This is a genomic window from Candidatus Liberimonas magnetica (genome assembly GCA_020523885.1).
GTDB lineage: Bacteria > Elusimicrobiota > Endomicrobiia > Endomicrobiales > JAFGIL01 > Liberimonas > Liberimonas magnetica.
In genome coordinates, this window is the sequence record JAJAPY010000019.1 from 1 (window position 1) to 57671 (window position 57671).

Annotated in this window: 50 protein-coding genes (1 of these 50 running past the window's edge); 48 read left to right on the forward strand and 2 right to left on the reverse strand. The window is 40.2% G+C overall.

Going from position 1 to position 57671, the window contains the following annotated elements:
- Positions 1-326: 326 nt before the first annotated feature.
- From bioB to LHV68_11735, 29 genes are all read left to right on the forward strand, one after another.
- On the forward strand, positions 327-1295 hold the full coding sequence (gene bioB, locus LHV68_11595; protein MCB4792511.1) for a biotin synthase BioB: 969 nt from the start codon (positions 327-329) through the stop codon (positions 1293-1295).
- On the forward strand, positions 1288-2016 hold the full coding sequence (locus LHV68_11600) for an SDR family NAD(P)-dependent oxidoreductase (GenBank protein ID MCB4792512.1): 729 nt from the start codon (positions 1288-1290) through the stop codon (positions 2014-2016). The genes bioB and LHV68_11600 overlap by 8 nt, the downstream gene beginning before the upstream one ends.
- A gap of 101 nt (positions 2017-2117) precedes the next feature.
- The gene (locus LHV68_11605) at positions 2118-3236 is read left to right on the forward strand and encodes a beta-ketoacyl-[acyl-carrier-protein] synthase family protein (protein ID MCB4792513.1); all 1119 of its coding nucleotides are present in this window, start codon (positions 2118-2120) and stop codon (positions 3234-3236) included.
- Positions 3237-3292: 56 nt separating this feature from the next.
- On the forward strand, positions 3293-4975 hold the full coding sequence (locus LHV68_11610; GenBank protein ID MCB4792514.1) for a tetratricopeptide repeat protein: 1683 nt from the start codon (positions 3293-3295) through the stop codon (positions 4973-4975).
- A gap of 154 nt (positions 4976-5129) precedes the next feature.
- Entirely contained in the window at positions 5130-6293 is a 1164-nt protein-coding gene (gene bioF / locus LHV68_11615; protein MCB4792515.1) for an 8-amino-7-oxononanoate synthase, read from the forward strand.
- A 341-nt stretch (positions 6294-6634) separates the two neighbouring features.
- Positions 6635-7000: a hypothetical protein gene (locus LHV68_11620; protein ID MCB4792516.1), complete on the forward strand. Its 366-nt coding sequence runs from the start codon at positions 6635-6637 to the stop codon at positions 6998-7000.
- A 36-nt stretch (positions 7001-7036) separates the two neighbouring features.
- A complete protein-coding gene (locus tag LHV68_11625; protein ID MCB4792517.1) occupies positions 7037-7669 on the forward strand; it encodes a Fic family protein in 633 nt (210 codons plus the stop codon).
- 487 nt (positions 7670-8156) lie between these two features.
- Positions 8157-8795: a dethiobiotin synthase gene (gene bioD / locus LHV68_11630; protein MCB4792518.1), complete on the forward strand. Its 639-nt coding sequence runs from the start codon at positions 8157-8159 to the stop codon at positions 8793-8795.
- Complete coding sequence (gene bioA, locus LHV68_11635) at positions 8777-10228, forward strand: adenosylmethionine--8-amino-7-oxononanoate transaminase (protein MCB4792519.1); 1452 nt, start codon at positions 8777-8779, stop codon at positions 10226-10228. The genes bioD and bioA overlap by 19 nt, the downstream gene beginning before the upstream one ends.
- A 42-nt stretch (positions 10229-10270) precedes the next feature.
- The gene (locus LHV68_11640) at positions 10271-11659 is read left to right on the forward strand and encodes a glucose-6-phosphate isomerase (protein ID MCB4792520.1); all 1389 of its coding nucleotides are present in this window, start codon (positions 10271-10273) and stop codon (positions 11657-11659) included.
- A 78-nt stretch (positions 11660-11737) separates the two neighbouring features.
- Positions 11738-12823 carry a glutamate 5-kinase gene (gene proB / locus LHV68_11645; GenBank protein ID MCB4792521.1) on the forward strand — a complete coding sequence of 362 codons (1086 nt, stop codon included), beginning with the start codon at positions 11738-11740 and terminating at the stop codon, positions 12821-12823.
- A 183-nt stretch (positions 12824-13006) separates the two neighbouring features.
- Positions 13007-14554 carry a tetratricopeptide repeat protein gene (locus LHV68_11650; protein MCB4792522.1) on the forward strand — a complete coding sequence of 516 codons (1548 nt, stop codon included), beginning with the start codon at positions 13007-13009 and terminating at the stop codon, positions 14552-14554.
- Between the two features lie 3 nt (positions 14555-14557).
- Positions 14558-16084, forward strand: a complete 1527-nt coding sequence (locus tag LHV68_11655) for a tetratricopeptide repeat protein (GenBank protein ID MCB4792523.1) — start codon at positions 14558-14560, stop codon at positions 16082-16084.
- A gap of 4 nt (positions 16085-16088) precedes the next feature.
- Complete coding sequence (locus LHV68_11660; GenBank protein ID MCB4792524.1) at positions 16089-18128, forward strand: tetratricopeptide repeat protein; 2040 nt, start codon at positions 16089-16091, stop codon at positions 18126-18128.
- A gap of 5 nt (positions 18129-18133) precedes the next feature.
- The gene (locus tag LHV68_11665; GenBank protein MCB4792525.1) at positions 18134-20071 is read left to right on the forward strand and encodes a tetratricopeptide repeat protein; all 1938 of its coding nucleotides are present in this window, start codon (positions 18134-18136) and stop codon (positions 20069-20071) included.
- A gap of 108 nt (positions 20072-20179) precedes the next feature.
- The gene (gene rplU, locus LHV68_11670) at positions 20180-20491 is read left to right on the forward strand and encodes a 50S ribosomal protein L21 (GenBank protein MCB4792526.1); all 312 of its coding nucleotides are present in this window, start codon (positions 20180-20182) and stop codon (positions 20489-20491) included.
- Between the two features lie 81 nt (positions 20492-20572).
- On the forward strand, positions 20573-20839 hold the full coding sequence (gene rpmA / locus LHV68_11675) for a 50S ribosomal protein L27 (GenBank protein ID MCB4792527.1): 267 nt from the start codon (positions 20573-20575) through the stop codon (positions 20837-20839).
- Positions 20840-20911: 72 nt separating this feature from the next.
- Positions 20912-22159: a GTPase ObgE gene (obgE, locus tag LHV68_11680; protein ID MCB4792528.1), complete on the forward strand. Its 1248-nt coding sequence runs from the start codon at positions 20912-20914 to the stop codon at positions 22157-22159.
- A 123-nt stretch (positions 22160-22282) separates the two neighbouring features.
- Positions 22283-22945, forward strand: coding sequence for a PHP domain-containing protein (locus LHV68_11685; protein MCB4792529.1), 663 nt, complete (start codon positions 22283-22285; stop codon positions 22943-22945).
- A gap of 106 nt (positions 22946-23051) precedes the next feature.
- Complete coding sequence (locus tag LHV68_11690) at positions 23052-23261, forward strand: DUF6485 family protein (protein MCB4792530.1); 210 nt, start codon at positions 23052-23054, stop codon at positions 23259-23261.
- Positions 23258-23647: a VanZ family protein gene (locus tag LHV68_11695; protein ID MCB4792531.1), complete on the forward strand. Its 390-nt coding sequence runs from the start codon at positions 23258-23260 to the stop codon at positions 23645-23647. Before LHV68_11690 ends, LHV68_11695 begins: the two co-directional genes overlap by 4 nt.
- A 104-nt stretch (positions 23648-23751) precedes the next feature.
- Positions 23752-24552, forward strand: a complete 801-nt coding sequence (locus LHV68_11700; GenBank protein MCB4792532.1) for a hypothetical protein — start codon at positions 23752-23754, stop codon at positions 24550-24552.
- Positions 24549-25094, forward strand: a complete 546-nt coding sequence (locus LHV68_11705) for a nitroreductase family protein (protein ID MCB4792533.1) — start codon at positions 24549-24551, stop codon at positions 25092-25094. Before LHV68_11700 ends, LHV68_11705 begins: the two co-directional genes overlap by 4 nt.
- Positions 25095-25168: 74 nt before the next feature.
- Positions 25169-28114 carry an ATP-dependent helicase gene (locus LHV68_11710; protein MCB4792534.1) on the forward strand — a complete coding sequence of 982 codons (2946 nt, stop codon included), beginning with the start codon at positions 25169-25171 and terminating at the stop codon, positions 28112-28114.
- Positions 28115-28354: 240 nt separating this feature from the next.
- Entirely contained in the window at positions 28355-28852 is a 498-nt protein-coding gene (locus LHV68_11715) for a hypothetical protein (protein MCB4792535.1), read from the forward strand.
- Between the two features lie 215 nt (positions 28853-29067).
- Complete coding sequence (locus LHV68_11720) at positions 29068-31725, forward strand: hypothetical protein (GenBank protein ID MCB4792536.1); 2658 nt, start codon at positions 29068-29070, stop codon at positions 31723-31725.
- A 504-nt stretch (positions 31726-32229) separates the two neighbouring features.
- Positions 32230-32778: a nucleotidyltransferase domain-containing protein gene (locus tag LHV68_11725; GenBank protein MCB4792537.1), complete on the forward strand. Its 549-nt coding sequence runs from the start codon at positions 32230-32232 to the stop codon at positions 32776-32778.
- Complete coding sequence (locus LHV68_11730; protein ID MCB4792538.1) at positions 32775-33161, forward strand: hypothetical protein; 387 nt, start codon at positions 32775-32777, stop codon at positions 33159-33161. The genes LHV68_11725 and LHV68_11730 overlap by 4 nt, the downstream gene beginning before the upstream one ends.
- Positions 33162-33259: 98 nt before the next feature.
- Positions 33260-33508, forward strand: a complete 249-nt coding sequence (locus LHV68_11735) for a DUF493 domain-containing protein (protein ID MCB4792539.1) — start codon at positions 33260-33262, stop codon at positions 33506-33508.
- 198 nt (positions 33509-33706) lie between these two features.
- Here LHV68_11735 and LHV68_11740 read toward each other — a convergent pair whose 3' ends face one another.
- Complete coding sequence (locus LHV68_11740; protein MCB4792540.1) at positions 33707-33991, reverse strand: hypothetical protein; 285 nt, start codon at positions 33989-33991, stop codon at positions 33707-33709.
- Positions 33992-34199: 208 nt separating this feature from the next.
- Between LHV68_11740 and LHV68_11745 the strand changes: the two genes are divergently transcribed.
- The 17 genes from LHV68_11745 (at position 34200) to LHV68_11825 (ending at position 55253) form a co-directional block, all read left to right on the forward strand.
- Entirely contained in the window at positions 34200-34979 is a 780-nt protein-coding gene (locus LHV68_11745; protein MCB4792541.1) for a MotA/TolQ/ExbB proton channel family protein, read from the forward strand.
- A gap of 161 nt (positions 34980-35140) precedes the next feature.
- Positions 35141-35746: an OmpA family protein gene (locus LHV68_11750; GenBank protein ID MCB4792542.1), complete on the forward strand. Its 606-nt coding sequence runs from the start codon at positions 35141-35143 to the stop codon at positions 35744-35746.
- 269 nt (positions 35747-36015) lie between these two features.
- Positions 36016-36261 carry a flagellar FlbD family protein gene (locus LHV68_11755; GenBank protein MCB4792543.1) on the forward strand — a complete coding sequence of 82 codons (246 nt, stop codon included), beginning with the start codon at positions 36016-36018 and terminating at the stop codon, positions 36259-36261.
- A gap of 89 nt (positions 36262-36350) precedes the next feature.
- Entirely contained in the window at positions 36351-36638 is a 288-nt protein-coding gene (locus LHV68_11760) for a GYD domain-containing protein (protein MCB4792544.1), read from the forward strand.
- Between the two features lie 214 nt (positions 36639-36852).
- The gene (gene ppdK / locus LHV68_11765) at positions 36853-39639 is read left to right on the forward strand and encodes a pyruvate, phosphate dikinase (protein MCB4792545.1); all 2787 of its coding nucleotides are present in this window, start codon (positions 36853-36855) and stop codon (positions 39637-39639) included.
- 431 nt (positions 39640-40070) lie between these two features.
- Positions 40071-41222: an SGNH/GDSL hydrolase family protein gene (locus tag LHV68_11770; protein MCB4792546.1), complete on the forward strand. Its 1152-nt coding sequence runs from the start codon at positions 40071-40073 to the stop codon at positions 41220-41222.
- 106 nt (positions 41223-41328) lie between these two features.
- Complete coding sequence (locus tag LHV68_11775; GenBank protein MCB4792547.1) at positions 41329-42351, forward strand: radical SAM protein; 1023 nt, start codon at positions 41329-41331, stop codon at positions 42349-42351.
- A 165-nt stretch (positions 42352-42516) separates the two neighbouring features.
- The gene (locus LHV68_11780) at positions 42517-42693 is read left to right on the forward strand and encodes a hypothetical protein (protein ID MCB4792548.1); all 177 of its coding nucleotides are present in this window, start codon (positions 42517-42519) and stop codon (positions 42691-42693) included.
- Positions 42694-42854: 161 nt separating this feature from the next.
- Positions 42855-43418, forward strand: coding sequence for a sigma-70 family RNA polymerase sigma factor (locus LHV68_11785; protein MCB4792549.1), 564 nt, complete (start codon positions 42855-42857; stop codon positions 43416-43418).
- Entirely contained in the window at positions 43405-43887 is a 483-nt protein-coding gene (locus LHV68_11790; GenBank protein MCB4792550.1) for a zf-HC2 domain-containing protein, read from the forward strand. The genes LHV68_11785 and LHV68_11790 overlap by 14 nt, the downstream gene beginning before the upstream one ends.
- Positions 43888-43891: 4 nt before the next feature.
- On the forward strand, positions 43892-44392 hold the full coding sequence (locus tag LHV68_11795; GenBank protein ID MCB4792551.1) for a Spy/CpxP family protein refolding chaperone: 501 nt from the start codon (positions 43892-43894) through the stop codon (positions 44390-44392).
- Entirely contained in the window at positions 44382-45662 is a 1281-nt protein-coding gene (locus LHV68_11800) for a TolC family protein (protein ID MCB4792552.1), read from the forward strand. The genes LHV68_11795 and LHV68_11800 overlap by 11 nt, the downstream gene beginning before the upstream one ends.
- Before the next feature lie 98 nt (positions 45663-45760).
- Positions 45761-46741 carry an efflux RND transporter periplasmic adaptor subunit gene (locus tag LHV68_11805; protein ID MCB4792553.1) on the forward strand — a complete coding sequence of 327 codons (981 nt, stop codon included), beginning with the start codon at positions 45761-45763 and terminating at the stop codon, positions 46739-46741.
- Positions 46742-46916: 175 nt separating this feature from the next.
- Positions 46917-48908 (forward strand): ABC transporter permease, encoded by a 1992-nt coding sequence (locus LHV68_11810; protein ID MCB4792554.1) that lies wholly within the window; start codon positions 46917-46919, stop codon positions 48906-48908.
- 190 nt (positions 48909-49098) lie between these two features.
- On the forward strand, positions 49099-52536 hold the full coding sequence (locus LHV68_11815) for a carboxypeptidase regulatory-like domain-containing protein (protein ID MCB4792555.1): 3438 nt from the start codon (positions 49099-49101) through the stop codon (positions 52534-52536).
- Between the two features lie 144 nt (positions 52537-52680).
- Positions 52681-53298 carry a hypothetical protein gene (locus tag LHV68_11820; protein MCB4792556.1) on the forward strand — a complete coding sequence of 206 codons (618 nt, stop codon included), beginning with the start codon at positions 52681-52683 and terminating at the stop codon, positions 53296-53298.
- A gap of 2 nt (positions 53299-53300) precedes the next feature.
- Positions 53301-55253: an alkaline phosphatase family protein gene (locus LHV68_11825; GenBank protein ID MCB4792557.1), complete on the forward strand. Its 1953-nt coding sequence runs from the start codon at positions 53301-53303 to the stop codon at positions 55251-55253.
- Positions 55254-55324: 71 nt separating this feature from the next.
- Here LHV68_11825 and LHV68_11830 read toward each other — a convergent pair whose 3' ends face one another.
- Positions 55325-56686 carry a sulfatase-like hydrolase/transferase gene (locus LHV68_11830; protein MCB4792558.1) on the reverse strand — a complete coding sequence of 454 codons (1362 nt, stop codon included), beginning with the start codon at positions 56684-56686 and terminating at the stop codon, positions 55325-55327.
- A 178-nt stretch (positions 56687-56864) separates the two neighbouring features.
- Between LHV68_11830 and LHV68_11835 the strand changes: the two genes are divergently transcribed.
- Both LHV68_11835 and LHV68_11840 read left to right on the forward strand, forming a co-directional pair.
- A complete protein-coding gene (locus tag LHV68_11835; GenBank protein ID MCB4792559.1) occupies positions 56865-57536 on the forward strand; it encodes a DUF2490 domain-containing protein in 672 nt (223 codons plus the stop codon).
- A 6-nt stretch (positions 57537-57542) separates the two neighbouring features.
- A protein-coding gene (locus tag LHV68_11840) for an ABC transporter permease (protein ID MCB4792560.1) crosses the window boundary here: on the forward strand, positions 57543-57671 show its 5' portion. Its footprint extends 618 nt past the window's final position; only the first 129 of its 747 coding nucleotides appear in the window; its start codon is at positions 57543-57545; its stop codon lies off the right edge, out of view.

Consider the following 57671-nt stretch of genomic DNA (forward strand, 5'->3'; position numbering starts at 1 on the left):
AAACTGGATTCTCCTGTCAAGCAGGAGAATGACAAAAAGAGGCAAAAGCCTAGTTAGGCAACAGCCTCATTTTATATTTTAAACATTTGAATTTATTTAGAATTTCGGATTTAGTGTTTAGGATTTACACTTAAGTTAGTTGCTCCTTTCTATCTTCCTGAGATAAACGCTAAAAGGCTGGCAGGCCTCAGGAGTTTGTTTGATAAAATAAATAAAAAAATATAAAATAATAGTCAACCAATATTAAAAATAGGTTGACTATTATTTTATATTTATCCCTATGCCGGTTGAAGGCCTTCGGGGTTGGCTGTATCTAATGGGGCATAATGAGCGAACTTGAAAAATTGTGCGATTCTATAATAGACGGGAATAAAATATCTTTGATTGACGCAAAAAACCTGGTTAAGGCTGATATCTATGAACTGTTCTATTTTGCGAACAGGCTGCGGGCGAATTTTAAGAAAGACGAAATAAAGCTCTGCGGTGTTGTAAATGCAAAATCAGGCATGTGCACGCAGGACTGCAAGTTCTGCGCTCAGTCTTCGTTTAACGATACTTCTGTGAAAGCTTACCATCTCCTTGACGAAAAAGATCTGAATAAAGCCTATGAAAAGGCTGTATCGGCAAAACTTCAGTGTTTTGGGGTTGTAACGAGCGGGCATGGGCTTTCAAGCCCGGAAATAGACCGGGTATGTTCGTTTTTGTCAAAGAACAAAAGAAAGAATTTAAAGCTGAGCACCTCTCTTGGGATAATTGAAAAAAAAGACCTTAAAAAATTAAAACAAAACGGGGCTTCGCGCTTTCATCATAATTTAGAGACCTCAGAAAGTTTTTTTCCAAAAATATGCACTACGCATGAATACAGCCAAAGGGTAAATACGGTTAAAAACGCCAGGGAAGCCGGACTTGAGGTTTGTTCAGGAGGCATATTCGGCCTTGGAGAAGGGTTTAATGAAAGGCTGGAACTCGCTTTCACATTACGAGGCCTTGACGTAGATTCTGTGCCGCTAAATTTTCTAAACCCTATCAAGGGGACGCCGCTTGAAACACGGCCGAGGCTGAAAGCCCTTGATGCCTTAAGGATAATCTCTATATACCGCTTTATCCTGCCGGATAAAGATATAAGCGTATGCGGAGGAAGGGAAATAACATTAGGAGACCTCCAGTCCTTTATTTTTTATGCGGGAGCAAACGCAATGATGGTAGGCGACTATCTCACTACGCAGGGAAGGCCCCTTAAAAAAGACCTCAAGATGATACATGACCTGGGGCTTAAAATATACTTTAATGAATAAAGAAATTGTATTGATTACAGGAGCGTCACGCGGGATAGGTGCAAGGCTGGCTCTTGAGTTTGCGTCTTCCGGATACTTTGTTATAATAAACTTCTTAAAAGAGGATGAAAAAGCTTCTGAAGTATTAAAAAAAATTAAGGCTCAAGGTGCAGAGGCCCAAACCGTAAAAGCCGATATTTCCGATCCGGTACAAGTTAGGAATATGGTAAGAGATATCGTCAAAAGCCGCGGCAGGATAGATGTCCTGGTAAATAATGCAGGGATCACAAAGAACAGGACGATCGCAAAAATGTCAGAAACAGAGTGGGATGACGTAATAAGGACGGACTTAAGCGCTGTTTTTTACCTTACAAGAGAATGCTCTAAGATAATGATAAAGAACAAAAGCGGTTCTATCATAAACATCTCGTCTATTATCGGTTTAAGAGGCCAATTCGGGACAGGGAACTATTCAAGCGCAAAAGCAGGTGTGATAAGCCTTACAAAATCATCCGCAAAAGAACTGGGAAGGTTTAAAGTAAGGGTAAATGCGGTCCTGCCGGGTTATCATTTGACAGATATGGGGCAAAACTCGACAAAAGATTATTTGGATAAAGTAAAACAGGAAAGCGTACTTTCCGAAACGACCGACATTGACGAGCTTTCCAGGTTCATAGTTTTTCTTTCAAAAATCAAAACTGTTTCCGGCCAGGTATTTAACTGGGATTCAAGAGTAATTTAATAGCGTACAGCGGATAGCGTTTAGCGTATAGAATTTCAAAGTCTCTAAGGTGTTAGATTTTACTATACGCTATACGCTCCACGCTACAATAAAAGGACATTATGAACAAAGTCGTGGTTACAGGTATAGGCCTTGTTACGCCGCTTGGTTTTGGGTTGGAAAACAGTTGGAAAAACCTGCTTGAAAGCCGGAGTGCGGTAAAGCCTGACAAAGAGTACCACGGGATCCTTTCTGCAAGGATAAATAACCTTACGGTGCCGGATGAAGTCCGGCTTGTGTCGCTCGCTTTTTTAGCAGCAAGCGAAGCAATGAAAGAAAGTGACCCTGAAACTTATGAGAAATTCGGCTGTACCGTAAGCATAAGCAAACCCAACCTTGCTACATCAAAGTCAAACGAGCTGCGGTTTTCAGACATATTCCTTCAATCAACGGTCAATGAACAGTTATGCAGGATTTTTAAATTGCAGGGGCCGACCAGGAACATAGTAGCCGCGTGTGCCACAGGAACTGACTCGGTTATTCTGGGTGCTGAATGGATAAAACACGGCATTTGCGATATGGTGCTTGCCGGTTCGTGCGAATCGTCTTTTCATCCGCTGTACATCGCGGGTTTTAAGCAGATGGGTGTCCTTGCAAAAAATAAAGTCTGCCCTTTTGACAAAGAAAGGGAAGGTTTTGCAGTAGGCGAAGGCGCAGGGATATTGGTCCTTGAAAGAAAAGACAGGGCTCTCCTTCGCGGAGCGAGAATTTACGGAGAAATACTCGGGTATTCAATGTCGAACGGTGCTGTTAATCCCGTAAGTTTTGACCCGGCGGGGAATGTTATCTCCCAAAGTATCCGGCAGGCCCTTGAAAAAGCTAATTTTGTAAATCTCGATTATATAAATGCACACGGCACGGCTACAAAACTAAATGACCTCATAGAAACAAGGGCAATAAAAAATGTTTTTAAAGACAGCGCAAAAAATATATCCGTTTCATCCACAAAAGCTGCTACAGGCCATCTCCTTGGCGCTTCAGGCGCGATAGAGCTTGTCTTTTGCTTCTTAGCGATAAGAGATAAAATGATACCGCCGACATTGAATTTAGACACCCCGGACCCAGAATGTGACCTTGATTATACCCCAAACAAAGCAAGAAATAAGCTGATACGAACAGCGATGTCTCTATCCTTTGGTTTTGGCGGGCAAATTGGGGTTATAATAGTAGGGAATAATTAAAAGAACCAGCTGTTACCGATGCGGGATCGGTAATGGCTGTTAAGGAGTGGTTACAGTTGAAAAATCGTATATTTTGGATTATTGTTTTATTGGCAATTATTATAAGGCTGCTTTACTTTTTCCAGATAAAAGACCACTTTTTGTTTAAACAGCCTATACTTGATGCGAAATATTATCATACCTGGGCTCTTGAAATAGCAGGCGGCGACTGGCTTGGCAAGTCCCGGGGAGTTTTCATGATGAGCCCGGGCTATTCGTATTTTCTCGGGGCAATTTACAGGGTTTTCGGGCCGAATATCCCTTTTGTAGTCCTATTCCAGTTCTTATTAAGTGTCTTGACCGGGTTGATTATTTTTAAAATAGGGGAAAAGCTTTTTTCAAGGACAGCCGGGGTTTTAGGCATGTCCTTCTATCTTTTTTATTCTATTTCGATATTTTACGAAAGCACGCTTTTAAAAACAACCCTTATAAATTTTGTAAATATGCTCGGCATTTATCTTATTATCGCAGGAGGCCTTGTAAACTGCCTCGTGTCCGGTATCCTGCTGGGTTTTTCCGTTCATCTCCGGCCGAATATCCTGATCTTCCTGCCGTTTGCTGGCCTATATATCCTTAAGGATAAGAAATTTAAACCGTCTCTTGTTTTTATATTAGGGGTGTTATTAATTCTTTTTCCTGTAGCATGGCGGAACCTGAAAGTAGGCGGGGAATTTGTTTTTTCCACGGCGCACGGAGGGATGAACTTTTATACAGGAAATTCCTCGTTTTGTAAAGGGCCCTATACGCCGCTTCCTTTTGCAAGAACTGATCCTGAAGTTGAGCAGTCTGATTTTATGCAGGAAGCTAACAGGCGTTCAGGGCTTAATTTAACCCCTGCGCAGTCTTCTTCTTTCTGGTACAAAGAGTCTTTTAAGTACATAGAAAACCATTTCTCCGAGTGGTTTAACCTCGTAGCAAAGAAGACGCTTATTTTTATTAATTCGTATGAACCGCCGATAAATCTTGACTACTACTTTTTCAAAAATGAATATAAATCCATACTTTCCGTCCCAATGTTAGGTTTCGGTATAGTATTGCCGCTTGCGGTAATAGGGCTTATTTTCAGCCCTTACAACTTTCTTCTTTTAGCATATCTATTGGTTTACTTTGCTTCCAGCGTGATATTCTTTGTAGTTTCCGAATACAGGTTCCCAATAGTTCCTGTCCTTTGTGTCTATGCGGGTTTTGGTATAGGGTATCTCATTAATTTATACAGAAAAGGGTCACCTTTAAAACTATATTTAACGTTTTTTATGCTGATATTTCTTTTTTGGCTTGTAAATAAAGATATATATTCAGATGTTTTTGGTTTCCCGAAATATAAACGGGCAAACCTGGCAAATTCATATTTCGGCTTAGGTGTAACCTATGAAGACCAGGGATTGGTCAAGGAAGCGGTCGAAACTTATAAAAAAGCCATTGATATAATGCCTCAATCCGGGCCTATGGTCAATCTGGCAAATATATATGAAAAACAGGGCGACCTGGACGGTGCCCAGAAAATATATGAAGCGGCTATAAGAAATAACCCAAATTCCAGCGAAGCCTTTAACAACCTTGGAAGCGTACTGTTTAAAAAAGGAAAATATGAAGACTCTATAAAGTGTTTTAAACAAGCCCTGATGTTAAACCCTTATTTTGAACAGGCAGGAAAAAATTTAGCTATACTAGAAGATGTTATAAAGAAGAAATCAAAATGAATACTTATTGACATGACTCATCTGTCATTGTGAGGGAGCATGGCGACCAAAGCAATCTATCGAATTTACACCGAGATTGCTTCGCTTCGCTCGCAATGACGGCTTTATAATGTTCTCAAGTCGAACTATGTAAATAGGCAACTAAAATAATAACATGAAAAAAGAATTGACAAACGAACTTGAGGTCTTAAAAGAAAAAGGGCTTTACAGAAGCCTAAAGATCATATCTTCATATTCCGAAAAAGAGATTGTAATAGACGGGATAAAATATATGAATTTCTCATCTAACAACTATCTCGGGATGTCCCTGCGTCCTGAAGTAAAAAAGGCAGCTATAGATGCTATAAACAAGTACGGCTGCGGCGGCACCTCATCGCGGCTTATCTGCGGGACATTAGACGTTCATAAAGAGCTGGAAGAAAAGCTCGCCAGGCTAAAGTCCAAAGAAGCATCCCTTGTTTTTCCGAGCGGTTTTTCAACTAATCAGGGGATAATAAGCACTCTATTTTCAAGCGGCGACGCAATAATAATGGACAAACTTAACCATGCTTCCCTGTGGGACGGGGCAAGTTTGAGCAAGGCAAGGATATTCATTTACGAGCACAAAGATATGGAGTCTTTGGAGAAAATTTTAAAACGCGCGCAAAGCTATAAAAAGCGTTTGATAGTTACAGATACTGTTTTTTCTATGGACGGCGACCTTGCACCTCTTAAAGAAATAGCTTATCTTGCAAAAAAATATAGTGCCGTAACAATGATCGATGAAGCTCATGCCACGGGTGTGTTCGGGGAAAAAGGAAGCGGGCTTGCAGAAGAATTAGGAGTTGAAAAAGAAATAGATATCGTAATGGGCACGCTTTCAAAAGCCATAGGTTCTTCCGGCGGGTTTGTCTGCGCGGATAAAGAGACAATAGAATATCTGATAAATAAAAGCCGCGCATTCATTTATACGACATCGCTTGCGCCTGCAAGCGTTTGCTCTGCTATAAAGGCCCTTGAGATAATAGAAAGAGAACCGGAAAAAAGAAAGAAACTGCTTGAAAATGCAAAGTATTTAAAAAATAATCTTAATGCCCTGGGTTTTGATACTTTAGAATCAGAAAGCCAGATAATACCTCTTTTTACAGGCGAAGTAAGTAAAACCCTGGAGATTTCGTCAAAGCTTATGGATGCCGGGATATATGTCCCTGCCATAAGGCCGCCTACCGTAGCCGAAGGTAGATGCAGGCTGAGGTTTTCCCTGACAAGCCAGCATAGTAAAGAGGATATAGATAAATTGATTGAAACAATAAAGACAGAGTTAAAATTAAGAAAATAAGATATGATGTAAAAAAGGGTGTCATTCCCGAAATTAGTAATCGGGAATCTAAAAATAAGTAAAGCAAGTAAAGCCAGGCACGTAAATCCGTAAATAGAGTTAGTGTAGTTAGAGAAGCCTGACGTGGAAATCAAGCAATGTTTATAAAAATTATTATTATCCTAGCAGTAAACCTATTTTCTATATTTATACCTTCAAATAAAAAACTAAATCACTTAATTCGAGGGACACAATACATAATTCTGAATAATATTCCAGCAAGTAGAAGGGGAGTTAGGTAATAAGGTATTTGGAAAAAATGGGAAATGTTTTCAATGGTTACGAAATCGTAAGGAGGTAAAATGAATTCCTTAAAGAACGATAAAATTAAGTTGCCTCTGGGGTCTGTGTGGCTGATGAATTCCGTTGCCGAGTACAAGGGTAAGCAGGAGCTGTATGATAAACAATCACCGCAGGTTTTGAAATCATTGCTGGAAATGGCACTTATTCAAAGTGCGGAATCGTCCAACCGTATTGAAGGAATAACTGTTGAAAAGAACCGCCTGAAATCTTTGGTTCTTGGCCACAGCAAGCCTCGGGACCGCTCGGAAACAGAGGTTGCCGGGTACAGGAATGCTCTTAACTTGATTCACAAAAAGCATGATAGCCTGCGAATAACACCTGAAACGATACAGGAATTGCACCGGCTCAGCCATGCCAATGCATAGGATGCAGGGAAATGGAAAGAAAGAGATAATGATATTATTCGCAAACATTCAGACGGCAGAATGGAAGTCATTTTTAAGCCGGTGAGCGCCGCAAAAACTCCGGAAATGATGGAGCAATTATGCCGTGCGTATGAAAATAGCATAGACCAACTTCGCTATCCCGATATGTATGCCATAGCCTGCCTGGTTCTTGATTTTTTAAGTATTCATCCGTTTCGGGACGGCAACGGCAGAGTATCACGGCTTTTGACATTGCTTGTGTTGTATCAGCATGGGTATAAAGTCGGAAAATATATAAGCATTGAACGGATAATAGAACAATCCAAAGAAACATATTATGAAGCTCTTAATAAGAGTTCTAAAAACTGGCATGAGGCAAAACACGATATATTCCCCTGGTTTAATTATTTTCTGGGAACTATATTGTCCGCGTATAAGGAATTTGAAGAGCGTGCCGGCAAAATAAAAGCCGCTAAAGGGGCGAAAACAGGTATTATTGTTAAGGCTGTTGAAAGCCAGCATGGAGAATTTTCTATATCCGACATCGAGAGCGAAAGCCCGGGCGTCAGCCGGATCATGATAAAGAAAGTCCTGCATCAGTTAAGCAAAGAAAAGAAAATTAAATCCCTTGGAAAGGGACAAGCAGCCAAATGGAAGAGAATGGTATAACAGTAGTGTCATTGGTATAATGAATGGTATATTATAAGTGAATTCGAGGGACAGAATACATAATTCTAAATAAAATTCCAGCAAGAAAACACGCCTTGTTAAATGAACTAAAAATTATGAATGAATATCCAAAAAAATCAGGATAAAATTGAAAGAACTTGCAGGGTTATCTTAGTCAAAGAGAACTTGATGCAGGGTTGAAATTGTTACATGAAAAATTTAATGATTGGGAGAAGGGAAAAATTGATTGTTTTGAATTAAATGAATATATACATAAATTCCATAATAGTGTATCACGTGAAATCTGGAAAAAGTATAACCAGCCTAAAACTGGTAATTGGGGACATACAACGTTGTTTGATAATACGATATTCAAAAGTATTATATGCCATATTCAATATTGTATTTGGAAAATGGAACGGGGGGGGAAGACAGTTAAAAAGAAGAAGCAGCCTCTGCGTATACAAATAAGAAGGGTTTAAAAGAAATGAATAAAGGAATATTTATCACGGCAACCGATACTGAGGTGGGGAAGACTTACATTTCCTGCCTGCTTGCACAGGAGCTTGTAAAAGGGAAATGTAAAGTCGTAGGAATGAAACCTGTTTCTGCGGGGTCAAGAGATGACGCAAAAAAGCTTATTAAGGCTTCCGGTGTTAAAGAAAAGATAGAAACAGTAAATCCGCTGTTTTTTAAGTACCCGCTTGCCCCGTATGCCTCGGCGCTTATTGAGAATAGGAAAATAGACCTGTCTTTGGTCTGGAAAAACTATAAAGAACTTTCAACAAAATATGAGTTTATGATAGTTGAAGGTATTGGCGGTTTAATGGTGCCGGTCAAAAAGGATTATTATGTGCTTGATCTGATAAAGGGTTTTAAGCTTCCGGTACTTATAGTTGCAAGGCCGGGCCTTGGGACTATCAATCATGTTCTTCTGACCCTAGAGGCACTAAAGAAAGCAGGTGTTAAGGTTTTAGGTATAGTAATTAATGACAAAAAAAGACACAGTCTTTCTGAAAAAACAAATCCAAAAACATTAAAATCTTTGACCGGGCTTCCTGTCCTTGAAGTCCCGCATAATAAAAAAATAGATTTAAAAAGGAACAAATGGCTGACAGGGCAATAAACACGCAAAAACTGATAAACGATGACAAAAGGTATATCTGGCACCCGTTTACCCAGATGGCAGACTGGGCCAAAGATGACCCATCTAAAGCTCTTGTTATAGAACGGGGCAAAGGGAATTATCTTTACGATACTTCCGGCAGAAAATATATAGATGGTGTCTCAAGCCTCTGGGTCACTGTTCACGGGCACAATAATACAAATATAAATAATGCTATAAAGGCCCAGTTGTCAAAGATAGCTCATTCCACTTTTCTCGGCCTTACTCATGAACCTGCGATAAAGCTTGGAAAAGAACTTGTAAAGATCGTTCCTGACGGTTTAACAAGAGTGTTTTATTCAGATAACGGGTCAACGTCAGTTGAGATAGCACTTAAGATGGCATACCAATACTGGAAACACAAAGGAGACAAAAACCGGAATAGTTTTTTATCGCTAAAAAATGCCTATCACGGGGACACTATCGGCTCGGTCTCGGTAGGCGGTACAGACCTTTTCCATAAGGCATTTAAAAACCTGCTTTTTAAAACATACTTTGCGCCTTCGCCGTACTGCTTTAGATGCGAACACCGAGTTCAGAGTTCAGAGTTCGGAGTTCGGAGTAAAAACCTTAAACATCATTGTAAATTAATGGGTTGTAGCGGGCAATGCATAGCGGGCGTTGAAAGCATACTGAAAAAACACGGCAAGGAAATTGCAGGGGGTATTGTTGAGCCGATGATACAGGGGGCTTCGGGCATGCTTACTATGCCGCCGGGGTATATGAAAGAATTTGAAAAAATTATCAAAAAATATGGGATACTTCTTATCTGTGATGAGGTAGCTACTGGTTTTGGAAGGACAGGCAGGATGTTTGCCTGCGAGCATGAAAATATCAAGCCTGACCTCATGTGCGTGGCTAAAGGCATAACCGGAGGGTATTTGCCGCTTGCAGCGACATTTGCCACGGAAAAAATATATAAAGCTTTTCTTGGCAGGTATGAAGAATTTAAAACGTTTTTTCACGGCCATACTTATACGGCAAACCCTCTGGGCTGCGCCGCAGCTCTTGCGAACTTGGAGATATTTAAGGATGATAAGGTCCTAAACAAAATACAGGATAAGATAAAGTGTTTAGAAAAAGAACTGCAGAATTTAAAATATCTGGAATTTGTAGGTGATATAAGGCATATCGGCCTCATGGCAGGGATCGAGCTTATAAAAAGTATAGATATAGGTAAAGGTAGAAATAAAGGGAAAAATAGAATAGAGGATTTTGAAGCTAGAGATAAAATAGGCGCAAAAGTATGCGCCCAATGCAGGAATTATGGGGTATTGCTAAGGCCTTTAGGGAATGTTATCGTGCTTATGCCGCCTTTAAGCATAACAAATAACGAAATAAAAAAGATTGTCGAAAGTATAAAAAACTCTGTATTGAAAATATGCAAAAAATAGTGTAGAATGAATACGTAATATTAATATTTTAAGGAGTGAGAAATGGAAACAAGGGTAAGGATAGATTTCACGAATTGTTTGAAAGAATCAGTCGGAGAACCGGGGTTGTCGTTAGAAGAGATTAAAGTTATGCAGCCAAAAATTACCAGCGCTTTTACTGCTATAAATGAAATGAAAAGTCAGGGAAAACTCGGGTTTATGGAACTTCCCTATAAAGAGGGTGAAGCAAAAACCATAAAAGCCCTGGCTAAGAAGCTTTCTCCTAAATTTGAGAACTTTGTAGTTATAGGCATAGGGGGCTCGGCGCTCGGCAATATCGCCGTCCAACAGGCGCTCCGGCACCCTCAGTGGAACCTGCTCGGTAAAAAAGAGAGGAAAGGTTTCCTGAAGCTTTTTGTTACAGATAATGTGGACCCTGATTTTATCGGCGGGATAATAGATGTAATTGATTTTAAAAAGACATTGTTCAATATAATCTCCAAATCAGGAAGTACAGCGGAATGCCTCGCAAATTATTTCATATTAAAAAAGATATTGCAGAAAAAAGCAGGCAAAAAATATAACGAGCATATAATCGTTACGACAGACGAGAAAAAAGGGTATTTGAGGGAAACCGTTGAAAAAGAAAAGCTTTTAAGTTTTGTTGTCCCTTCGAACGTCGGAGGAAGGTTCTCGGTATTGTCTGCCGTGGGTCTTTTATCAGCGGCCTTTACCGGGATAGATATAGAGAAACTGCTCAGCGGTGCAAAAGAAATGGATGCTGTATGTTCAAGCGGCAATATATTTGAGAACCCGGCGGCTATGTATGCGACTATCCAGTATCTTTTCTATTGGGCTAAAAGGCCGATGTCGGTCATGATGCCGTATTCAAATGCTATGTACGGTTTTGCGGACTGGTACAGGCAGCTTTGGGCGGAAAGCCTCGGGAAAAAACTTGACAAGCGCGGCGATGTTGTAAATGTCGGGCCAACGCCTATCAAAGCCCTCGGTGCCACGGATCAACATTCACAGGCCCAGCTTTATATGGAAGGTCCTGCTGATAAGATAATAAATTTTGTTTCTGTAGAAAACTTCAACAAAACTTTAAAGATACCGCCTTATGATAACCATTATCTGGCGGGCCGCACTTTAAACGAGCTGTTAAAATCGGAAGAAGAAGCGACGAGGCTTGCGTTAACAAAGATGGGAAGGCCTAACCTCACGATCAACCTGCCGAAAGTCGTCCCTGAAACGGTCGGTCAGTACCTTTATATGCTGGAACTTGCAACTGCATACACAGGAGAGCTTTTTAATATAAATGCGTTTGACCAGCCCGGAGTGGAACTGGGGAAACAATTGACTTATGCGTTGATGGGCAGGGCCGGTTATGAAGATAAGATGAAGGATATCCAGGAACAAAGAGATAAAATAACACAAAAATACATAATATAACAATACAATGACTAAAGCCCAATGAAAATATATTTTATGATTTAGGATTTATTCTGTTAGTCATTATGAGGTTAAGTAATGCGGATAGTAATTAAAATAGGCACAAATTTATTGACAACCCAAGATTCCTGCCTGGACAATAAGAGGATAAAAAGTATTGCGCAAGACGTGGCAGCCTTGAAAAAGGACGGGCACCAGATAGTTATTGTTACGTCCGGCGCTATTTGTGCCGGCATGGGTAAATTGAAGCTAAACGTAAAACCCGCAGACTTAAAAGAAAAGCAGGCGCTGGCAGCTATAGGCCAGCCGATCCTTATGGATACCTACAAAGAATATTTTGATGATGCCGGCATTGTCATAGCCCAGTTGCTTCTGACTAGGAGCGATTTTGACCAGAGGCAGAATTATTTGAATGCCCGCAGTACTCTTTTTAAGCTGCTGGATATGGGGGCTGTACCCATAATTAATGAGAACGATACGGTGGCTGTAGAAGAGATCAATTTCGGAGAGAACGATACCCTTGCGGCTTTAGTGGCTGCAAAGATTTCTGCCCAGTGTTTGATACTTTTAACCGATGTGGATGGTTTATACAAAGGAGCTGTGGGCAAAAGCGAGATAATAGCTAAGGTTGACAAGATAACCGATGATATAGAGAAATATGCAACCGTTGTTTCATCAAGCGGCAAAGGAAGCGGCGGTATGCTCAGCAAAATAAATGCCGCGAAAATAGCGGCTGCAAACGGCGTAAAAACCTTTATAGTAAACGGATTAAAAGAAAACGCTATAATCAAGGCAGCAAGCGGCCAGGAGATAGGGACGGTTTTTATGCCGAGGCAGGCTCTTGAGCCTAGAAAATGCTGGATAGCTTTTGGAGCAAAATGCCGGGGCAAGATCATCATAGATGACGGCGCCGTAACCGCTATAAGAGAAAGGAAAAAAAGCCTGCTTCCCTCGGGCATTGTCGCAGTCGATGGAAAATTTGAAATAGGAGACACAATAAGCATATCCGACAGGTCCGGAAAAGAGGTAGCGCGCGGCCTTACATATTATTCCAGCGAAGTGCTTGATAAGATCAAAAAAAAGAAATCATCCGAAATAAAAAAAATCTTGCCTAATGTAGATTACGAAGAAGCAGTCCACCGCGACAACTTAGTCATTTTATAAATATTGAGCCCCACGGGCAGGCCCGTGGTACCAAAATCCCTACCACCTACGGTGGGGCGAAATCCCGCTTGATTTACGGATAAACCTGTAGTTTTTAAGCGGCGGGATAAATAAATTTACAATTAAAAATAGGCTTTTGTATATAACTAAGCCTATTTTTTGATATATAAGGATATAAGATAAATGAAAAAAAGATTGCTGCTAGTCTTTTTTGGATTATTCTTTAGTTTGATATTGCTTGAAGCAGGCCTGCGCCTGGGCGGTTTTATATATAATTCCAGGCAGGAGATAAGGAACAGAGAAGAGCTGAAGAAGAAGAAACAGGTTTACAGAATATTGTGTTTAGGTGAATCAACAACGCAGGGAGAATATCCGAAATATCTTGAAGAAGTATTAAATAACAGGGATATAGGGATAAGGTTCAGTGTGATAGACAAGGGCAGGCAAGCGACTACAACGACGTTTATATTAGCAAAGCTTGAAGAAGATCTTGATAAATATAAACCGGATATGGTCATAACCATGATTGGAGTAAATGATGACCGGACAGATATGGTATACGAATATGAAAATGGTGGAATAAAAAGCCTTATTAAATCAATTAAAATATATAAACTAGCAAGGTTGCTAGAACAGCATATAAAGAGAAGGATAGAAGAATTAAGTACGATTAAAGGAAACATAAAGCAGAATAGAGTAGAAGAAATCAATGAATTAAGCAGTAAGAAACTATTAGAAGCAAAAGGAAAAGAAAGTGGAAACAAGATAGTCGGAACCCATGCGGATAATGAAGTAAAGTATGCGCAAGAATGGAGTTTTTGCAGTGAAAAAGAAGAGCCGATACTTAAGAAAACAATAGAAAGTGATCCCAATAACAAAAATAAATATATAGAATTAGTTAAATTTTATATAGAATCAGGAAAGTATGGAAAAGCTATGAGTGTATCTAAAAAGCTGATAGCTTTAAATCCAATAGATAAATTGGGGTATTTTTATTTAATGAGAATAAAACAATATGTAAAAGAAGAATCAAAGTATAGAAAAGCAATACAGATAAACCCAAAAGATCAAGAAGCGAATTTAAAGTTGGGTCATTTTTATGAAAGAATAGGTAGTTCTAATGAGGCAGAGAAAATTTATGAAAAAGCAATAAAATCAGGTGTAAATAACGAATCAATATATTCTCGTTTAGCTAATTGTTATAGGCGTGAAAATAAGTATGAAGAAGCAATGGCTATGTATAAGAAAGCAATAGAGCTAAATCCTGAAAAAATAATGTTATTTTATCTGCTTGAAGAGATTTACAGGAAGCAAGGAAAAGGAAAAGAAGCAGAAGAAATCATGAACAAAATAGTTGATAAAGGGAAAGGGCCATTAAGAATAAAGTATTTGAGGCCTAATGAGGGGTATGAATCAGAATATTTTGGAAGGCCTGTAATATATAACTACAAAAAGTTAAGTGGAGTATTAAAAAAGAGGGGAATAAGATATATATGCATGCAATACCCTCTAAGGAAGATAGGAATATTGAGAAATATATTTTATAAAGATAAAGATATAGTATTCGTTGACAATGAGAAGATATTCACGGATGTCGTTCAGAAAGAAGGGTATGATGAATATTTTAGAGATATATTTGCAGGAGATTTCGGCCATTGTACGATAAAGGGCAATAAACTTTTAGCCAAGAACATAGCAGATACGATAATAAAAGAAGTATTTCATAAATAAGCCATGAAAAAAAAGGTTGTATTAATATTTTTAGGAGTAATATTTAGCTTGGTATTGATTGAAGCAGGCCTGCGCCTGGGCGGTTTTATATATAATTCCAGGCAGGAAATAAGAAACAGGGAAGAGCTGAAGAAGAAACAGGTTTGCAGAATATTGTGTTTAGGTGAATCAACAACGCAAAAGCAGTATCCGAAATATCTTGAAGAAGAATTAAATAACAGGGATATAGGGATTAAGTTCAGCGTGATAGATAAAGGAAGGGCAGGCACTAATACGAACTTTATAGCAGCTAAGCTTGAAGAAGACCTGGATCGGTATAAACCGGATATGATAATAACGATGATGGGTATAAATGATGGCAGGGATGATATAGTATTTGAATATGAAAATGGCGGAAGAAAAAGCCTTATAAGATCAATTAAAATATATAAGCTGGCAAGGTTATTAAAGCTGCATATAAACAGCAAGCTGGCAGAGGTAAATAAAATTAACGATAGCATAGAAAAAACAGATTACAATAATGAAATAATGTGTGTAAAGAAAGGGCATTATTACATGGACAGGGGAGAATATGAGAAGGCAGAAGAGATGTTTAGAAGAGCACTGGAGTTAAATCCAAAGTCAGTATGGAATTATACAATATTAGGAAGCTTGTACAGGGATTTAAATAGAAATGAAGAAGCAGAAAAGATGTACCAAGGAGCGATAAATATAAACCCAAAATATGATCAGGGGTATTTAGGGTTAGGGGATTGTTTTTTTAAAAAAGGAAAGTATAAAGACGCAGAAGCTATGTATAAGGAAGCACTGGAGTTAAATCCAAAGTCAGTATGGAATTACAAAGCCTTAGGAGACTTTTACGAGGATTTAAATAGAAATGAAGAAGCAGAAAAGATATATCAAAGGGCGATACAGATAAACCCTGATAGTGATAGGGTATATTTCTGGTTAGGAGATTATTTTTTAGAAAGAGGAAGGTACGAAGAAGCAGAAAAAATGTATAAAAAGTCGATACAAATAAATCCAAAAAATGAAATAACATATAAAAAGTTAAGTGACTCTTATAGGAAGCAAAAGAAATATTCAGAATCAATGAAAATATTTGATCAAGGCGTAAAAGTTGAAAAAGTTATTCAAGGCAGAGATGATGTTGTAGATGATGAAAAAAAGTTAGTATTAAAAAAACTAGGCAAAGAAAAACCATTCAAATCAAAATATTTCGGGGCGGCTGCGATATATAACTATAAAAAGTTAAGAAAGATCGTGAAAAAAAGAGGGATAAAGTATGTTTGTGTTCAATACCCAACGCGTAAGTTGGATGATTTAAAATCAATATTTAAGGAAGATGAAGATATAGTATTTGTGGATAATGAAAAGACATTTAAGGAAGCAGTTAAAGAAGAAGGGTATAATGAATATTTCATAGATAGAATGGCTGAAAATTTCGGCCATTGCACGTTAAAAGGCAATAAGCTCTTAGCCAGGAATATAGCTGATGCGATAATAAAGGAGGTTTTTAACAGGCAATAAGAAAATGAGATTAAAAAAGACAGGATTAATATTATTAGGGGTATTGGCAAGTTTGGTATTGCTTGAAACGGGCTTGCGCATAAGCGGGTTTATATACACTTCAAAACAGGAGCTAAGGAACAAGGAAGAGCTGAATAAGAAAGGGGTATACAGGATACTATGTTTAGGGGAATCGATGACACGAGAGCAGTATCCGAAATATCTGGAGGATGAGCTAAATAGCAGAGGTATAGGAATAAAGTTCAGCGTGATAGATAAAGGCAAAGGCGGGGTATTTACAAATTTCATATTAGCAAGTTTAGAAAACAATTTAGATAAATACAGGCCTGATATGGTAGTAACAATGATGGGGGCAATGGATGGCAGCAGCGATGTGGTATATGAATATGATAAGTCAGGAAGTTATTATAGGAAGCTGAAGGTATATAAACTGTTTAAGTTAATAAAACTGCACATGAAAAGTAAGCTTGGAGAGATGGAAAAAGCTATAGGAAGGGTGACAAAGAAATCCGGTGAAGGTATAAAAGAGTTGAGCTGGGGTAAGTTGTTAAAATGGAAAATTACCGGAAGAGGCGATAATTATAAAGAAACTGATGGCGAAGCAAAAAAGCCTTCAGAAGTTAGTGTAAGTTATGTGATAAAAGGGCACTTTTACAGGGATAGAAAAGAATATAAAGAAGCAGAAGAGATGTATAAGAAGGCAATAGAAGCAAGCCCGGATTATGACCAGGGGTATTTGGGGTTAGGGGATTGTTATAGGAACACGGGCAGATATGAAGAAGCAGAACAGGTATATAAGAAAGCGCTGAAGATAAATCCAAAGTCAGAATGGAATTATGCAGTATTAGGAGATTTATTCAGGGGTTTAAAAAGGCATGAAGAAGCAGAACAGATGTATAAGAAGTCAGTAGAAGTAAACCCTAATTATGATCATGGATATTTAGGGCTGGGAGATAATTATAGGGATGAGCTAAAATATGAAGAAGCCGGGGAGATGTACAATAAAGCTATAGGACTAAATCCGAAAAATGACCAGGGCTATATGGGGTTAGGGGATTGTTATAGGAATGAGCGAAAGTATAAAGAAGCCGAGGAAATGTATAGCAAAGCGATGGAGCTGAATCCGAAGAACGAGAGCACATATATAAATTTAGGCAGTTGTTACAGCCGGGAAGGAAAGTATAAGGAAGCTGAGAAGGTTTTTAAAAAAGCGATGAAACTGAACCCGAAAAATGCTGATACGTATATTAGCCTAGGAGATAGCTATAGAGATGGGCAGAAATATAAAAAAGCAGATGAGATGTACAGGAAAGCGGTTGAGCTAGATCCAAAGAACGAAAGCGCATATGGGAGTATCGGGGATCGTTATATGGATGAGCGAAAGTATAAGGAAGCTGAAGAAGTTTTTAAAAAGATTTTAGAAATAGTTCCTAAAAGCGAATGGGCCTACAGCAATTTAGCCACTATTTACTGGAATCAACGTAAGTTTAAAGAAACCGAAGAAGTATATAAAAAAATGTTAGAAATAAACCCGGCACAGAGGGATGCTTTCTACGGCCTTTCTGTCCTTTATGAAGCACAAAATAAATATAAACAGGCAGAGAAGATGTTAAAAGAAGGTGCGAAACCGGAAGAAGATGATAAAAGATCAGATGAAAACATAAATGTGACAATTGATGACGATATGGGGATGAAGCATCAGGTAATAAAAGAAAAAAGCAGGTCGTTATATTTTGGTTCAGGAACAGTATATAATTATAAAGCGCTGAGGATGATATTAAAGAAAAGAGGGGTAACGTATGTATGCGTTCAATACCCTAGGCGGAAAGTGGAAGATATGAAAGATATATTTAATTATGACAAAGATATGATATATGTAGACAATGAAAAGACATTTAAGGAAGCAATGAAGAAAGAGGGGTATGATAAATATTTCAAGGACAGGACTTGTGGCGAATTTGGCCATTGCACGGTAAAAGGCAATAAGCTCCTGGCCAAGAACATAGCCGATGCGATAATGAAGGAAGTATTTAAGAGGCAATAAAAGACTTGAGATTAAAAAAAGCAGGTTTAATATTACTCGGAATATTGGCAAGCATGATATTGCTTGAAATAGGAATGCGCCTGGGCGGTTTTATATATAATTCCAGGCAGGAGATAAGGAACAGAGAGGAACTGAAGAAGAAACAGGTTTACAGAATATTGTGTTTAGGTGAATCAACAACGCAAGAGCAGTATCCGAAATATCTTGAAGAAGTATTAAATAACAGGGATATAGGGATAAAATTCAGCGTGATAGATAAAGGAAGATTCGGCACTAATACGAACTTTATAGCAGCTAAGCTTGAAGAAGACTTGGATAAATATAGACCCGATATGGTAATAACGATGATGGGTGTAAACGATGCCAGGGACGATATAATATTTGAATATGCAGATGACGGAAGAAGGAGCCTTATTAAATCAATTAAAATATATAAACTGGCAAGGTTGTTAAGGCTGCATATAAAGAGTAAGATAGAAGAATTAAAAATGGGAAAAGGAAGGATAAAGCAGAATATAATAGAAATAGTAAAAGAATTAAATAGTAAAAAGCGAATAGAAAGAGCAGGAAAGGAAGGACGAAATAATATAACAAAGACATCTTCGGATAATGGAGTAATATATGCTGAGAAAGGCGATGATTACAGAAATAAGCAAGAATATGAGAAAGCAGAAGAGATGTACAAAAGAGCGATAGAGCTAAACCCCGATTACGATCAAGAGTATTTTGGATTAGGGCATTGTTACGAGGTTGCAGGAAGGTATGAAGAAGCTGAAGAGATGTATGAGAAAGCACTAAAACTAAACCCAAAATCACTCTGGAATAATAAAGACCTGGGATTTTTTTATTTAAATTTAAAGAGGTTTGAAGAAGCAGAAGAAATGTTTAAAAAGGCGATAGAGATATATCCTAAGAATGCTCAAGTATATTCTGATTTAGGGAATTGCTATAAAGTGGAAGGAAAATATGAAGAGGCGGAGAAAGAATATAAAAAAGCGGAAACAATGTTTCAGAAAGTTCTATTAGCAAATCCTAAAGAAGAAGAGGCATGTTTTGGATTAGGGGATTGTTACATGGACACAGCTAGGTACAAAGAAGCAGAAGAGATATATAAAAGAGCGATACAGCTGAACCTTAATTTTTATAAGGGGTATGCAAGGCTGGGGGAATGTTACTATCACATGCGCAAATACAAAAAATCAGAAGAGATGTATAAAAGAGCGATAGTTTTGAACCCTGATTATTATAAGTCGTATTTAGGGCTGGGGGAATGTTTCGATACCACGCAGAAATGCAAAGAAGCAGAAAAGATATATAAAAGAGCAATAGAAGTTGACTCTAAAAAATATCAGGGGTATTTCTACCTGGGAAATTGTTATAAGGATCAAGGAAGATATGAAGAAGCAAAGGAAGAATTAAAAAAATCCATAGAAATAAACCCAAATAATAAAATGACACATGTAAGGCTATACGAAACTTATAAGGCACAAAAGAAGTATAAGGAATCAATGGAAATACTTAATCGAATCATGGCGCTTGAAAAAAATAGCCAAGGCAGATATAAAGTTACAGATGATAAGATAAATATAGTTATAAAAAAACTGAACAATGAAGGGCAGATCAATTCACAGTATTTCGGAGTAGCTACTATATACAACTATAAAAGGTTAAGGAAGATTTTAAAGAAAAGAGGGGTAAAATACGTTTGTGTTCAATATCCTATGCGGGAAGTGGATGATTTAAAATTAATATTTAAGGAAGAAAAAGACATAATATTTGTTGACAATAAAAGAGTATTTAAAGAAGCAATTAACAAACAAGGGTATAATGAATATTTCAGGGATAGAATTGATGAAAAATTCGGCCATTGCACGATAAAAGGCAATAAGCTCTTAGCCGAAAACATAGCTGATACAATAATTAGGGAAGTGCTTAATAAGTAATAAGAAGATAATTTTTAAGAAGATAAATTATATTGACATAGTCATATTTTTTTGCTATGATACACAGACCATAATAAATAAATTAATATATTTACAGGAGAAAATTCGATGTATGCGGTAGTCCAAACTGGCGGAAAACAATATAAAGTTGAAGAAGGGAATACCCTTTTAATTGAAAAGTTACCTTTAAAAGAAGGCGAAGAAGTGGTGCTGGATCAGGTGCTTTTGATAGGTGACGGCGAAAAAGTATCTGTCGGCAGGCCTCATATAAAAGGAGCTAAGGTGTTGGCTGAAGTCCTCAGGCAGACCAGAGGCCCTAAAATAATTATTTTTAAGAAACGATCAAAAAAGAGTTATAAGAAAACTTTAGGCCACAGGCAGGACCTGACCGAGATCAAAGTAAAAAAGATTGAAAATTAAATAAGAAAAGGATTTGCTCGCCTCTCCGGCGGGCCCGTCAGTTTACCCACCGATGAGGAGGGATAAGGCGGGGAGGGTTTTATGGCTCATACGAAATCACAAGGTTCAAGTACAAACGGCCGCGATTCTGCAGGCCAACGGTTAGGTGTTAAGGTATACGGCAGCCAGAAGATTAATGCAGGCGGCATCATAATCAGGCAATGCGGAACTAAATTCCATCCCGGCAACAACGTGGGGATGGGCTCAGATAATACGATCTATGCGAAAGTTGACGGTATTGTAAAGTTTGAATGGAAAGCCGGAAACAGGCGTTATGTAAGTGTTTACCCCGCCCAGGCAAAGGCATGACCAGAGAGGTTATAGGGTAGAGGACGTGATCTTTGGGTTTTTCATACCCTGATCACTGAACCCTGCTGTTATATGTTCGTAGATAAGGTTAGTATTTTTGTTACAGCCGGACGCGGTGGCGACGGCTGTATTTCTTTTCGTAGGGAAAAATATATCCCCCTGGGCGGGCCTGACGGCGGGAACGGCGGCAAAGGCGGAGATGTATTCCTCGAAGTAAACCCTCATCTTTCCACACTCCTTGATTTTACGTACAAACCGCATTTTAAAGCTAAAGACGGCAATGCCGGCCAGGGAAGCAATAAATACGGAAGGGGTGGGGAGGAACTGGTAATTAAAGTACCTCCGGGCACAGTAGTTTTTAATAATAACAAGATCATTGCAGACCTAAAAGAAAACGCTCAAAAAATACTTATTGCAAAAGGCGGAAGAGGAGGAAGAGGCAACGCATCGTTCAAGACAAGCAGGAACACAGCGCCGAGAATCTCGGAAAAAGGCGAGCCCGGCCAGAAGGTAACGCTTAAGCTTGAATTAAGGCTTATAGCCGATGTCGGCCTCGTAGGTTTCCCCAATGCAGGCAAGTCAACTTTCCTAAAAAGAATCACCTCAGCAAACCCGAAGATAGCAGATTACCCTTTCACTACGCTTTCCCCTAACCTGGGAGTCTCAAATCACAAAGGCAGGAGTTTCGTAATAGCCGATATACCCGGGCTGATCGAAGGCGCACACCGCGGGAAAGGGCTTGGAGACGAATTCTTAAGGCATGTAAAGCGCACGCGTGTTTTAATCCATATAATAGATGTTTTCGGGTATGAAAATAAGCCTGCCTACAAAAATTACCGTACGATAAACAAAGAACTTCTTGATTATTCAAAACACCTGGCAGAAAAACCCATGGTCATAGCTGCAAATAAAATGGATCTGACCGGATCGGATAAAAAATTAGAACAATTAAAAAAACACTTAAAAGGCAATAAAATATTTCCAGTATCCTCTGCAACCGGTGCTGGGATAAAAGACCTGTTAAATGAAGTTATAAGACAATTAAGCAAAGCTTTTGTCGAAGAAGAAATGCAGCAGGATTTCAAGGAATATGTTTATGAACCGGAGTTTAAGATCGAAAAAACCGGAGGCATATTCGTGCTTACAGGCCCGAAGATCGAAAGGCTGGGGTTTATGACTAATTTTACCCAGGAAGAATCCCTTTTAAGGTTCCAGAAGATACTTGAAAAAATGGGCGTGGATAAACAGATGGAAAAGATGGGTGCAGTTGAAGGCGATGTTGTTAGGATCGGCGAACAAGAATTTACCTACGAGAAATGACGTTCCTTTAGAGGCTTCTTTTATAATGCGGCATCCAGCCACCATTAACATCTACGCCCAAGGCGGATCTGCCTCGGACATGGTACCCACCAGTGGCGGGGCTTTCATTGCGGCGGGATAGATATGCCTGTATATCGAATAGATCTTCATGTACACTCACCAAGCTCGAACTGTTTTTTTGGAACTAGTGATAGTAATTCCAGGATAGTTTACCAGGCACTCAACAGCAACCTAAATATTATCGCAATTACCGACCATCACTCAATCAAAGGCGTAAAAAATATGCAGGCTTTGGCAAAGAACAAGAGCCTTGAAGTCTTGCCTGGAGTTGAGTTAAGCTGCCGGGTCGGTGATGTTGATGAAGTTTTTATTCTGGCTGTTTTTGATAATGTTTTCCCTTTAAAGAAGATAGAAGAGTTTCTCTTATCCTGCGATATCCCTGAAGATGCCTTTGGTTCGGGTTCTTTTGTCATAAAGACGCCTATAGAAAAAATAATAAACGGCCTGCACTTGAACAATGCTATGGTAATTTCATCCAGGTCAGATAAAACGCCGTACAGGCAAAAAGCCATCCCTGAACTCCTTCGTTTGGGTATAAATATATTTGACCTGGTTTACAAAGAGTCTGTCCGTACGGTTTTTGAAAAATATAAGGATATAACGAAAAAAACACTCCATTTTTTTACTTTTTCCGATGCACATTCCTCTGATGCCGTAGGATCTCGTTTCTCGGAACTCGAACTTGAATCGCCAAGTTTTAAATCCTTAATTGAAAAACTTGGTTGAATAAGTTAAAATAATAAAAGTTTAGAAATTAGAGTTTATTGCTTAGAGATTTATACTATTCTGAAGCCTCAAGTCTGTAGCATTAGGTCTGATTTAGGAGGCAATTATGCCGCGCACTTGTAACCAGGAAGGAAATAAAAAGCAGTGCAACTGCACTTATGAGCCCTGCTCAAGGAAAGGTATTTGCTGTGAATGTATAGATTACCACTGGGTATCGTCAAAGGAACTGCCTGCATGCTTTTTTACAAAAGAAGCCGAGCGCACCTATGACAGGTCTTTAGGCCATTTTATAAAGATTTGGAGCAAAAAAATATGACGAAAACCCTAAAAAAGCTTTATTTTTGGCCTCCCGTTATTCTTTGGTGTGGGCTCATATTTTATCTTTCAAGTATCCCGAATCTAAAGACCGAGTTTGGTTTTGCAGACCTGATCTTGCGAAAAATGGCCCATATAACGGAATACGGAGTTCTTTTTTTGCTGACTTTAAGGGCACTTAAGAACAGCGAGCTGAGCTGGCAGGAAAAGTCGATGTATTTAAGCGCGGTCATATTTTCTGTGCTTTATGCGGCTTCGGATGAATATCACCAGTCGTTCGTCCCTACCAGGGGCCCTTCGGCTATAGACGTAGGCATTGACAGTATAGGGGTATTTGCAGGTTATCTTGTTGCTAAACACATTCCTAAAAAGGGGAAAATAATATAAATTACAATAACCAATTTCCAAATCCCAAAAAATATCAAATAACCAATAATCAAATATCGGGCAAGCCTTTTTGTTTATTGTTTCTTGGTTATTGCATATTTTTTTTGGTTGGCTGCGGCCCGAAATACGATTTTTGGTGGGCAAAAAACCTTGAAAAAAAAGGTTACTATGTTGAATCAAGCCTGAAATATGAACAAATCGTAGACCAATACCGCGATAATATCCTTGCGCCCGAAGCGCTTTACAGGGCCGGGCGTATATACCAGAAGAAGTTAAAACTATATTCCAAAGCCAGGCTTTTTTACTCTGCGCTTATAGAACAATTCCCTAAGTCAAGTCCGTGGAAGGATATGGCGCAAGAAGAGCTTTTTAACTGCCCTGATTATTTCCCTTTAAATGACAACAATTTCTGGATGGAAGGCGATTCAAAGACTGGCGGCAGAAATATGAGGGCTGAATGGTCATGCAAAAAAGTTTCAAGCGATACTTTCTGCATTACCAGGCAGATGTTTGCAGGAAAGACTTTCGTAGTAAAAGTTGAGAGGTATTATAAGAAACAACAAATGAAGCTTTGTGAATATAAGAATCTTAAAGATGATAAGTATACGAGCATCCTGAAATATCCGTTCATTGTAGGTAATCACTGGCAGGGATTAAAAGACGGGAAAACCGTATATTACGAGATCGTTTCATGCGATGTGCCCTTAGAGGTAATGGCAGGAAAATTTGAACAATGCCTCAAAGTAAGCGAAAAGTACGAAAACCTTCCGAATTCCATAAAGTGTAATTATTATGCACCTGACGTCGGATGGGTGTTGACCACAACTTCCCTGATCGGCGGGCAGGAATTCAGGAACAGCGAATTGATGGCATATAAAATAAAACGCGAAAAAGAGGCCAAATGACGAGTTTAAATGAACTTATAAATTCGCGCCGGAGCGTGCGGAAATATTTAGACAAAGAAGTGGAACAGGAAAAGATGATGCAGCTGATAGAAGCGGCTTCTGTTGCACCGTCAGCGTGCAACGCCCAGCCGTGGCGGTTCGTGTTTGTCACTCAAAAAGCCCTTAAAGATGAACTAAACAGAGTTGGGCTTGGCGGAGCTGTGCCGAATTCATGGGCAAAAACAGCGCCTGTAATGATAGTTGCCTGCAGCGAGCTAAGCCTATTCACGCATAAGCTCGGCGAATCCGTCCAGGGCGTGAACTTTCATCTTATTGACTTAGGTATCGCGATGGAGCATCTTGTGTTAAAAGCTACGGAACTGGGGCTCGGCACCTGCTACATAGGCTGGTTCAACGAAAAACCTATCAAGAAGCTGCTTAATCTACCTGCATCCTGGAAAGTTGACTGCCTAATAACTCTCGGGTACCCGGAAAGCATCCCTGATGCAACAGCAAGAAAACCTATAGAAGAGATCTCTTTTTTCAATAAAATAAAATCATAGTTATCCAAATTAGGTGTCATACCCGCGGAAGCGGGTATCCAGAAATTAAAGCTTTCGTCAAACTGGGTTCTTGAATGGTTAAAAAAACAATAGAAAAAGATAATATAAAAGAGATAGTTGAAGGCTTAAACAACGCACAAAAAGAAGCTGTGGAGCATTCTCAAGGGCCACTTCTTATAATCGCAGGCGCAGGTACCGGAAAAACCCGGGTCATAACAAGGAAAATAGCATATTTAATATCTACTAAAAAGGCAAAACCCTCCGAGATACTTGCCTTAACTTTTACGGACAAAGCAGCGACCGAGATGGAAGAACGGGTTGACCTCTTAGTGCCTTACGGGTTCAATGACGTATGGATATCCACGTTCCACGCGTTCGGGGACAGGGTCTTAAGAGAAAATGCCATAGAAATAGGCCTTTCACCGGATTTTACCATATTAAACCAGCAGGAAGCAGCGGTATTTTTCAAAGACAACCTGTTTTCTTTTGAGATGAATTATTTCAGGCCTCTTGGAAATCCGAGCCAATATATAAATGCGCTCTTAACCGCGTTCAGTCGAGCAAAAGATGAAAATATCGGCCCAAAAGAATACCTGTCTTATGCAAAGAACAAAATAGCAGGCGCCAATAGCCCGGAAGAAAAAGAAGAAGCCCAGAAAAACATGGAAGTTGCCCTGGCTTATGAAAAGTATGAAGAGTTAAAAAAGAAAAATAATTATCTTGATTTTGGCGACCAGGTGATTTTAGCGTTTAACCTTCTTAAAGAGCACCCGTCCTTGTTAAAGAAATACCAGAATAAGTTCAAATATATCCTTGTGGACGAGTTCCAGGACACGAACTATACCCAGTTTGAGCTTGTAAAGCTTCTTGCCAAAGAACATAGAAATATAACCGTAGTAGGAGACGACGACCAGTCTATTTATAAATTCCGCGGCGCCTGCCTTTCAAATATCCTGGGATTTAATAAAGCCTACAAAGATGCTAAACAAGTGGTTTTACGCCAGAATTACCGCTCAACTCAAGGGATATTGAACTCAGCATACAAACTTATCACCCAGAACAACCCCGAACGGCTTGAGGTAAAAAATAAGATAAATAAAGAGCTTGTTTCAACCCGGCTTGAAGGCCCGGCTGTCGAGCATCTATATTTTGACACTCTTTCCACGGAAGCTGATGAAACGGCAAAAAGGATAAAGGAAAAAGTTGAAAGCGGGAAATTTTCCTGGAAGGACTTTGCTATCCTTGTCCGGTCTAACGCTTCTGCAGAACCTTTTTTAAAATCTTTGAACTATTTAAATATCCCGTGGAAATTTTCCGGCCAGGCAGGTTTATATAAACGCGAAGAGATAAGGCTTCTTCTTTCTTTTTTACGGGTAATGGCAAACCCGAACGACTCTTTGAGCCTGCACTATTTTTCTTCAAGCGATCTCTATGATTTTGACCCTATCGATATCTCTACAGTTAACCACACGGCTTCGTATTACGGCCGCTCTATGATGGACGTGCTTAGGAATTTAGGACAGTACAAAGAGTTGTCGAGCCTAGCGGATAAAACAAAAAGCGGGATAAGTAAACTGTTGAATGACCTGGAAGAATATTACAAGATAGCTCAAAGTTCAAGAACAGGCGAGCTGTTATACAAGTTCCTTAAAAGAACTAAGATCCTTGAGCGGTTGTACAACTCAACATCTTATCTTGAAGTCGAGCAGGCGCAGAACATCGCAAAATTCTTTAAGATAATCGAGCGTTTTGGCAACATTGTATCCTATGACAGGGTCAATGCTTTTGTCGACTATATAGATTCACTTTTATTCGTGGGCGACGACCCTACGGTAGATGAGCCGGACTTTGACCTTGATGCTGTAAACGTGCTTACCATTCATAAGGCAAAGGGCTTAGAATTTTCCGTGGTATTTATGGTGTCTCTTGTAGAAGACAGGTTCCCCTCAAGGAATAAAAGAGATTTGATAGAGCTTCCGGATGAGCTGATAAAGGATATCCTGCCGCAGGGAGATTTTCATCTCCAGGAAGAAAGGCGGCTTTTTTATGTAGGGATGACGCGCTCAAAAGACGAGCTCTACCTGACAAGCGCCCGGGATTACGGCGGAAAGCGCGCAAAAAAGGTTTCCCGTTTTGTCCTGGAAGCACTTGATAAGCCGAAAGCTGATGAAGAGGTTTTTAAATCAAGCATCAAAGAACAGCTGGAACGGTTTGCTCCGGTAGAGCGAAAAATAGATTTTTCAAGCATTTTACCAAAAGACCAGGGGACACTGAAACTTTCCCCCTATGCCATAGATGATTATCTTACCTGTCCGTTAAAATATAAGTATGTCCATGTCCTGCGGGTGCCTATTTTAAGGCACCATTTGCTTATTTACGGCGAAGTTATCCATAAGGTTTTAAAGGAGTATTACAAGCAAAGAAAAGAAAACAAAAAATTCACTAAAGACGACCTCGTAGAGCTTTACAAAAAGTTCTGGTCGTCAGCCGGGTTTTTGTCCAGGGAACACGAAGAAGAACGTTTCAGGAGCGGGCAAGAAATGCTTGTAAATTATTTTAACGAGGAACAAAAAAGGGACTTCGTCCCTTTATCCGTAGAGGAAGACTTTAAATTCATGCTTGATGATTCCGTTAAGGTTCTCGGCCGTTGGGACAGGCTTGATGAAAGGCTTGAGGAAGGAAATAAAATAAGGGTCATTGTAGATTTTAAGACAACCGCCAGGATAAAAGACCAGAAATCAGCAGATAAAGAGATAAAACAGAGCGGCCAGCTCTTAATCTACGCGCTGGGCCATAAAATGAAGTACGGAAAACTCCCTGATTATGTCGAACTCCATTTCTTAGAGCCAAACATTATTTCAAAACTAAAACCAGAAGATAAGGATATCGATGAATTGAAAGAAAAGATAAAAACCGTAGCCTGCGGTATAAAAGCCCAGAACTTTACAGCCGAACCATCCTATATGGCATGCCAGTACTGCGCCTATTCCAATATTTGCCCAAAACAGGAAAATAATTAATTCAGGTCACATTGAAAATTCGGTGGCAAAGACCGAATTTTCAATGTAAAACTGTTCATTGTAATGTTCTTATCGTTCATTATATTGAACGATGGGATTTTGAAGATTCTCCACTTTATTATTGCTTTTTTTTGCACAACAATTTAGGCAACGCTTGACAATCCAATTTCAAAGAATTACAATCTAACCATACTTGCCAAATATACTCCACACTGACTTTATTCAGCCAATTATTGAATAATGAATGACAAACAAAAGTTAAAACTTATTCTCATAACAGGTCTTGTTTGCACCGCTCTTGGCGGATGGCTCCTGCATTTACGAATTCACACCATTCAAAGCAATCCATCAAACTATCTTCCATTTTTATCGGGCATATTCAGCATAATAATTCTGCCGTTAATGTTCTATTTCAGGCCAACAGTTACCTATGCCTATATCCTAAACGGAATGACCGTAATAATAGGCACTATAACAATGGCGCATTTTTCGATAGCCAACCTGCCGCCGGAAATAACCTTAGGTACTATTATTTTAAGAACAACATTCGCAGACATAATGCTTCTTTTTACAAAACTTTTTATAGGAAAAGCCATATTCGACCTCAACACTTATAACCCCGAAGGAAGTTCCACCATAAAAGGCAGGTTTTTCAGGTATCCGAATATGGGTTTCTGGTGGGTGCATTTGTTTGCCATGTCCGTCGTTTACACTCTCGGACATGTTTTGTGGAGGTAATAAATGTTCAGGTTCATGCTTTTTAAACCCGGCTGGTGGATACTGCATATACTTATGATAATTTTCATGTTCTGGCTCGGGCATGTAATAAGGTTTTAACATATAAGTAAGGTACTTGCTTCCGAGATTACTAAGGAAAGATAGTATACTTAGTGAAGCTTGATGATATGGCTGACACCATATGGTATAAATTATTTGTTTGAAAGTGAGGGAAAATGAAGATAATTGAACTAATGAAACAAAGAATTCAAGATGAAGGTAATGATTCAGATTTTACAAGATTCTATAATAATATGTTATATGGTGAAATGGTAATAAAATGGATTGTTTGTGGTATTGCGGCAGGAATTGAAGATGATGTAGATAGAAATCAATATCAGATTTACTACAATCTAATACGCTCAAATGCAATCGGTGACTGGGTAACTAATCTAGAGAAGATATTGCAACAGCTGCCTTCTCAATATCTAATTGAAGAGGTAAAAATAAAAGAAAGGAAGGAATTAACAGAAAAAGTTGGAAGTGGAAAATGGCAGTATGAAATGGCTTTGTCTATATTTCAGTGTTTGAATTCCTTAGATGAAAGCACGGACAATTTGCCAACTAAAGTAGATGCATTAGAGTGGTTTAGAAGATTTGTAACATTAAGAAATAAATTTAGGGGTCATGGGGCACAGAGAGGGGCTAAATGTGCTGAGTTGTGTGAAATGTTAGAAAACTCTATTGATATTCTAGTAAACAACTTCATATTGTTTAAACGACCATGCGTATTTTTATACAGAAATCTATCAAAAAAATATAGGGTGTCTCAAATTTCAGAAAGTAATGATTACTTTGAGAGCTTAAAAACTGAAGAAGGAAAAAAATGTAATTATGAAGATGGTATTTTTATAGCTTTTGGTACAGATATAAATATTATCAAATTAGTAGAATCCGATGCTGATCTAAGTGATTTCTATTTTTCAAATGGGCAATATAATGACAAAAATTGTGATTATGAGATGCTTTCTTATATAACAGGAAATAAAATAAGAAATATCGATAATTTTTATACTGTACCTATTGAAACGCTCCCAAAAAGTGAAACATCAAGTATGGGTGAGTTAGATGTATTTCATAATAATGTGTTTTCAAATATTCCAACACAAAGACCTGGCTATATCAAGCGTTTAGAGTTGGAAAATCAACTAAAAGAGCAATTATTATTAACAGAAAGACATCCAATAATAACGTTACAAGGTAAGGGAGGGATTGGAAAGACAACTCTTGCATTACAAGTGCTACACGAGATTGCGCAAAGCCCTTATATACCTTACAAGATGATAATATGGCTGAGTGCAAGAGATATTGATTTGACTTCAGAAGGACCAAAAGCTGTTAAGCCTGATGTGATTTCAAAAAAGCAATTTTCAAAAGAATATGCACTTTTAGTTTTGGGAAAGAATAAAGCTAAAGGGATGAATTATGAGGAATATTTTTCTTCACAATTAAGCAAGGGGGCATTGGGCCCAACTCTTTTTATATTTGACAATTTTGAAACAGTAGAAAATCCATTTGATGTGTTTAAATATCTTGATTCTTTTATTAGACTACCTAATAAAATATTGATTACTACTAGAATAAGAGATTTTAAAGCAGATTATCCTTTAATAGTGTCAGGAATGACAAAGAATGAAAGCTTCCAGTTAATTGAAAATATAAGTAATGAAATTGGATTAAGTCAATTATTGCACGAAGAATATAAGCTTGAGTTATATAAAGAATCAGGGGGACATCCATATATTATAAAAATACTTTTAGGGGAATGTGCTAAGAAAAAACAATTAGTTAAACCAGATATAGTATTACAAGATTTAGACAAGCTATTAGATGCTCTGTTTGAAAGAAGTTATATAAATCTATCAAAAGCTGCCCAAAGAATATTTTTACTTCTTTGTTCTTGGAAGTCCGCAATACCTGAAATCGCACTGGAGTTAGCGATGTTGTCTGCTAGAGAGAAAATAGATGTTTCAGAAACTCTTAATGAGCTTGTTAATAGTTCTTTTATTGAAGAAGAAGTTTCAGAAAATGACAATTTTTATTATGCTCCTTTAGCAGCATTAACTTTTGGTAAAAGAAAATTGAAGGTAAGCTCTTTGAAGGCAATTGTTGAAGTAGATTCAATCTTTCTTCAGAAATTTGGAGTAACGAAGAGCGCTGAAATTAAAAAAGGGATTCTTCCTAAAATCAATAGATTTGTTAGAAAAGTGGCTGAAGAAATAAGTAGTGGGACAACTAGTCTGGCTGCGCATAAAAATAATTTTGACTATATTGCTTCAAAAGTGCCCCAAGCTTGGCTAAGCATCGCAAAATTATATAAAGAACAAGATAATTTAGATAATGCAATTGAAACTACTAGGAAATATCTAGAAAGAGAAGATGGAGAAGAAGGTAAGCTAAAGGCATGGGAAGAATTAACTAAATTATATGAATTAAAGAAAGATTACAAAAATGAATTGCTAACACTTGTCGAAATATCGCAAAACAGAAAGTTGCAATTGTATGATTTGTCCAATATTGTAAATAGAATAATTATTTTATGCAAAACGCTAAAGGATTTAGACCGAACCTCAGCTTTTGAGGTAGAGGAAAAGAAGTTGATGTTAAAAAAAGTTATAACTGTAATAGAGTTAAGAGATGATGAGCTTGATCCTACAGACTGTTCGCGAGTAGCATGGTTATTCTTAAATATTGGCGATACTAAAAAAGCATTAGATTATGCAAAAAAAGGCTTAGACATCGATAAGGCAAATTATTATTGTAGAAGTCTTATTGAGCGTATTGATAAAGAATATAGGGGGCGAACGAGAAAAGGTGACAAAGTTGTAGAGTAGGGGAACGGAGAGGGACGTTGTTTGATAATACGATATTGAAAAGGATTATGCGTTAAAATCCAAATAAGTAATGGTGCCAGGCATGACTTATGTGACTTATTGGATGTTCGGTGTCAGGCCCTCCTTCGCTAAAGCTACGGAAGGACACAGCTTGCCTAATAACTCTTACACGGATTCAGTTGATGCTCCACACCCTTTCAGCAATGTGTGACGCCAACATCCACTTCCGCAATGGATGCCGGCCATCCGACTGTTTGAATGCCTGTGCCTGGCTTGACTAAATGAACCAATGAATTACTAGAGATTGCGGCCGTGTCTATAAAAGTCACGATAGTTAGTGCAATTGAAAAAGTAATTTGGATTTATTAAAAGGCCTTATCTATCACGACGCGATTTTTATCTGATTGTTAAATTAAGTATCAAGTATTAAAAATATTATTGACATCTTACCATGTTTATGGTATATTTATACCATAAACATGGTATAAATAGGATGTAGGGAAAATGATATTTAATCTTCGTTCTAAAATCACCAGGAAAATACTTAATTTTTTCTTTCTAAACGATAAATCCAGGGTTTACGTTAATGAAATAGCCCGCCAGATCGAAGAAGAACCAAAGAATGTGTATAGGATATTAATCCGCCTTGAGGACTCAGGAATACTAACCAGTGAGTTTTCGGGGCGTGAAAGGTATTTTACGGCAAACTTAAAAAGCAGCCTCTTAAAAGAATATAAAACCATTTTCATGAAAACTTCGGGTATTGAATCAATGCTAAAAAAAGCAGTAACGAAAAGACCTGAAATAAAAGAAGCTTTTATTTATGGGTCCTATGCAAGCGGGAAATATAAGCCGGGAAGCGATATTGACCTCTTGCTGGTAGGCAATCACAAAAGCATGGATGCTCAAAAAATGATTTTTGACCTGCAAAAAACGTCAGGCAGTGAGATAAATGTCATTAATATTACCCCTGAAAACTTTAATAATAAAAAAACGGAAAAGGACCAGTTGATATCTTCTATTTTTTCCGGGAAAGTAATAAAACTATTATGAAATTTGACAAAAATCATTTTATTGAGCAGAAATTTACACCTAATGAGCTTGAAAAGATACGGAAATCTGCCAAACGAAACATGGAGTTAGCAGGCTCAAGCAGTGCCCCTGAAATAATTTTTCATTTCTCATACATGGCTCTTATAAAAATTGGTATTTACTGTATAGCCAAAGAAGGATACAGGGTTAAAAGTCGGCCTGGCCACCATGTAAAAATAATTGAAGCTCTTAGCCAAATCTTGGGATCAAAAGATATTTTGATTGCCGGAGATAAAATGCGCAAAGACAGGAATATCGATCTTTATAGCGGGGATGCCGTAATTGACGTGAAAGAAGCCGAAGAGTATTATGAAATAGTTAAGCAGTTTGTTAATACAATCTAAAGTTGTCGTTACCCGTCTAAAATCAGTGCGGAAATAGCGGCCTAATTGCGTGTCAGGCTTTACTTGCTTTACTTATTCAGGGCTCGAATAGGGAAATTATGACTAAACTTGAAATAAAATATCCTTGCGAATGGAGTTACACCGTTATCGGTGCGGATGAGGGCTTACTGCGGGGTGCGATAGCCGAAGTCTTTTGCGGCAAGGAACATAGTATGGAGTTTTCAAAAAAGAGTAAGGCTGGAAAATACATTTCACTCATCACCAAAACAAAAGTAACCGATGAAGATGAGCGGGTTAAGCTATGCAATTTGTTGAGCAAGCATCCGGCAATAAAAATGGTTTTGTAAACAAAATATTAAAAGGAATTCGGGGGACACACACCCCTTCTACGCTGAAGCTACGAAGGGCACAGCTTAATAATTTTGAAAACAAGCATTTTAATTCAGGAAAAATAAGGTTATGATAAAAAAGAAAAAATCACCATTGATTGCGGCTTTGCTGTCGGCTTTTGCGTTTCCTGGACTCGGGCAGGTGTATGCGAAGTGCTATGCCAAAGGCTTGATATTCATCGTTATAACTATGATACTCTTCATTTCCATCGCCGTGCCTCTAATTACAATTGCCTCATCGTATGCTTCTGAAATGGCAAACTTAGAATCCATGAGCCCATCTAAATTCACCATGCCAAATGATGGCAGGATAAAATGGTTTTCCATTCTTCTGACCGTTGCATGGATTATTTCCATAGTTGACGCCTGGTCCTGCGCAAAAAGATTGAACAAGCAAATAAGTATATCAGCTTCAGTTGATGTCCCTCCCCCTCCCGGCAAGGCATGATGCCAACATCCATTCCCGTAATGGATGTCTTCCCTACATACTACCTACTGATGCGCCTATTTGACTTTTAGAGGGGCAATTGATAAAATTACTTTACATATCTTGATCCGCTATTTATTGTCGCGACAAATAGATATTTACAATTTAAAGAACCCTGAAGCGTAGGACCGTCGGGGCAACAATTTACTAAGGAGTTATAAAATGGATTTAGCTACCATTGCAGGTGTTCTGGTCGGAGTGGCACTGGTATTAGCCTCTATTTTGTTAACAGAAGGAGTGAAGGGATTTATCCCGTTCTTAAATTACGAAGCATTCATGGTAGTTATGGGCGGAACGTTCTGCGCCCTTCTTGTTAACTATCCTATACAACAGGTTTTAAGGATGTTTAAGGTGACAAGGGTCGTCATGACATCGACCGGCGAAGACACTACCAAGATAGTAACGACTTTTGTAACCCTGGCAAAAAAATCTAAGCAAGGCGGGTTCCTTTCGCTGGAAGGCGATATAAAGAACCTTGATAACGATTTTTTAAAACGAGGCGTCCAAATGGTAGTTGACGGTTTGGAAAAAGAGTTTATAGCTAACATGTTGGAGACCGAACTGGGGTTTATCAAGGAAAGGCATAAAGTAGGGATAGAAATGTTCAATGCTCTTGGCACTTATGCACCGGCATTCGGCATCATAGGGACGGTACTTGGAATGATACTTATGTTGAACTCAATAACAAACGTTGAAGAAGTACCAAGAAGAATGGCTTTTGCTCTTGCAGCAGCATTTTTCGGTCTTGGCTCCGGATACTTGTTATTTCTTCCCATGGCAGGAAAACTCAGACGGCGTTCTGACGAAGAACTTTTGATAAAGGAAATCATTATACGCGGGGTCCTTCTTCTTCAGGCAGGTACGACACCCAGCATACTTGAAGAGAACTTGAAAGCTTATCTGGAACCTTCTCAAAGAGCTTTGATCAATGCGGCAAGATAACATATAAATAAATTTCGAAACTACAATTTCTAATTTCGAAAAAATATTTAATATCAAAACGGCAAAAAAGCAGGGTTTAATCAAGTTTTTCTATTTGAAGTTCCCTGTTTGTAATTTATTTCGGATTTTGTGCTTCGAATTTTGGGAATTAAGGAAACGATATGGCATTACGATCCAGGAATATGATAGATGAAGATGATCCCCGGGTATCTAAGATCGGGCATCCTGCCCCGCCCTGGCTTATAAACTATGCGGATTTGATGACCGAACTGGTTTGCTTCTTTATAATACTTTATGCCTTAAGCGCGGCACTTTCCAAAAACGTAGCGAACGCAAAAGAACAGCTTGAAGAAATGATGAAAAAGGAAGAGATCAAGGCTGAGATGACCGTGAGCAAGGAAGGCCTTACCGTTAACCTTGAAGAAAAAGAGGATAAAGCGTTTTTTGAAAGCGGTAGAGCCGAAATTACCGAAAACGGCAAGCAGGCTCTTGACAGGATTGTCCCTGTTATTGCAAGTATTTCTAGTGATGTTGTAATTGAAGGGCATACGGATGATACTCCGATACATACATCTCAATTTGATTCAAACTGGGAACTTTCGACAGCACGCTCAACTAATGTGGTAAAATACCTGGTAAAAGAAAAAGGGCTTCCTCCGCAAAGGCTTTCTGCGATCGGTTACGGCGAATATAGGCCCCTTGTACCCAACACTACACCCGAGAACCGGACCAAAAATAGAAGGGTTGTAATATTTATAAAAAAGTAATAGCGGGGCTATACCTGCCCCGCGCCCCAGGTGTCCATTTTCTTTGGGCGCACAAAGAAAATGGACGAAAAGAAATGCGCCCCCTGAGCCATTCGCTCATATTTTTACGGATTCTGCGGAACTCGTCCGTCGGCTTCGCCAGGACGGACTCAGACAGTCCTCGAATAATTCCCGTAAAAATATTCTCTCATAACCGGCTCAATGGGGATTAACTACTATAAAGACAATTTCTAAATAATATGGAAAATAAATTTGGAGATAATGTTCAAGTGATTAAACTGCACAGGCTGAATGGTAAAGAGATCACGGTTAATGCTGAATTGATAGAGTCTATCGAATCAGCTCCTGATACTATAATTACGCTTACGAGCGATAACAGGTTCATAGTAAAAGAAACTATAGAGGAAGTCAAAAGTTTAATAATAGAATACAGAAGACTAGTATCTTTGCCTCCTCTGGATGTGACTCAGGAAGGCCCTGCCTTTAGGAAACAAAAAAACAGTGATAAGGTGTAAGGGATAAGGGGTAAGTAAAAGCCAGATACTTGGCATTAACTTATACCTTAAACCTTAATCCTTACCTCTAAAATTTAGGAGAATAAATTATGGCAACGTTCATTATGTTCGGGAAGTACTCGTCAGAAGCTTTAAATGGGATATCTGAAGACCGTACGAAACAGGCAAAGAAACTAATAGAAAGGTTTAAGGGTAAATTAAACGCCATCTACGTTATGCTGGGCGAACATGACCTGATGATCGTTACGGAGTTTCCGGGAATAGAAGAAGCTATGATGGCATCGATTATGTTAAATAAACTGAGCGGCATATCTTTTTCAACAGCGCCGGCGCTATCAGTTGAAAAGTTCGATAAAATAGCAACTGAAATAGATTAATTTATAACGTTTAAAACTTATAAAACGACATATACCTTTGTTTTCTATCTGCTGAACGCTAAACACCCGACACCCCTCTTCTACTGCTATCCACGTCGGGGAGCAAGCATTTGCTCCCCTCTATGCTTGACTTTATACCTGCTAAATAGTAAAATAACCCGCATTCCTGTATATACCCAATATATATAATTCATATCAAAGGAGAGATAGTAAAATGGCTAAAAAGTATGTGTATTCTTTTGGGAACGGAAAAGCTGACGGAAACGAAAGTATGAAGAACCTGCTTGGCGGCAAAGGCGCCAACCTGGCAGAGATGGCCGGACATAAAGACCTGAGACTCCCTGTACCGCCGGGGTTTACCATAACGACCGAAGTCTGTACCGTTTATTATAAGAACAAGAAAAAATTTCCCGGGGAGCTTAAAAGCCAGGTAAACGCAGCCCTTAAAAAAATTGAAGCTATAATGGGAAAAAGATTCGGAGACGCTCAAGACCCGCTTCTTGTTTCCGTACGTTCCGGCGCAAGAAAGTCTATGCCGGGAATGATGGATACCGTATTAAATGTCGGCCTTAACGATATAACGGTCCAGGGCCTTATTAAGATGACGAACAACCCGCGTTTTGCTTATGACGCATACCGCAGGCTTGTAATGATGTACGCAGATGTGGTCATGGAAAAAGCCGAAGGCCGCGAACCTGCCAGAGGAAAGGGCATACGCAAATTAATGGATGAGAAGCTTGAAGAAGTTAAGCACTCAAAAGGATATAAGATAGACACTCAGCTTACCACTGAAGATTTAAAATCGCTCGTAGCCCTTTTTAAGGATATGATAAAAGCAGAACTTGGCCAGCCGTTTCCGGAAAAACCCGAGGACCAGTTATGGGGCGGGATAGGCGCTGTATTTATGTCCTGGAACGGAAAACGCGCTATTGAATACCGCCGGATCGAACACATTCCAGATGAATGGGGAACAGCTGTGAACGTCCAGACAATGGTGTTCGGCAATATGGGAGATGACTCAGCTACGGGTGTTGCTTTCACAAGGAACCCGGGTAACGGCGAAGCTTATTTTTACGGCGAATACCTTGTAAATGCACAAGGTGAGGACGTAGTTGCAGGTATACGCACCCCTGCGCCGATAAATGAATTATCAAAAAATGACCAGAGCAGGAACTTGCCGTCGTTAGAAAAAATAATGCCGAATATCTATACCGAACTTTTTGATATACAGAAACGCCTTGAAAAGCACTACCAGGACATGCAGGATATAGAGTTTACCATAGAAAAAGGCAAGCTCTTCATGCTTCAGTGCCGCATAGGAAAAAGAAACGGCGCTGCTGCTGTACGCATGGCCGTAGATATGTATAAAGAAAAAGCGATCGATGCATCAACTGCTGTAATGAGAGTTCCTGCATCGCAGTTGGTAGAGCTGCTTCTGCCCATGATAGACCCGAAAGTGGAGGCAGGTACCAAGATTATAGCAAAAGGGCTTCCTGCCGGCCCGGGCGGCGCTATAGGCCGCGTGGTGTTCAGTTCACATGATGCAGTAGCCTGGGCAGCGAAGGGAGAAAAAGTAATTTTAGTCCGCGAAGAAACATCTCCTGAAGATGTAGACGGTATGCATAAAGCGCAGGCAATCCTTACTTTGAAAGGCGGTATGACATCGCATGCGGCGCTTGTTGCAAGAGGTTGGGGTAAATGCTGCGTAGTAGGCTGCAGCGACCTTTCGATTGCAGACGATCAAAAATCGTTTACTACAAAAAGCGGTACAACGGTCAAAGAAGGCGACTGGATATCTCTTAACGGTACGAAAGGAACGGTTTATGCCGTAAAGCTTCCTCTTGTTGACCCTGACCTTGAGCACAATACGGCTTATAAAGAGCTTATGAAACTTGTTGATAAGGCTCGTACTATGAAGATACGTACTAATGCTGACACTCCGAAAGATGCAAAGAAAGCCATAGAGTTTGGAGCCGAAGGCATAGGGCTTTTCAGGACAGAGCATATGTTTTACGGCGAAGGAAGCGATAAACCGTTGTTTTTGCTCCGCAAAATGATAATGTCTAAAACCCTTGAAGAACGAAAAGCCGCTTTAAAGGAGCTTTCCGTGTTCGTGAAAGGAGATATTAAAGCTACCATGGAAGTACTTAACGGTTTTCCTGTCACTGTAAGACTCCTTGACCCGCCGCTGCATGAGTTTGTACCGCACAGCGAAGACAAGATAGCGGATATGGCAAAGGAACTAGGTATAACTGTAGAAGAAGCAAAAAAGCGCGGAGACGGTTTAAAAGAATCTAACCCGATGCTGGGCCACAGAGGAGTAAGACTTGGAATAACTTACCCCGAAGTAACAGAAATGCAGGTAAGAGCGATACTTGAAGCAGCAGGCGAGCTTATCAAAGCAGGAAAAAAAGCTGTTCCGGAAATAATGATACCGGTAACCTGCACTGTAAATGAATTAAACGATCAAAAAGTCATAGTCGAAAAAGTCCACCAGGAAGTAGAGAAAGCGCTCAGAGTTAAAATACCTTATATGTACGGTACAATGATAGAGATACCAAGAGCAGCTCTTCTTGCAAACAAGATGGCTGAAACAGCCGAGTTTTTCTCATTCGGGACAAATGACCTTACACAGATGACCTTTGGTTTTTCAAGGGACGATATAGGTTCATTTTTACCAGATTATCTTACATCCAAGATACTCCCGGTAGACCCGTTCCAGACCATAGACAAAGAAGGCGTCGGAGAACTTATGGATATGGGGATCCAGCGCGGGCGCTCGGTAAAAAAGAACCTTAAAGTCGGTATTTGCGGAGAACACGGCGGTGACGCTGATTCAGTCAAGTTTTGCCACCGTATAGGCATGGACTATGTTTCCTGTTCGCCGTTCCGTGTGCCGATCGCAAGGCTTGCCGCAGCTCAAGCAGCTATCGAAAGCAGTGTTTCAAAAAAACAAAAATCCAAGAGTTCAAAAAAGCTTACTGCAGCCGGCAAAAGATAAAATATTGTTCCGGCAATAGAAAATCAAAAATGGAAGGTTTTCTAAAGCCGGAAAACAAATATAAAAGGCTTAGTTAAAGAGGGGGGCAATTAGGTATTGGAGCTTCTTCTTTAATTTATGGTATCAAACAACATTTCCTTTCATATATGGATTATTTTATCTTGCCATCAGGCTTATCCGACGAGCATTGATTTTAATAAATCTTAGTAATATTTTTATTAAATTCGGTTTTTAAAAAATATCACAACTTTTTCAAATCTTTTGCACAATTTTGCAGTAAAAATAATAATTAATTCGAAGTCGGCCTTCCCCCCAAGGCCGGCTTCTTTTTTTCTACAAGCCCGATGCAAATCTATTTTATTGTCGTTTTATTTGCCGTATCTTATGTTTTTGACAACCACTAATTTAAAATATAAGATATAGTCAAATTTATGAAACAAAAACAATTAAAAGATGACCTTAAGTTTAAACATAAGATATCACTGTCGTTGTTTTTGATCTTAACACTTACCATCCCTTTTTATTTGATGGGGTGGCCTACTAAAATGGGCCCTTATAAACCGGACTGGGGTTACTTTTTAGGGCTTGTTTGTTTAAGTGCGTTATTGTTATATCTATTATACAGACTTAACGCGGAGATCCCGGATTATTTTAAGAAAATAGTATTTTTGAACATATTTTTATTATATTTTGGGATAGTTTTTTCTCTTTTGGCAGGTGAAGCGTATATAAGAGCCTTAAAGATAGCTGAATGCAGAGGAGGACAGGGCCCCTTACAGCCTGATTTCGGCCTGTCAAAATACAAGCTTAACTCCCTTGGTTTCCGCGGGCCGGAACATAATATAGCAAAAGAAAAAGGAAAATTAAGGGTCATCGCGCTTGGAGACTCGCAGGTGTTCGGGCAGGGAGTCGAATGGCAGGACACGTTTCTGGAACAGCTTAAGACCATATTAGATATAAATACCGGACAAACGTTTGAAACTATAAATTTCGGAAAATGCGGCTGGAACACGATAAATGAACAGGTATTTTTCATAAAACAGGGTGCATATTATAAACCCGACATTTTAATACTCCTATACACATTGAACGACCCTGAATTTGACGGATATTCCTACAAACCCTTTTTTAATAGCAGTTTTGAAGTTAAATATCTCTGGAGGTCGCACCTCTATTTCTTTCTTATAAAACTTTATAACCAGCTCAAATTCCCTTACGAGGATTATATAATAAACCTTTTTAAGGACGGATCCGAGACCGCCCAATACTGCGGACTTGCTTTAAAAAACATAGCTAGCACATGCAGGAATAACAACATTAGGCCGCTGCTTGTCATAACACCGCTTTTTAAGGATTTGAAAAACTATCCGTTTGTAGAAATCCATTCAAAAGTAAGAAAGTGGGGCGAAAACTGCGGTTTTTATGTGATAGACCTGCTGCCTGAGTTTGCCTCGCGTTCAAAAACAGGAAAAGAGTTCAGGGTAAGCCGCGAAGACTGGCATCCGAACAAGGAAGGCCACAGCATTATAGCAAAAGCAGTCGGAAATAAAATATTAGAAGATAGATTGTATTCAAAGCCCTGATTACAGTGATACTTCGACTGCATTAATCACTGCAATCAGTAGTTAATCTCCGTAATCAAGAAGAAGGGGGCAATGAGCTTTTCAGTGCCCCCTAAATGATAAAATCATGGTTTTTCACGCCAAAGAAATAATACTATCTCCTACATCCCAGTGCAACCTAAATTGCGCCCATTGTACGGTCAAACGCTACAAAAGCCCGTTAAACGTAAAAAAAACAATAACTTTTTTAAAATCGTGCGCAAATTATAGGATTAAAAAACTCACCTTTAGCGGAGGGGAACCTTTTTTAAAACCGCGATTTTTATTTATCGCTGTTAAAGAGGCTGTAAAAAACGGGATGCTTCCGGTGCGGATCATGACGAACGGCGTCTGGTTCAATGATGCAAAAGAGTTGAAAGGGGTTTTAAAAAAACTCTTTGCTGTCGGTTTTAGCGGCGAATTCTGTATTAGTGTTGACGCATTCCATCTTCAAGACCTGGAAAAATTAAAGTCGTTCATAAAAACAGCTTTAAAAATATTCAAAAGAGATGACATAGTTTCGATCGCCTATGTGTCAGGCTCAAGAGATGAAAAAACCAGACAAAAGCTTTTAGGGTTGGCAAGAATGCTGGGTGCGCGGCTCTATAATTTTTCAAAAGGGAATGCCTACATGAAAGGGAAGTCTTTATTTGTAAAACTTATCAAGATCGCCCTGTCAGTTGTTCCAGGGGCCAAACCTTTAAAAAACCCCTGGGACGGGAAGTGGTTTAAGGAAGATTATTGTAAAGGCCCGGGAAACGTTCTGTTCGTACATGCAAACGGAGATGTTGCCCCCTGCTGCGGCTATGCGAATGAAGAAAGACTATTAAAGATCGGAAATATCTATAAAAATTCATTAAAAGATGTCTTGAAACAGGCAAAAAACAATGCGTTTGTAAGCACTGTCTTTAGTAAAGGTTTAACGACTATCAGAAAAAAACTGATAAAAACAGGGTTTAAATTACCTGGCAAAACATCCGATCAATGTTATTTCTGCCGGTACCTGCAGAACAAACTACCGAAAGAAACTCTTGTCAAAGCTGATGTAAACGGCATAAAAACTACTAAAAAAAGCCGAATTTGCCTATTAAATGCAATATCCTCTGGCTGAGAATCACTGAATTCCAGCTAATTTTCTGATCACTTGACAAATTTATTGTAAAGATGTAATATACTATCTCAATTCTTTAAATAGATCAATTAATTAGGAAATTGAAAATACCACATATTTTCTAAACTAATGAAAGATTAAAATTATAAAAGGGAGGTGAACGATATGCAGAAACTAGTATTAGCGGCATTATTCTTAATTGGAATTTGCGCAGTAGGATGCAAGAAAGAAGAAGCTCCTATGGCTCCTACACAGATGGAACAAGCAGTACCAGCACCGGAAGCACCGGCAGCAACGGGTACTTCGGGCGCAACTGATGCAGCAGCACCAGAGACAAAATAAGATGACATATTAATAAGGATTAATATATCGGCCAGGGTAATTAGGTTACTCTGGCCGTTTTTTATTTTGCTATAATATATGTTGGAATCTATATACAGAATTATATTTCATTTAAGCAACTTTTTAAGGCTTGAATTTGTCTAACTTTGTGAAAGGGCAAAATGGAAATTCATGAAATTTCAAAAGACCTCTTGATAAAGGCATCAAAAGGGGATTTAGATGCTTTTGAAGAACTATATAAAGCTGCATCGGCCCTTGTATATAATGTTGCACTGAAGGTTACGGCAAATATAGAAGATGCACAGGAGGTTACCCAGGAAGTATTCTTAAAGTTGTTTAAAAACCTTAAAAGCTTTAAATTCCAGTCTTCATTTAAAACATGGGTTTATAGGATAACGGTCAATACGGCGTTGAATTATAAAATAAAGGCATCTAAACAAACAAGCCGGCATGTCCAATTAGAAGAAAATATGGACAATCAGGCAATATATGAAAATCAAGTAGAAAAAGGTATGGACCATAAAAGCAACGAAGAAACAGTAAATAACCTGTTGAACAGCCTTGGTCCGGAATACCGGGTCTGTATTGTTCTTCGTGAAATGCAGGGTTTAAGCTACCGGGAGATCGCCGAAACTCTTGACATTAATGTAAATACACTGCGCTCAAGGCTCAAAAGGGCAAGAGAGGCTTTACTAAAGAGAGGTATGGAAAATGCAGTGCGATAAAGTCAGAGATATCCTTATTACCGATTATATTGATTATGAGCTTGACCAGGATTCAAGAAAGGAGATAGAAGGCCATTTGATCCAGTGCCCTGAGTGCCTAGCGTTTAAGGACGAGCTGATCAATAACGTTAAAATGCCTTTTAAAGGTAAACTGGAGGCTGCCCCGCCTGGTTTTATTTGGGATAAGATCAGGACTGCAATAGAAAAAGACGGGTTAAATGCGGGAATTGTTAACATCGGGGAAATGCTGTCATTTTTCCGACCTCAATGGATTAATGTATCCGTGATCAGTTTAATGGTCTGCCTTACATTATTAGTCGGGAATTACTTTGCCCGGGATATCTGGAGCTCTGCCCAGCAAAAACGCTCACAGGCAAGCATAGAAGTTTCAGATAACCTTGGATTAGGGATATTTGGCGATATACCCGGAGAAGAAACAGAAAATGCCAGTAATATTATCGGAGGCTGATAGGATGAAAATAAAACTTTTAATGGTCTTATTGCTGCTTTCGCTTGGGTTTAATCTCGGGGTTTTCGTGACTTTCGGGCACCACTGCCTGCTAAAAAAATATTTTGAAAAAGGGCCCAAAGAAAGCTCCTGGCATAAGAATAAAATCAAGAAGATGCTTAATTTAAGCGAAGAACAAGCCTTGTACATGGAAAAAGACCGCAAAGCATTGCAGGACACGATAAACCCTCTAAAAGATGAGCTTAAAGCCAAAAGAGCGGAACTTTTTGCAATGCTTGATTCCGACAGCATCGATAATTCGAAAGTAGACAAGCTGATCGGGGAAATCTCGGTATTACAGATGAAGATAGAAAAAAATGTAGTAGACCATTCCTTAAATATCAGGAAACAACTCACTCCCGAACAGCAGAAAAAGTTCAAAGAATTTCTAAAAAAAGGTTTTGAAAAGATGTCTCGCGGCCCGGGATTCATGCACGAAGACAAGAAAGAACATCATGAAAATTAAAACGGCCTATAAAACTATTGCTGTTGTTATTTTTACGATACCACAGCTTTTTGCTCAATCTCCAGATGCCGGCTCTATTTTAAGCTGGCCGGACTGCGTCTCTTTAGCCTTGCGGAACAATCCGTTTTTGGCTTCCTCCAGGCATTCCCTTGAGGCAAGTAAATCCTCTTATTATGGAAGTTATAACAGCCTCATGCCCCAGGTGTCTTTGTCTCACAGCTATAGCGACTCAAGCTCAAGTCTGCCGGGCTCTGCTAACTGGCAGACCGCTGGTTCGGCCAGACTCAATATTTTCAATAAATCGCAAATTACAAGCATCAAGACTTCTCAGGCTTTTTTTTCTCAGTCAGAGATAAGCCTGCGGCAAGCCTCTTCTACATTGCGTCTTAATTTGCGCAGGGCGTTTTATCAACTGCTTTTTGCCCAGAAGAAAATAGAGGTATCGCAAATCATTATGAAGATGAGGCAGGATGAAGGCCAGCTGGTTTCTTTAAGATATGACTCCGGAACTGAATACAAAGGAAATATGCAAAGAGCCGAGGCGCAGCTCCTGCAGGCAAAAGCTGACCTTGCACAAGCTCTCAGGGATCTGCGGATAGCTCAAAGAGCCATTAACCAGCAATTAGGGTTGGATGATTTTACTGTCATAAAAGTAACAAGTACTTTAAATATACAAGAACCCGGCGACCTGCCTAAAGATGAGGTGTCCTTGCTTCGCAACCGGCCTGATATAGGCTTGCAGGGAATCGTTGTAAGGATCGCTGAACTTAACCTTAAACAGGCAAAGAGTTCCACATGGCCAAACCTTTCAGCCAGCTATTCTCTTTCAAGCCAGGGACAGGACGAATTTTCTACGGGTTTGGCTGGATCTGAATCGGCGTGGGGAGTTTCTTTAAGTTATCCTTTATTTGGTTCAGGCCCCACTGCAACCTATTATGCTATCGAAACAGCTAAGAATAATTTGAAAAAGGCAAAGCAGGACTTAAGAACTGCCGTGCAAGAAGCTATTTCGGATATAGAAACAACCTGGTCTGATTTTGCCGGAGCCGTTGACCAGGCAAAAGTGCAGGCGGCTCTCTTAGAAGCTGCAAGAACGAGAAATGATGAAGCAAATATAAGATATGACTCGGGCCTTATGACGTACGATAACTGGGAAATCATAACATCAGACCGCATAAATCAGGAACGCCAGGTGATCCAGGCACAATTGAACGCGTTGGTGGCCCAGGCAGCATGGGAAAATGCTTTGGGAAAACAATTAGAAGAATAAGATAAATATTAGCGTACAGCGTATAGCGTATAGGAAAGTCAAAATCTTTTACTATCCGCTAAACGCTGAACGCTATACGCTAATAATAGGAGTTATGGATGAAAAAATTAACAATTTTAATTATTATTTTGGCACTTGTGACAGGAAGCGGATGGTTTTTGTTCGGAAAGACGAAAAAGCATAAATCTTTCGGGTCACAGAGTGTAATAGTCACGGAGGGAACTATCAGCCAGACCGTAGAAGCTACGGGTTTCGTATCCCCGTTAAACAGGGTTGAAATAAGGCCTCCGATGTCCGGGCGTATCGAGAAACTTCTGGTCAACGAAGGCGACCGGGTTGTTGACGGGCAGATCCTTGCCTGGATGAGTTCAAGCGACCGGGCGGCTATCCTTGATGCGGCAAGGTCAAGAGGCCTTGAGGAGCTCAAACGCTGGGAAGACGACTATAAACCGACGCCGATAGTGGCTCCGCTTTCAGGTGTTATAATATTAAAAAATGTTGTAGTGGGACAAACCGTTGACCCTTCGGCTGTAGTCTATGCCATGTCGGATTTTTTGATAGTCCTTGCCCAGGTTGACGAGTCAGATATAGGCAACGTCTTTAAAGAAATGACCGCACGTATCACACTCGACGCTTATCCTAACCAGAGCATTGAAGGCAAGGTTTTTGATTTGCTCTATGAGGGCAAAAACGTTTCCAATGTCATTACCTATGGAGTTAAGGTAAAGATGAAGAAAGTTCCTTCTTTTTTCCGTTCTCAGATGACGGCAAATATCAGCTTTATCATTAAAAGCAAAGATAAAGCAGTCCTGGTTCCTGTGAGCGTTGTTAAAGATATGCCTAACGGGACAAAACAGGTAACTGTGCCGGGCCCCAACGGCAAACCCGTCGCCAAAGAAGTAACGACCGGTATAGAAAGCAACGACAAAATCGAGATCACGTCAGGGCTTGAACCCGGCGACAAAGTCCTTATCACAAGAGCACGGTATACGCCTCAGCAGGGAGTGCAATCCAGCCCGCTGGCTATAGGCGGCTCCAGGCCGGCAGGGTCAGGCGGACAGGGCCAAAGGTCAAGATAAAATTACCCAATTTCGAAAAGGCAAGTACGAAATCCGAAAAAAACTGCAAAAAGAAAATACTTAAATATTCAAAATTTAACTTAATTAAAGAAATAGATGTTTTTATTTTGCTGTTTTTGAGTATTTGATATTTTTTCGGATTTCGAAATTCGGATTTGAGGTTTGAATTAAATTTATGGCAATTATTGAACTTAAAAATATCACGAAGTCCTACTGGATAGATAACGAAGAACTAAAGATCCTAAAAGGTATCAGCTTAGAGGTCAAAGAGGGTGAATTTGTAGCTATAATGGGCCCTTCGGGTTCCGGCAAATCCACGCTGATGCAGATAATGGGGCTGTTGGACCGGCCGACTTCAGGGACTTTTCATTTGCTTGGTTTAAACGTATCCGAACTTTCTGATGATGAAGGAGCGGCTATCCGTTCAAAGACGATAGGGTTTATCTTCCAGATGTTTAACCTCCTCAGCCGTACTTCAGCTATTGATAATGTGATGCTTCCGATGATATATTCGGGCGCACATGACCGCCAAAGCCGGAGCCGTGAACTGCTAAATATGGTCGGGCTCTCGGACAGGATAGACCATAAACCTAACGAACTTTCAGGCGGCCAGCAGCAGAGGGTCGCGATAGCCCGCGCTCTTGTAAATAAACCGCGCATCATATTTGCCGATGAACCTACCGGGAACCTCGCCTCTGACCAGTCCGAAGAAATACTTCAAAAACTCAAAGACCTCAACAACAGCGGGATCACGATAATTATGGTGACGCATGAACCGGATATAGCGGCACATGCAAAAAGGATATTCCATCTAAAAGACGGGATCATAGTATCGGACGAACTCACCGCTAACGCTGGTAAATCCGGAAAGGATAATATAAAGGCCTCTTTAGAAAAGTCAAGTTTTGCCAGGCCTTCGGAAAAACCTTCTGAAACAAGCCTTGGCGTGAAACTTGCCCAATTTAAAGAGTACGGCGCCTCGGCTTTGCGCGCCATGGCTTCCAATAAGGTCAGGAGCGCCCTGTCGATGCTGGGTATACTCATCGGCGTAGCGGCTGTTATAGCGATGTTAGCTGTAGGCAAAGGCGCGCAAAAAGCTATAGAGGCAAGGCTAGCAAGCCTCGGGTCAAATCTCTTAATGATGCGGCCAGCGCACGGCCATTTCGGCGGGGTTGGAGCCGGCGGAGGGAGCGTGAGCCGGTTAAGGCTTGAAGACGTCAAGGCTATATCCGGCATACCCCATGTAAAACATGTTGAAGGCAATGTCCAAGGCAATGCACAGGTAGTTTACGGAGACAAAAATACAAATACGCGGGTGCTCGGTGCGCCGGCTGTGTATGAAAAAATGCATAACGCTGCTCCGTATTACGGGCGTTTTTTTACCGATGAGGAAAACCTGGAACTTACACGCGTTGCCTTGCTGGGACAAACGGTAGTTACCAACCTTTTTGGCAGGGAAAACCCTGTGGATGCAACTATAAAGGTAAACCATATCAATTTCAAGGTTATCGGGATTTTGCCTATGAAAGGTTCTACGGGTTTTAATGACCAGGACGACATGATCTTGATCCCGCTCAACACAGCTATGAAAAGAGTGCTCGGGATGGTTTATCTGCAAAGTATAAACACTGAATGCGACGGCCCGGACAGTATCCAGCAGGTCATGACGGATATGACGGCTCTCATGCGCAGGCGCCACCACCTGCCGGATTATAAAGATGATGATTTTGATATAAGGAACATGGCAGATATTCAGGCGGCTCTTTCGGGTACAACCCAGACGTTCACGCTTCTTTTGGGCATTGTTGCGGCTATATCGCTTCTTGTCGGAGGCATAGGGATAATGAACATCATGCTCGTATCAGTCAGCGAACGGACAAGGGAGATAGGACTCCGGAAAGCCGTCGGTGCGCCGCGGCGCGCCATATTGATACAATTTTTAATAGAATCAGCGGTCCTTTCCACCCTCGGCGGTATTATCGGCATTATTCTTGGGACATCGGTTTCTTTAATATTGTCAAAATTTGCCGGCTGGGCAGCTATTGTCACGCCTCAGGCGGTTATTCTGGCATTTACTTTTTCAGCGACAGTGGGTATTATATTCGGTTTCTGGCCTGCACGTAAAGCCTCTCTTTTGTCACCTATCGAAGCGCTCAGGTATGAATAAATAAACAATAATTTGCTATAATAAAGCAGACGACAGGCCACAGACTGCAGACAACAGACAAAAGACAATTTATAGTTTTTTTCTGTAGTCTGTGGTCTGTAGTCTCAAGTCGGTAGTCTGATCCATGTGCCTTTTTATTAAAAATATGCTTACAATTAAAAAATTGACAGTTATAAGTTTTTTTATATGCATGGCTTTGGTTAGCTCTGTTTACGGCGGTTATACCATTACGACTATAGCGGGGAATATATGGGGTTATTCGGGTTATTCAGGAGACGGGGGCAACGCGGCTTTGGCTCAACTCAATGCCCCCTGGGGTATCGGGGTCGATGCTTCAGGGAATGTTTACATAGCCGACACCTATAATAACCGGATAAGAAAAGTAACCCCTTCGGGCAAAATAACAACTATAGCTGGTACTGGGACAACCGGGTATTCGGGAGACGGAGGAAGTGCTCTTGATGCTCAGCTTAATGCTCCCTGGGGCATAGGGGTTGATGCTTCGGGAAATGTTTTTTTCGCATCTTTTTTTTATGACAGGATTAGAAAAATAACTGTTTCAGGCATAATATCGTCTTTTGCCGGTACCGGGACAGCAGGTTATGCCGGGGACGGGGCCGGAGCAGCTTCGGCACAGCTTAATGTTCCCTGCGGGGTAGCAGTTGACGTTTCAGGCAATGTCTATATCGCTGACAGCGGCAATCAGCGGATAAGAAAAATAGATACTTCAGGCATAATAACAACTATAGCCGGTACCGGGAGCGCAGGTTATTCTGGAGACGGGGGCAGCGCGACTTCAGCCCAGCTCAACGGCCCCCGCGGGGTAGCAGTTGACGTTTCAGGGAATGTCTACTTCACGGACTATGCCAATCAGCGAGTTAGAAAAATTAACACTTTCGGTATAATAACAACTATAGCCGGTACCGGGAGCGCAGGTTACTCAGGAGACGGAGGCAGGGCCGTTTTGGCCCAGCTTAATGCTCCTGAAGGAATAGGGGTTGACGCTTCAGCGAATGTCTATATAGCCGACTATGGCAACCACAGGATAAGGAAGGTGACCGCCGGAGGCATAATAATGACTATAGCCGGCACCGGGACTGCAGGTTATTCAGGAGACGGAGGCAACGCCGCTTTGGCCCAGCTTAACAGTCCCCGAGGGGTAGCGGTCGACGCCTCCGGCAACGTCTACGTGGCTGACAACGGCAATCACCGGATAAGAAAAGTTTTTATTAAGCAGACCGGGTTTGTTTCTGGTAAAGTGACCAAGCAAGACGGAGTAACTGCGGTTTCAGGAGCGCTTATAGAAGCTGTGAGATCCGGGGTTGTTAAATCAAGCGCAACAAGCAATGCGAGCGGTAACTACTCAATAAAAGTAGAAACCGGGACTTGCGATGTAAGGGCTTCATTATCAGTATTTCAGACGCAGACAAAAGATGGATACACTGTTGCCAACGGTTCGACAATAACAGTGAATTTTTCTCTTGTTCAGAAAGGGATTGTTTCCGGCAGGGTAACAAAGTCTGGCGGCGGGGCAGCGATCTCTGGGGCGCTTATAGAGCTCATACAGTCCAAGGCAACAAAGTCAACTTTTCTTACTGATAGAAGCGGCAATTATCTGATAAGAGTAGGAACAGGTACTTATGACATAAAAGCTTCTTTGATAGGTTATAAACCTCAGACGAAAACTGCTTATTATGTAAAGAATGGTTCAACAGTTACTATCAATCTATCCTTAACCGAAATCGCCTCGGCTCAAGCAGGGATGTTTTCCTACACCATTACAACCATAGCAGGGACCGGGGCAGCAGGTTATGCCGGGGACGGAGGCAGCGCCGTTTTTGCCCAGCTCAATGTTCCCTGCGGGATAGCGGTTGACGGTTTAGGAAATCTCTATATAGCTGATTACGGCAATCATCGAATAAGGAAAGTGAACGCTTTAGGCATAATAACGACCATAGCCGGGAATGGGACCGCAGGTTTTTCAGGTGACGGAGGCAGCGCGCTCCTGGCTCAACTTAACAGCCCCCGCGGAGTGGCGGTTGACGATTCAGGCAATGTCTATATAGCTGACTATGATAATCAGCGAATAAGGAAAGTAACCGTTTCAGGCATAATATCAACTATAGCCGGGAACGGGACAGCGGGTTTTTCAGGAGACGGAGAAAGCGCCATTTTAGCTAAATTTAACGGCCCCCGCGGAGTCGCGGTTGATGTTTCAGGCAATGTTTATGTAGCTGATTACGGAAATAACCGGATAAGGAAGATAAACAGTTCAGGCATAATAACAACAATAACAGGAATCGGGACTACGGGCTATGCAGGCGACGGAGGCAGCGCCGCTTCAGCCCAGCTAAACGGCCCCCGCGGGGTAGCGGTTGATGCTGCAGGTAATGTCTATATTGCTGACAACGATAATCACGGGATAAGGAAAGTAAGCATCCTGGGCATAATAACAACTATAGCTGGGACAGGAGTTTCAGGTTATGCAGGAGACGGAGAAAGTGCCAATTTAGCCCAGATCGATTCTCCTTACGGAGTAGCGGTCGATGTTTTAGGCAATGTCTATATCGCTGACCTAATCAATAATGTAATAAGGAAAGTAAGCACTTTAGGCATAATAACGACTATAGCAGGGACCGGGACCTGGGGTTATTCGGGAGACGGTGGCCCTGCCACCGCGGCCCAGCTTGATTCCCCTTTTGGGGTAGCTGTTGATGCTTCAGGCAATATTTATATCGCTGACAACGGCAATCATCGAATAAGGAAAGTGAACGCTTCAGGCATAATAACAACTATATCCGGAACCGGGACCGCGGGTTTTTCAGGAGACGGGGGCAGTGCCACCTCAGCTCAACTTGCAAGCCCCCGTGGTGTGGCGGTTGATATTTCAGGCAATGTCTATATAGCTGACTCAGGTAATCAGCGAATAAGGAAAATAAATGCTTCAGGCATAATAACAACTATAGCCGGGACCGGGACCGCAGATTATTCAAGGGACGGAGTAATCGCTATTTTGGCCCAGCTTAATAGCCCTAGCGGAGCAGCGGTTGATGCTTCAGGTAATGTCTATATAGCTGACTACGGCAATCATAGAATAAGGAAAGTAAATACTTCAGGCATAATATCAACTATAGCCGGGACCGGGACCGCAGGTTATGCTGGAGACGGAGGCAGCGCAGTTTTCGCTAAACTTAACGGCCCTAGCGGAGTGACGGTTGATTCTTCAGGGAATCTTTATATCGCTGACAACGGTAACCATAGAATAAGGAAAGTAAACACTTCAGGCATAATATCAACTATAGCCGGGACCGGGGCCGCAGGATATTCAGGAGACGGAGGCAGTGCGGTTTTGGCTCGGCTTAGAAACCCTTGCGGGATAGCGGTTGATATTTCAGGAAATGTTTATATCTCTGACGACCTGAGCTGCCGAATAAGGAAAATAACCGCTTCAGGCATAATATTAACTATAGCCGGCACCGGGGCCGCGGGTTATGCTGGAGACGGAGGCAGCGCCGCTTTAGCCCGATTCGGTGCTCCTTTTGGGATAGCGGTCGATGCTTCAGGCAATGTCTATATCGCCGACTATGATAATCATCGAATAAGGAAAGCCTCTTTACGCAAACAGTAGCTCTTTTCCGGTAAAGTGAAACCTATCGCCGGGCATGTTTTCCGCTAAAAAACATTAAGATATTATATTGTTAGATCACTATCAGCAAATGATCCATGAGGGATGATCAACGTGTCCGTGACGAGGCCAAGTTGTGGTAAACCTATGAAAGAAAAATACCGGGTAATACCGTTAGTATATATTATTATTTTATTGTTTGTCCTATCGGCATTTTATCTGGCCTATCTTTGGTATAATAATACGCAAAATGTATGGAAAAAGATAGGATTAGAAATAGCCGGACAGAATAATGTACGGGTAATCGAAATATCCGAGAGAAAGCTTAAAGATTTTGGAGTGCTCGATTTTTTCGGGAGTTTTGACGGCAGGTATATAAAGATCTCCCAACGTCAAAATATGAACAAAGCAGAAAGCGGGAATTATATTGTTGACGAGGGCATTAGGATCAGATCATTGTTCCTAAAAAAAGTATTGCCTTATCCCGGCTCGATCTCGTTCTCTACGGAATCAGATGCCAGGCTTCTTCCTGTTGAGGGCATTTTTGCGGTGGAGAATAAGCCTGTTAAATATTATTTGCTCTATGCAGAAGAAGGGTTCAGGCCTTGCGTCTATGATGTTAATAAAATAAAATACAGGCTGCTGAGCTTCTTCCTTAATAACGAAAAAAAAAGGTGTGTTTATAAGATCGAGTATTATTTCCCGAACAGCGGTGATAAAATTGACGATGAGATATCTATCTTAAGTAAAATAAGATACAAATAAAAATGAAAAAAAATATCCTGTATTTGCTCTTTTTGGCCGTTGCCGTAACTTCATTGAGCGTGTTTTTATCCCGGGAACATAAACGGACCCCTTCCTTGCTATGGTTTATCCCTGACGGTATAAGAGGAGACTGGCTGTTTGAACTGGCACGGGAAGGGTACCTCCCTAATATCAAAAAAATGATGGATAACGGCACCTCGGCGTACTCTATCCCGGCTTTCCCTTCACACACACCTACGAATTATGCTACTCTGCGGACCGGATGTTATCCCGAAGTCCACGGAGTATCGGATGGGGCTATCAGGCCGGCGGGCGCTTACTTAACAAAACCGGTACCCGGGTTTTCGTCCTTAGCATCCCGTACCCCTGCCCTGTGGGATATTCTTGAAAAGAACAACAAGCATGTGATAGTTTTTTCTATACCAGGGTCCACTCCGCCGGAATTAAAAAATGGAATTACGATCAGGGGCAGGTGGTCAGGCTGGGGTGTTGAGACTCCTCCGGTATTATTTACAACGGACAAGGTTAATTTGAACGTTATATCTATCGCCGGTTTCAATTTAACCAAGGATATAGAATTTACTAAACCGGCAGGCTGGGAGAAAGTGCCTCAAAATTATGATACGGCCCCGAAGGAAATAAAGCTGTCCGCTCACGGCGCAGATCTTTACGGGTATATTTATGACAGCATAGATGATAAATCGGCAAAATATGACAGCATTGTTTTTGCTGTAGATAAAAAAACGCCGCTGGTAGTTCTTAGGCCGGGGCAATGGAGCCAATGGCTGCCTCTAGAATTAAAACAGGAAAAAGCAGATATAAAAACTTTTGTAAAGATAAAAATAATCAGGTTGTCAGGCGACGGGAAAGACCTGAGGATACGTTTCTATTTCAATTCTTTAAACAGGCTGCTGGTGGAACCGCAATACGTCTACGATGAGCTTATGTCCAGCACCGCCGGCCCGGCGGTAGATTTTGTGGACGATTGGCCCCACCAGCTGACTGAAGACGGAGACTATGAAACGTTTAAAGAAGAATCGAACATGTCTTTGGACTGGCATAAAAAAGCTGTCTCGTTCTTATTCAAAAAATATAAGGGTTATTGCATGATCCACTGTATTTATACTCCGAACCAATTCATGGAAGCCCCGTTTTGGATGGGGCATGTAGACCCTACGAACAAACGTGTTTTTGACCCCCGGGATAAAGAAAAATATTGGAATGATATCATTAACTTATACCAACAAATGGATGCAATAGTCGGGGAATATCTAAAGAACGCAGGGCAGGACACGATAATTGCCTTCAGTTCCGATCACGGCATCGCACCTCTGCACAGAATGGTGAGATTAAACGGTCTTTTTGCAAAAAAAGGATGGCTGCACTGTACCCGGGACAATAAAACGGGAAAGACCGTAATAGATTGGGAAAGATCGAAAGTAATATATTTAAAAATGGCTTATATTTATATTAATCCTGAAGGTTTTGGTAAAAACGGGTTTTGGAAAAGATCACACGGGGATAAATACGAGGCATTAAGGGATGAAGTCATAAAATCTCTTTATTCGCTCCAGGACACCGATGGCGGTAAACCTCTTAATTTTGCCAAAAAATGGGAAGAAGCGGATTTTCTGAAGCTTCCGAAAGACAGGATAGGAGATATCATCATTTCAGCGCGGCCGCCCTATGCGTGGACAGAAGATATCGGAGAGGATCAAAATATTTTTGTTGATTCGAAAGACACCGGGTATAAACAAACGGTTGACCCTCAGGATAAAAACATTGTCACCCCGTTCATTATTGCAGGGCCGGGCATTAGAAAGGGTTTTAAAATGGACCAGATACACCATGTTGACCAGGTGCCGACCTTTCTTCGTCTTATGGGAATAAAAATACCGGAATACATACAGGGCAGGGTGCTGTCGGAGATGATCGTTAATGAGCCAAAAAAATAGCCCGGGTATCAGGCCGGCTAAAGCTAAGGCTTCCGGCAAGTTTTGTTACCGGTTGCTAAAAAGAACCGTAATTACTGCTGCTCAACATTCTGCACCGGCAGGTTTTTTGACAAGTTATCACAGGCATCCATCCACGTGAACAGCTTTTTTATCAGTTCACGCGCGACATCGTAATGCTCAGCTGTGATATCGGTAGTTTCTAAAGGGTCTTTGGCCATATCGAATAGTTTCAGCTTAAGTGTTTTTGTATCATAAATAAGTTTGTATTGTTTTGTTCTTACTGCAAATATGTTATTTCCTAAGTGCTGTTTCAAATACACTTCGTCTTTAAATTGATCCCTGCCTTTAATAAGAGGCATTAAACTTTTGCCTTGCAGGTTTTGAGGGATGTCTAATCCGCAGCAGCCCAAAACAGTCGGCATGATATCAATAATCTCTACCAGAGCATCACGCTTTGTTCCGGCAAACTTATTTTTCGGGAATTTTATCAATAACGGGATCCGTGAACATTCGTCGTATACTTGATTGTGTATGAACTCGCCGTGCTCCCCGAACTCCTCGCCATGATCAGAAACCAACACTATTAATGAATTATCGTACAGGTTATGTTCCTTGAGCAAAGAAAATAACTCGCCGATATAATGATCGGTACAGGCGATCCCTGAATCATAGAGGTCGATCAAATACTCTATCTCTTCTTTAGGAGGTTTACTTTTCGCTTCGTATGAGTAATACAAAAGATAGTCTGTCGCCGGTTTATCTTTGTATAACCCGGAATATTTTTCTCTCAAGTCTTTAGGCACAAAGGTATTCATGTATTCAAACGGCGAATAATAGGGCAATATGTTCCCGTCATAGGTATAATCCGAATGGATGTCATAATAATGAAAGAACAAAAAAAGGTTCTGTTCTGGATTATCTAATATTTTCAACAGCTGTGATGCGTCGCTGTTGACCTTATCTGCATACACCAGGTTATTTTCCTTAATTCTTTTAAAAAAATCAAATCCGGCAGAAAAGCCAAACTCGCTGTCCAGGTGCCAGCAGGAAATTACCGCGGCTGTGTAATACCCTTTGCTTTTTAATTCATTCGTAATGTGAAGGGGGGCCTTGCGGGCCTTCAGGTCAAAATCCTTGTCATCTTCATAGCCGTGAGTCCTGGTGTAGAGCGAAGTAAAAAGAGACTTATGGCTGCTCAAGGTGTTCGGCGAAGGTGCAAAAGCATTTTTGAACATAACTGCATCACGGGCAAATTTGTCGATATTTGGCGTTATATTTTTCTTATACCCAAAGCAACCTACATGATCCATCCGCAGCGTATCTAGTGATATAATTATTACATCAGGAGGGTTTTTACCGGATTTTGCAAGAAGAAAAAGAGGATTTGCGAAAAATAAAACAATAAACAATATAAATATATTAAATATATCCATTATATTTATGATTATAATATATTATATATCTTAAATCAATGAAAGCTCCGAGGCACACTCTATATGCTTGACTTATACCACACAGGTTGATACAATAATAATCGATGGCTAAACTTCAAATCTTAGAGATAAGTTCAGATATGAAAAATCCAGTAAAATTTATTTAAAGGAGCAAGGAATGAAATTCATTAAGTTTCCTAAAAAATTGATTTTAACATCATTTTTTGCTGGATTATTCTATTGTTTTTTAACTGCTAATGCATACTGCAGCGACTGGCAGTACTGGCAGGGAGAAACGGTCAATAAAAAAATAAATGATACGCTCAACCTTGGTATTTCTTATGAGAGCAGGTACCAGAACAGCGGCAAAGAATATTTCACGGAACTTATTACGATAAATCCTATGTTTAAGCTTTCCAAGAACTTCAGCACCGGGCCTATCTATTATTACATCCCTACAAAACAGAAGGATGGAAGTTTTAAAGATGAAAACCGGAGCGGCCTGTTGACCAGTTATAAATGGGCGGTAGGAAATCTCAAGTTAGAATACAGGTTGCTATACGAATACCGGGACCTGCCTCAAGGCTCGGAAAACAGGGTAAGGCACAGATTTCAGGTTATTCCAGATATCAACTTATCAAAAAACTTTGTTTCTCCATACTTTTCATATGAAATGTTTTACTCCTTTACATCGAATGATTTTATGCAGACCAGAGCCTGCCTGGGAGATACCGTCACGGTCTACCAAGATCTTAAGCTCAGTATACAATATTTAGTAAGGCAGGATAAAGTAAAAAACAACTGGTGCGACATCAATACTTTTGGGACCTATCTTAAATATTCTTTCTAAAGACCCATGAAGATTAACCTGAAAGGAACAATTCTAATTCTCGTTCTTTTGCTGTTATGGCAAGCCGGCGTCCAATCCGGCTTGTTGAATCATTTTATAATTGCCTCCCCGGTTGAAGTCCTCAGGTCTATTTAC

Coding starts and splice junctions, on each gene's coding strand:
- rpmA (MCB4792527.1), top strand. CDS start 20,573: ATGGCTCATACGAAATCACAAGGTTCAAGTACAAACGGCCGCGATTCT.
- LHV68_11685 (MCB4792529.1), top strand. CDS start 22,283: ATGCCTGTATATCGAATAGATCTTCATGTACACTCACCAAGCTCGAAC.
- LHV68_11620 (MCB4792516.1), top strand. CDS start 6,635: ATGAATTCCTTAAAGAACGATAAAATTAAGTTGCCTCTGGGGTCTGTG.
- proB (MCB4792521.1), top strand. CDS start 11,738: ATGCGGATAGTAATTAAAATAGGCACAAATTTATTGACAACCCAAGAT.
- LHV68_11790 (MCB4792550.1), top strand. CDS start 43,405: ATGCAGTGCGATAAAGTCAGAGATATCCTTATTACCGATTATATTGAT.
- LHV68_11705 (MCB4792533.1), top strand. CDS start 24,549: ATGACGAGTTTAAATGAACTTATAAATTCGCGCCGGAGCGTGCGGAAA.
- bioD (MCB4792518.1), top strand. CDS start 8,157: ATGAATAAAGGAATATTTATCACGGCAACCGATACTGAGGTGGGGAAG.
- LHV68_11775 (MCB4792547.1), top strand. CDS start 41,329: ATGGTTTTTCACGCCAAAGAAATAATACTATCTCCTACATCCCAGTGC.
- LHV68_11770 (MCB4792546.1), top strand. CDS start 40,071: ATGAAACAAAAACAATTAAAAGATGACCTTAAGTTTAAACATAAGATA.
- LHV68_11715 (MCB4792535.1), top strand. CDS start 28,355: ATGAATGACAAACAAAAGTTAAAACTTATTCTCATAACAGGTCTTGTT.
- LHV68_11600 (MCB4792512.1), top strand. CDS start 1,288: ATGAATAAAGAAATTGTATTGATTACAGGAGCGTCACGCGGGATAGGT.
- LHV68_11725 (MCB4792537.1), top strand. CDS start 32,230: ATGATATTTAATCTTCGTTCTAAAATCACCAGGAAAATACTTAATTTT.
- LHV68_11810 (MCB4792554.1), top strand. CDS start 46,917: ATGGCAATTATTGAACTTAAAAATATCACGAAGTCCTACTGGATAGAT.
- bioA (MCB4792519.1), top strand. CDS start 8,777: ATGGCTGACAGGGCAATAAACACGCAAAAACTGATAAACGATGACAAA.
- LHV68_11830 (MCB4792558.1), bottom strand. CDS start 56,686: ATGGATATATTTAATATATTTATATTGTTTATTGTTTTATTTTTCGCA.
- LHV68_11795 (MCB4792551.1), top strand. CDS start 43,892: ATGAAAATAAAACTTTTAATGGTCTTATTGCTGCTTTCGCTTGGGTTT.
- LHV68_11815 (MCB4792555.1), top strand. CDS start 49,099: ATGGCTTTGGTTAGCTCTGTTTACGGCGGTTATACCATTACGACTATA.
- LHV68_11735 (MCB4792539.1), top strand. CDS start 33,260: ATGACTAAACTTGAAATAAAATATCCTTGCGAATGGAGTTACACCGTT.
- LHV68_11760 (MCB4792544.1), top strand. CDS start 36,351: ATGGCAACGTTCATTATGTTCGGGAAGTACTCGTCAGAAGCTTTAAAT.
- bioF (MCB4792515.1), top strand. CDS start 5,130: ATGAAAAAAGAATTGACAAACGAACTTGAGGTCTTAAAAGAAAAAGGG.
- LHV68_11640 (MCB4792520.1), top strand. CDS start 10,271: ATGGAAACAAGGGTAAGGATAGATTTCACGAATTGTTTGAAAGAATCA.
- ppdK (MCB4792545.1), top strand. CDS start 36,853: ATGGCTAAAAAGTATGTGTATTCTTTTGGGAACGGAAAAGCTGACGGA.
- LHV68_11745 (MCB4792541.1), top strand. CDS start 34,200: ATGGATTTAGCTACCATTGCAGGTGTTCTGGTCGGAGTGGCACTGGTA.
- LHV68_11605 (MCB4792513.1), top strand. CDS start 2,118: ATGAACAAAGTCGTGGTTACAGGTATAGGCCTTGTTACGCCGCTTGGT.
- LHV68_11825 (MCB4792557.1), top strand. CDS start 53,301: ATGAAAAAAAATATCCTGTATTTGCTCTTTTTGGCCGTTGCCGTAACT.
- LHV68_11690 (MCB4792530.1), top strand. CDS start 23,052: ATGCCGCGCACTTGTAACCAGGAAGGAAATAAAAAGCAGTGCAACTGC.
- LHV68_11650 (MCB4792522.1), top strand. CDS start 13,007: ATGAAAAAAAGATTGCTGCTAGTCTTTTTTGGATTATTCTTTAGTTTG.
- LHV68_11710 (MCB4792534.1), top strand. CDS start 25,169: ATGGTTAAAAAAACAATAGAAAAAGATAATATAAAAGAGATAGTTGAA.
- LHV68_11785 (MCB4792549.1), top strand. CDS start 42,855: ATGGAAATTCATGAAATTTCAAAAGACCTCTTGATAAAGGCATCAAAA.
- rplU (MCB4792526.1), top strand. CDS start 20,180: ATGTATGCGGTAGTCCAAACTGGCGGAAAACAATATAAAGTTGAAGAA.
- LHV68_11750 (MCB4792542.1), top strand. CDS start 35,141: ATGGCATTACGATCCAGGAATATGATAGATGAAGATGATCCCCGGGTA.
- LHV68_11820 (MCB4792556.1), top strand. CDS start 52,681: ATGAAAGAAAAATACCGGGTAATACCGTTAGTATATATTATTATTTTA.
- LHV68_11805 (MCB4792553.1), top strand. CDS start 45,761: ATGAAAAAATTAACAATTTTAATTATTATTTTGGCACTTGTGACAGGA.
- LHV68_11730 (MCB4792538.1), top strand. CDS start 32,775: ATGAAATTTGACAAAAATCATTTTATTGAGCAGAAATTTACACCTAAT.
- obgE (MCB4792528.1), top strand. CDS start 20,912: ATGTTCGTAGATAAGGTTAGTATTTTTGTTACAGCCGGACGCGGTGGC.
- LHV68_11800 (MCB4792552.1), top strand. CDS start 44,382: ATGAAAATTAAAACGGCCTATAAAACTATTGCTGTTGTTATTTTTACG.
- LHV68_11660 (MCB4792524.1), top strand. CDS start 16,089: ATGAGATTAAAAAAGACAGGATTAATATTATTAGGGGTATTGGCAAGT.
- LHV68_11720 (MCB4792536.1), top strand. CDS start 29,068: ATGAAGATAATTGAACTAATGAAACAAAGAATTCAAGATGAAGGTAAT.
- LHV68_11695 (MCB4792531.1), top strand. CDS start 23,258: ATGACGAAAACCCTAAAAAAGCTTTATTTTTGGCCTCCCGTTATTCTT.
- LHV68_11655 (MCB4792523.1), top strand. CDS start 14,558: ATGAAAAAAAAGGTTGTATTAATATTTTTAGGAGTAATATTTAGCTTG.
- LHV68_11780 (MCB4792548.1), top strand. CDS start 42,517: ATGCAGAAACTAGTATTAGCGGCATTATTCTTAATTGGAATTTGCGCA.
- LHV68_11835 (MCB4792559.1), top strand. CDS start 56,865: ATGAAATTCATTAAGTTTCCTAAAAAATTGATTTTAACATCATTTTTT.
- bioB (MCB4792511.1), top strand. CDS start 327: ATGAGCGAACTTGAAAAATTGTGCGATTCTATAATAGACGGGAATAAA.